The organism is Streptomyces sp. NPDC048603, from assembly GCF_043199475.1.
Lineage (GTDB): Bacteria > Actinomycetota > Actinomycetes > Streptomycetales > Streptomycetaceae > Streptomyces.
The window spans coordinates 1-57671 of the sequence record NZ_JBICVY010000024.1; the positions used below are offsets into that span (position 1 = coordinate 1).

The following is a 57671-nucleotide window of genomic DNA, read 5'->3' on the forward strand; positions in this document are numbered from 1 at the left end:
GGCCCACGCGCACCAGATCGCTACGCGCTTCTCATTTCTCGGCGGATGCGGGCCGCCGGGGGCCGGACATAGACCGCCAACGATCGCTACGCGCTGCTGCTTGACGGCGGATGGGGGCCGCCGGGGGCTGGGCGGATGACGCCCACGATCGCTACGCACTCCGGCCGGACGGCGGAGGCGGCGGCCGTGCGCTGGTCGCGGCGCACGGCCGTGTCGGTCAGGCGGAGGCGGCGGCGGAGAGGAGGACGTCGACCAGGCGCTCGGCGGCGTCCGGGCGGCCGTATGCCCTCGCGCGGTCGGCCATGGCGGCGCGGCGGTTGGGGTCGGTGAGGAGGGGACCGACTGCCTGCTGGAGGGACTGGCCCGTCACCTCGCCGAGGAGGGCGAGGGCTGCGCCGGCGTCGGCCAGGTGCTGGGCGTTGTGGGCCTGCTCGTTGCCCGCCGAGGTGGCCAGGGGGACGAAGACGGCCGGCTTGCCCAGGGCGGTCAGCTCGGCGAGCGTGCCGGCGCCGCTGCGGGAGATCACGATGTCGGCGAGGGCCAGTACGTCGGGCAGTTCGGGGCCGACGAAACCGGTCAGGTGGTACCGGCCGGCGAGGACCGGGTCGAGACCGGAGGCGGCCGCGCGGAGCTCGTCCACATTGGCCGGTCCGCACTGGTGGATCACGTTCGCGTGGCTCAGCAGCCAGGGCAGCACGTCCCGGACGACGCCGTTGATCTGCTGGGCGCCCTGCGCGCCACCCGTCACGTAGACGGTGGGCAGGTTGCGGTCGAACCAGGCGAGGTTCAGTGCCTGGATCGCCTTGTCGGGGTGACCCGACAGGACCTCGGGGCGGACCGGGTTGCCGGTGACGACCGCGCGGTCCCGCACCTCGGAGGGGAGGAGGGGGAGGGACGACTCCGAGGACACGGCGATGCGGGTCGCGGAGCTCGCCAGCTTGCGGTTGGCCAGGCCCAGGCGGACCGTCTGCTCGTGCAGCACGAGCGGTCGGCGGCAGAGCCGGGCGGCCAGACCGGCCGGAACGGCGACGTATCCGCCCGTCGCGAGCACGACGTCCGGGTTGAAGTCGGACACGATCGTCCTGGCCTGCGCGACACCGAGCGGGACGCGGGCCATGTCCTTCATGTTCGCGGCGGACAGCATCTTGAGGGGATTGGCCGACCGGCGGATCTTGCCGGTGGCCACCGTCTTGAACGGAATGCCCTCGGCAGGCGCGATGCGCCCCTCGAGCCCGTCGGCGGTGCCGATCCACAGCACGTCGAGCGCGGTGCCCGCACTCGCGAGCCGCTGCTGCAGCGTGCGGATCGCCGTCAGCGCGGGATACGTGTGCCCGCCGGTGCCTCCTCCCGTCACGAGCAGCCGGAAGGGACGCGAGAGCGAATGAATGTCCACGTGGCCACCCTACTGGGCGAGCGGTGAGGCGCTGGTGGGGGTGAGTGCGGCGGTTTGCGGGGTTTTTGGCGTTTCGGGTCTGAGTGATCCGGGCAATGCCTACCAACTGCGCACTTCCGGATACCCGGAACGGGAAGTGCCGCTGGCCGGCAAGGACCGTGGGCTGATGGTGGACGGTATCCGGCCCGTTGGCGGATACCTTGTCGAGGCGAAGCGCGTACGCGATCCGGACTGTACGAAGAGCGTCTGTTCTCTTGACCGCCTGGAAGAGACCTTGACCAAACCGGTGAAGGCGGACTCAAAGGGAAGGGTCAGGCGTGGGGTACCGCCGTGGCGAGGACCACCTCGAATTCCTCCAGGCTGCGGGTGGTCACGCGGGCCTTCGTCGCGGTCTCTCCGCGGACCGCCGCGACGGCGCCACGGGATGCCACGAGTGCGTTGCGGTCGGTGTAGAGCGCACCTACGGCGGCTCTGCCCCGATCACGGTCGATGAGCAGGGAGATGCCGGCCAGTCCGGGGATCTTCTGGACCTTGGGCAGTGAGGTGTCGCGGAACGTGTCCACCAGCAGGTCGATGTCGGGCGGCTCGACGTCCATGTGGACCAGCCGGAACCCCGCGCCCGGCGGGAGTTCCTCTGCGCGCCGGGCGACCGCCGCTTCCCAGTTGTCGACCGTCACGGTCTGCGCGAAGGGCGCCATCATCTCGGCCCGCCGCTTGCTCAGGTTCTCGTAGCTGGCCTGTCGGGAGGCCTCGTCCTCCCACCACGATCCCACCAGGAGCTTGCCGAGCTCGCGGTCGGCGAACAGCCCCATCCCGCGAAAGCCCGCTTGCGCCGACAGCAGCGCACGCCCGTCGGTCCGGAGTGCCTCGGCGACCCCGTCGAGCTCGGCCGGATCACCCGTTGCATAGATGGTGCGAACGTACATAGCGCCCTTCCTGCCTTCCGGTGGCCCCGCGCGGGCTCGTGTTCCCACTCCATGCGATGACCGGGGCGGATGGGGGGCAAGGCGGCAGGGGCATTCAGGTGAAGGGTGAGCCGTTGGCCCCTGCTGTTTCCCGTGCTGGGATGGTGCCGGGCGGTGCTGAGCCTGGCGCGCTTCGGCCGAGTGCTCCTGCTCCTGTCTCCCCACAGGCCGTGGGTAGGAGCAGGAGCAGGAGCAGGTTCGTGGGTTGTGTCGGTTTGTTGGGGGCGGGGTCGCGTCGGAGTCAGCGCATTTCGCGGACGTGGCGGGAGGTGAGGACTGCGGCTGATGTGATGGCCAGGATGATCGCTGCCAGGGTGAACATGGGGGTGGTGCCCTGCTGGGCCAGTGCGCCGCAGATGACCAGGGAGAGGGGGGCGACCGCGTAGCCGAGGACCATGTCGAACGAGATCACGCGGCTCAGGACCGAGCCGTCGATGTTGCGCTGGATCCAGCTCATGCCGAAGACGCCCTGGAAGCCCATGCCGAAGCCCATGGCGAAGACGGTGGCGAGGGCGGAGGCCGTGTGGTCGACCATGCCCAGGAGAGCCGTGCCGATGGCGAGCCAGCCGGCCAGGGCGCTGATCAGGAGGCCGACTCGGGGGCGGGCGGACAGGGCGCCGCCGGTCAGGGTGCCGAGCATGGCGCCGCCCGCCAGGGCGCCGTTCAGGAGGCCCAGGGTGGTCGAGCCGCCCTGGAGGTCGATCTTGGCGAGGGTGGCGAAGCCGACCGTGAACGGGCCGGACTGGCAGAAGGTCACCGCCACGTCGATGGCCAGGATCGTACGGAGGCGGGGGTCCTGGAGGGCGTAGCGGATGCCTTCCTTGATGCGGGCGCCGAGGGAGTCCTCACCTGCCGGAGTGGCCTTGGCGGCCGTTCCCGGCTCGGTCTCCCGTGGCAGGGTGCGGATGCGGGAGACGAACAGGCCGCAGAGGGCGAAGCAGGCCGCGTCCACGAGGAAGGCGACGTGGGCGTCGGAGAAGGCCACCACCATGCCGCCGACGGCCGGGCCGAGGATCGCCGAGACCTTCGTGCCGACGCCCAGGAGGGCGTTGGCCGGGGCCAGGAGGTCCTTGTCGACCACCGACGGCAGGATCGAGGCGCGGGCGGGCTGGAAGAACGCGTCGACCGCGCCGAAGGCGGCGGCCGCGCAGCACAGCAGCCAGAGCGTGAGGGTGCCCGTCATGCCGGCCACGCCCACCGCTGCCATCAGCCCGGCCCGGGCCCAGCTGGAGAACTGCATCAGGGTCCGGCTGGACCACTTGTCGCTCAGCGAGCCGCCGACCAGGGTCAGCAGGGCCCGGGGTACGGCCTGGAAGGCCAGGACGTACCCGAGGGCCAGGGTGGAGCCGGTCAGCCCCAGGGTGATCCACGAGAAGGCGATGTAGCTGAAGCCGTCGCCGAGCAGCGACAGGGACTGGCCCAGCCACAGCAGGCGGAACGACCCCTGCCGGGCGGGTGTCCAGAGCCTGGCGCCCGCGCTCGTGAGCGTGCTGCTAGCCATGGTTTCCTGTCTTCCTTTGCGTCGGTGGCTTCAGTAGCGGACCGGGAGGGCCGTCAGGGCGCGGTTCAGCAGGGAGAGCTGCCAGGTGAGGGGTTGCTGGTCCGCCAGTTCCAGGTCCGGGTACTCGCGGATCAGGACGTCGATCACGGCGCCCGCCACCAGCCGGGCCAGGGCCGCCCCGATGCAGAAGTGCGCGCCGAAGCCGAAGCCGAGGTGGGAGGCGCTGCCGCGCCGGACGTCGAACGCGTCCGGGTCCGGGAAGCGGTCCCGGTCCCGGTTGGCGGCGGCGGTCACCAGGAACATGCGGTCGCCGGAACGGACGGCCCGGCCGTCCAGGCCGAAGTCCCGGGCGGCGGTGCGGATCGACATCTTGGAGGGGCCGTCGTAGCGCATGGCTTCTTCCACCACCATCGGCACCAGTGCCGGGTCCTCCCGTACGGCGGCCAGCTGGTCGGGGTGCCGGAGCAGGGCGAGCATCGCGTTGACGATGAGGTTGCTGGTGGTCTCCCCGCCGGCGAACGCCATCTGGGTCAGCATCCCGACGAACTCCTCCTCGCTGACCGTCTTCCCGACGTGCCCGCCCGCGAGCACGGAGCTGATCAGGTCGTCCTTGGGATCGGCCCGGCGCTCGCGCACCAGGCCGGCGAGGTAGTCCTCCAGCCTGACCAGGGACTGGAGGGAGGTGCGGTACTCGCGTTCCTCCTGGGCGGCGCCCAGCACCAGGTCGCCCACCCGGGCGTTCCAGTACCAGAAGGACGGGCCGTGCGCCTGGGGGACGCCCAGCCAGCGGGCGAAGACCAGGGCGGGCAGCGGCCGGGCGATGTCCGCGAGCAGGTCGCCGACCGTGCCGGGCACGGCCCGCCGGGCCAGCATGGCCCGCGTGGCGCGCTCCACGAAGGTCTTGTAGCGGCCGATGGCGCGGGCGGCGAACTGCTCCTGGAACGCCTGGCGCAGCCGGCGGTGCTGGGGCGGGTCGTTGAAGACCATCCAGCGGGAGAGGATCGAGAAGGCCCGTTCGGTGTCCTCCCGGGCGCCTTCCGGTACGGCGTCCATGAGGGGGCGCACCCGCTCGGCGGAGACGGCCGGGTCGCGCAGGCAGTGCATCAGCTGTGCGTGCCCGGTGACCAGCCAGGCCCGGTGCATGGCGCTCCAGTACACGGGGTCGTGGTCGCGGAGGGAGTTGAGGTAGTCGTAGGGGTCCGCGTTGACGGCGGGGTCGAGCAGGTACCGCTCCGCGAAGCCGCCCCTCACCGTCCCCGTGGCCGCTCCCGTCGCCGGCGCCGCGGCCATGGTCATCGTCGTCATCGTGGTCATCGCCGGGCCTCCGTACGGATCGAGTGCAGCAGGGCAGCCGTTGAGCCGATCAGCGGCTCGGACATCAGGGACATGTGGTCTCCTTCGGTGACGTGGACGGTCAGCCCGCCCAGGGCCACCTCCCGCCAGCGTTCGACGTACTCCCGGAAGCCCACGTCGAGGTCGGTCATGTTCTCCCCGTCGGGCAGCCCCGCCGCCTGCGAGCCCACCACCAGGTGGACATGGCCCGGATACGGCCGCAGTTCGCAGCCCGCCAGGGCGGTGAGCAGCGAGTGCCACACCTCGATGGGGGCGTTCTCCACCAGCGCCGCCTCGCTCGGGCTCATGCCCGCGCCCAGCAGCAGCGCGGTCAGCTCGGCCACGGCCCGGTCCCGCTCCGCCGACGGCGGCAGCGCCCGGACCCGCTCCCGCATCCGCAGCCCTTCCTCCATGTCCCGGCCGACGGCGGCCAGGCGCTCCCGGGCCACCGGGCTGGGCAGGTACGGCTCGATCAGCGTCAGCGGGGCCACGGTGTGGCCGGCGTCGAGGAGCTGGTGGGCCATCTCCAGGGCCAGGTTGGCGCCCATGGACCAGCCGAACAGGTCGTGCGGGCCGTGACCACCCTTACCGCCTTGACCGCCGTTCGCCTCGCCCTCCCCGTTCCCGCCGTGCGCGGTGATCTCGGCGACGTAGTTGGCGGCGATGCCGGACATCGTGGTCGGGTCCACCCCGCCGAGCAGGCCGCGGGCCTGGAAGGCCCGCACCGGGACCCCGGTGGGCAGCGCCCGGGCCAGGCCCACGTACCAGGCGGCGCTGCCGCCCGTCGGGTGCACGCACCACATCGGATCGCCCTCGCCCTCCCGCAGCCGGACCTCGGACCGCACCTCCCGCGCGCCGGGCGCGGGTGCGGCGGCCGACTCCTCCGCGCGGGCGGCGAGCTGGGCGAGCGTGGGCCGTTCGATCAGGTCGCGGACCGAGACGGCCAGGCCGCGGGCCGCGGCCCGGGCCGCCACCCGGACCGTGGAGAGGGAGCTGCCGCCGATCCGGAAGAAGTCGTCGTGGACCCCCACCCGCTCCAGCCCGAGGACGGACTGCCACACCTCGGCGAGCGTCCGCTCGGTCGCGGTGCGCGGGGCGACGTAGGAAGAGGTGAGGTCGGAACGGTCCTCGGGCTTCGGGAGCGCCCGGCGGTCCACCTTCCGGCTGGTGTTGAGCGGGAACTCCTCCATGAACACGAAGCGCGCCGGCACCATGTACTGGGGCAGCCGGGACCGCAGCCCCTGCCGCAGCGCCTCCGCGTCGGGCGCGGCGCCCGCCTCGGGAACCACGTACGCGACCAGCGCCGGGTCGCCCGGCAGGTCGCGCCGCAGCAGGACCACGGCCTTCGCCACACCCGGCAGGTCCCGCAGGGCGTGTTCGAGCTCGCCGAGTTCGATGCGGAATCCGCGGAGTTTGACCTGGTTGTCGCGGCGGCCCAGGCACTCGATGCTGCCGTCCGCGTGGTACCGGCCCATGTCACCGGTGCGGAAGAGGCGGGTGCCGGGGCTGCCGTACGGGTCCGGCACGAAGGTGGCCGCCGTCAGCTCCGGCCGGTTCAGGTAGTACAGGCCGACGGCGTCGCCGCCCAGGCAGATCTCCCCCGGCACCCCGACCGGGGTGGGCCGCAACGCGTCGTCGAGGACGTACACCTGCGTGTTGCGGATCGGCGGGCCGATCGGCGGCAGGCCGGCGCCCACCCGGCAGATCTCCCCGCAGGACCACACCGAGGTCTCGGTCAGGCCGTACGAGTTGACGAAACGCCGGCCCCGCGACCACACGTCGGCCATCTCCGCCGTCGGGGCCTCGCCCCCGGTCACGATGGTGCGCAGCGTCGGCAGGTCGTCCTCCTCCTCCGCGAGCACCGCCAGTGAGCTCGGCGGCAGCGCGGCGGCGGTGATCCCGTACGAGTTCACGGTGGCCACCAGGTCGGGGCCGGGCAGCAGCGCCGCCTTGGGCGCGGTGCACAGCCGGGCCCCGTTGGCCAGCGCCCAGGTCAGCTCGCTGACGAAGACGTCGAAACTGAACGCGGCGAACTGCAGCACCCGGTCTTCGGGCGTGGGCAGGCACACGTCCCGCTGGCCGTGGATCAGGTTGGTCAGACCGCGGTGGGGTACGGCCGCGCCCTTGGGGCGGCCGGTCGAGCCGGAGGTGTAGAGCACGTAGGCGGTGTTGTCCGGTCCTGTTCCGGGGACGGGCTCCGCGGCGATGCCCTCCGAAGTCCCGGGCAGCGCCGGCGGCGCGTCGATCACCACCGTGGGTCCGTCGAACGGCACGGTGCCCGCCAGCGCGGACTGGGTGATCAGGACCCGCATCCCGCTGTCCCCGGACACGAACGCCAGCCGCTCGGCAGGGTGCTGCGGATCGAGCGGGAGGAACGCGCCGCCCGCCTTCAGTACGGCCACGATTGCGCGGATCATGTCCGGGCCGCGGTCCGCGCAGATCCCGACGATCACCTCCGGGCCCACGCCCAGTTCCCGCAGCCGGGCGGCCAGCCGGCCCGCCCCGCCGTCGAGTTCGGCATAGGTCACCTCCTCCGCGCCGTGCGCGAGGGCAACGGCCTCCGGGGTACGCCGCGCGTGCTCGCGGATCCACTCGTGGAACAGCTGCGGCGGGTTCTCCACCACCGGGCCGCGCGCCCAGTCCACCAGGGCGCGCTTGCGGGCGTCCTCGGTGAGCTCGGGCGGCGCGACCGGGGCGTCGGGGGCGGCGGTCATGGCCCGCAGCAGGTCGCACACGGTGTCGGAGAGCTGTTCGGCGGCCGCCGGATCGACGCGGGTGGTGTCGACGTCGACGCTGAACCCCTCCACGCTCACGTTGATGTTGAGCGGGAACATGGTCTGCGCGATCTCCTGGGACTCCTCCCAGGTGTCCCCGGACAGGCGGTGGAAGTTGATGTAGTTGAAGAGCACGTCGACCAGTCCGGGCTCGTCGGGCCGCAGCTGCCCGATCCGGGCCAGCGGGACGCGCCGGTGCGGCATCAGGTCCTGTTCGGCCGCGAAGACGGTGCGGACCAGGTCGAGCCAGCTCTGTCCGGGGCCGGGCCTGCGGATGCCGAACGGGACGGAGTTGAGGAAGAGCCCGCGCATCCGGTCGGCGCCCGCCAGCTCCGGGCGGCCGTTGGTGACCAGGCCGATGGAGTGGCCGAGGAACTCGCCGTCCGGGTCGGGCTCGGCGAACAGGCCCATGGCGTGGTGGAACGCGGTCAGCAGCACGGTCCGGCGCGGCACTCCCGCGAGCCGGGCGAGCCGGCCGATCGGTTCGGCGAGCGCCGCGTACGAGCGGCGGATCTCGACGATGTCCGACCACGCGGAGCCGCCCCCGCCCCCGGTGTCACCCGTGTCGCCGGCCCGCCGGGCGAACCGCACCGGCCGCAGAGCGGCGACCTGACCGCGCCAGAACTCCAGCCCTTCCGGGGCCTCGGCCGCGGCCCGGTCCAGTGCCACGTACTCGGCGAACCGGGGGGAGGCGGGCAGGCTCGGCCGCCGGCCCTGGGCGACCGCCTGCCGGTGCAGGTCGAGCAGGTCCGCGATCAGGGAGGTGAGGCTCCAGCCGTCCAGCACCACATGGCAGTCCGTGATGGTGAACCGCAGCTCGTGGTCGGTGAGCTGGTGCAGCTGGATCCGCACCAGCGGTGCGGCGGCGAGGTCGAAGCGCAGCGCGAACTGCTCGTCGACGTGCTTCCGGACCGCGGCGCGCTGCTCCTCGCGGCCGAGACCGCGCAGATCACGGTAGCCGACGGGGAGTTCGGCGGTGCGGTGGACGAGCTGGAGCGGCTCGCCGTAGGAGACCAGGTCGATGGAGGAGCGCAGGATGTCCTGGCCGCTCACCACCGTGTCGACGGCCGCCTGGAACGCGGCGAGGTCGAACCCCTCCGGCACGGTGATCTTCAGGTCCGTGACGTTGTGGTAGGCCCCGCGCCGCGGGTCGGCCAGCATCTCGTGCAGCATGCCCGTCTGCAGAGTGGTGAGCGGGTACGCGTCCTGGAGTCCTTCCGGCAGGCGCGCCGCGTCGGCCGGATCCAGCTGGGAGAACGGCGCCACGGGCGCGGGTCCCTCGTCCCCGGCCGCCGTCGCGGCGCGGGCCAGGTCGGCCAGGGTGCGGGCGCGGAACAGGTCGCTCACGGTCAGGGCGAGTCCGGCCGTGCGGGCCATGCCGATGACCCGCAGGCAGAGGATGGAGTCGCCGCCGAGGTCGAAGAAGTTCGCGGTGCTGCTGACCTTCTCGGTGCCGAGCACCTCCGCCCAGATCGCGGCCAGCGCCTCCTCGGCGTGGCCGGCCGGGGCGGTGTGGCCCGCGGTGGCCGCAGCTCCCTCGGCCGCCACCGCGACCAGCGCCTTCCGGTCCACCTTGCCGTTGGCGGTGACCGGCAGCTTCGGATGCCGGACGAACAGCGCCGGGACCATGTACTCCGGCAGGTTCAGCCGCAGCCGGTCCCGCAGGTCCGCCGCGTCCAGCGGACGGCCCTCGGTCAGCACCACGTGGGCGACCAGCCGAGCCCCGCCGTGCCCGTCAGGACGGGCCACCACCGCCGCGTCCCGCACCCCGGGCAGGCTGCGCAGCGCCGCCTCGATCTCGCCGGGCTCGATCCGGAAGCCGCGGATCTTGACCTGGTGGTCGGCGCGCCCGCAGTACGCCAGCTGCCCGTCGGGCAGGACGCGCACCAGGTCGCCGGTGCGGTACATGCGGGAGCCCTGAGGCCCGAACGGGTCGAGCGGGAACCGCTCGGCGGTCAGCTCGGGCCGGTTCCGGTAGCCGCGGGCGACACCGCCGCCGGCCACGTACAGCTCGCCGACCGTGCCCTTGGGAACCAGCCGGCCGGCCCGGTCCAGCACGTAGCCGTGCTGCCCGGCCAGCGGGCGGCCGATCGGGGAGTACACGGCCGAGCCGGGGTCCTCCTCGGTGATCAGCCGGTACGTGACGTGCACGGTGGTCTCGGTGATGCCGTACATGTTGACCAGCGCGGGTCGGCTGTCGGCCGGTACGGCGAACCAGTCGCGGTAGTCACGGGTGTCGAAGGCGTCCCCGCCGAAGACCACCGTACGGAGCGCCAGCTCGCCGAAGTCCGCACCCTGCTGCGCGAGATGGGCGCGGAGGCCCTTGAACGCGGCCGGGGTCTGGTTGAGGACGGTGACCCGCTCGCCGCGCAGGACCCGGTGCACCGCGGCGGGGTCCCGGACCTCGTCCCCGGTCAGTACGACGACCCGGCCGCCGGAGGTCAGCGGCCCCCACAGCTCCCAGACGGAGAAGTCGAAGGCGGGGGAGTGGACCAGGGTCCACACGTCCCCCGGCCCGAAGCCGAAGTGCCGGTCGGCGGCGTCGAACAGCCAGGCCGTGTTGGCGTGGGTGATCTCCACGCCCTTGGGGCGCCCGGTGGAGCCGGAGGTGTAGATGACGTAGGCGAGGGTGTCGGGGCCGGGCCGGACGGAGGCCAGGTCGGTGTCGGCGTCCGGGGCGGTGCCCGCGTCGGCCTCCCGGGCGCCGTCGAGCGGGATGACCCCCACCGGCAGGCCGTCCACCGCGGCCCGCCCGACCGCGTCGGCGACCACCCACTCCACACCGGCGTCGGCGACGGTGAACTCCCGCCGGGCCCGCGGGTGGGACGGGTCCAGCGGCAGGTACGCCGCCCCCGCGCGCCACACGCCCAGCAGCGCCACCGCCAGGTCCACCGACCGGTCCAGGCAGACCCCGACCAGGGACTCGGGGCCGATACCGGCCGCGCGCAGCCGGCGGGCCAGCCCCCGCGCCGCCGCGTCGAGTTCGCCGTAGGTCAGGCTGCGGCCGCCACCGGACACGGCCACCGCGTCCGGGGTACGGCGGATCCACTCGTCCACCCGGTCCAGGGCGGCGCGGGGCGCCGGCAGCGTCTCGGGGTTGGCGGGGCCGCCGGCCCCCAGCAGCTCGCCGATCTCGGTGTCCGTCAGCAGCGCCATCTCGCCCAGCGGGACGGCCGGGACCTGGACGAAGGCCCGCAGCACGTTCACGGTGTGCGCGGCCAGGCGGGCCACCGACTCCTCGGAGAACAGGTCGGTCCGGTAGACGAACTGGAGCGCCAGCTCGCCGCTGCCGCTCTCGCAGAGGTCCAGGGTCAGGTCGAACTTGGCGGTGGTCAGGTCGACGCGCAAGGGCGTACCGGCCGCGGCACCGAGCGCGTAGCCGCCGGCGGGCTGCGCGGTGGAGGTGTGCTGGAACAGCACCTGGAAGAGCGGGTTGCGGGACAGGTCCCGCTCCGGGCTGAGCTCGTCGACGACCCGCTCGAAGGGGAGCGTCTGGTGCGACAGGGCACCGAGCACGCTGTCCCGGGTGCGGGCGAGGAGTTCCGCCGGGGTGGGGTCGCCGGCCAGGTCGGTGCGGATGACCAGGGTGTTCACGAAGAAGCCGACGAGCTGCTCGGTTTCCGGCCGCTCGCGGTTGGCGACCACCGTGCCGATCGCGATGTCGTCCTGGCCGCTGTGGAAGGCGAGCGCTGCCTGGAAGGCGGACATCACGGTCATGTACGGGGTGGTGTCGGCGCGCCCGCCGAGCCCGGCCAGGTCCGCGGTCAGCGCGGCGGGCAGCTCGACGCGGTGGACGGCGCCCTCGTACGAGCGGACGGCCGGGCGGGGGTGGTCGGCGGGGAGCTCCAGCGGGGTGAGCCCGGCCAGGGCGGTGCGCCAGTAGTCCAGGTCGGCGGACTCGTCCTGGGAGCGCTGCCACACGGCGTAGTCCGTGTACTCGACGGCGGGCGGCGTGACGGCGGGGGTGCCGCCCTCGCTGCGGGCGCGGTGGAACTCGCGCAGGTCGCGCAGGAGGATGTCCAGGGACCAGCCGTCCGAGACGATGTGGTGCATGGCCAGGACGAGCACGTGGTCGTCCTCGGCGACGCGGAGGAGGGCGGCGCGGAAGGCGGGCTCGGCGGCGAGGTCGAAGGGGCGTACGGCGATCTCGTGCACGGCGGCGGCGACGGCGGCCTCCGCGACCTCCAGGACTTCCAGGCCGGCGACGGCCTCGGCGGGCAGCACCCGCTGGGCCGGGACGCCGTCCTGCTCCGGGAAGACCACGCGCAGCTGCTCGTGGTGCGCGATCAGGTCGGCGACGGCGGCGGTCAGCGCGGGCACGTCCAGGGGGCCGGTGAAGCGCCAGGCGGAGGGCATCAGGTATTCGGCGGTGCCGGGGGCGATGCGGTCCAGGAAGTACAGGCGCTGCTGGGCGGCGGACAGCGGGGTGCTGTCGGGGCGGGGCTGCAGCCGGGGGATCCCGGCGGGGGCGGCGGATGCCGCTGCCGCCTTGCCGCGGAGGCGGCGCTCCAGGAGGGCGCGGGCGGCGGGGGAGAGGGTGCCGGCCTGCGCGGACGGAGCGGGGGTGGTGGTCGGGCGCTCGACGTGCGAAGTGGTCATGGCAGTTCATGTCCCATCGGAAGAGTTGAGCAAGTCGTATGTGCCGGCCATCCCTGGCCGTGGAGTACGTGCCGGCCGTGCCGTTCCCTTGGCCGTGGTGGGCGGGTCGGCCGTACGCCGCGCCGTGTGGGCAGGCGTGCCGCAGGGCGGCACGGGTGGGCACACGGCACGACGGCGCGCGCCGGTCGCGCAGCGTGTGCCTGCGCCCCGACCCCGCTCCGGGGTCGGCCCGGTCCGGGCGGAGCTCCGCTCCCGGGCGGTGCCGGGTCCGGCGGAGCCCCGCCCGGCAGTGGGGGCAGCGGCTGCGGCCGGGCCCGGCCATCGCTTCGGTGGGGCGGGAGCGTTGCCTGCGGGGCGGCGTTCCGGTGTGCCCACCCGTTCCGCCCTGCGGAACGCCTGCCCACACCTTCCGCGGAGGCGCCGCCCACACCTTCGGCGGAGCCCGCCGGGGCTTCGGCGGAGCCGGGTCAGTACAGGGCCAGGTCGATTTCGTCGTCGCTCATGCCGGCGATTTCGTCGATCAGGCGGCGTTCCACTTCCAGTGCCAGCGCTTCGACCGTCGGATGGTCGAACAGGTCGCGGACCTGGATCGCGCAGTCGAAGGCGGCCCGCAGCCGGGACGCCGCCGCCACCGCCCGCAGCGAGTGACCGCCGAGGGCGAAGAAGTCGTCGTGGACGCCGACTTCGGGAATGCCGAGCACCTCGGCCCAGATCTGGGCGGTCACCACCTCGGTGGGGGTGCGCGGCGGCACCGACGCGACGGCGGCCGGCAGTTCGGGGTCGGGCAGGGCGCCCGCGTCGAGCTTGCCCTGGACCGTCCGGGGGAGGGCGTCCACGAGGACGAAGAAGGACGGGACCATGTAGCCGGGGAGTTCGGCCCGGCACCAGGCCGCCAGGGCCTCCGTGTCCAGGCCGGCTCCGGCGGCGTAGGCGACCAGCGTGCGGTCCCCGCGCGGTGCGCGGACCAGGACGGCCGCCGCATGCACCCCCGGGTGGCGTTCCAGGACCGCCTCGATCTCGCCGAGCTCGATCCGGAAGCCGCGGATCTTGACCTGGTGGTCCCTCCGCCCGAGGAAGTCCAGCTCCCCGGACGGGAGTCGGCGGACGATGTCGCCGGTGCGGTAGAGCCGGCCGCCGACGGATGACCCGAAGGGGTCCGGGATGAAGCGTTCCGCCGTCAGGGCCGCCTGGCCCAGATAGCCCCGGGCCAGTTCCGGTCCGCCCACCAGGAGTTCACCCGGCACGCCCACCGGCACCAGTTGGTCGTACGCGTCCACCACGTACAGCCGTCGCGCGCCCCACGCCGTGCCGATCGGCACCCGCCCGTCCACCGGCCCTGTGACCAGGTGGGAGCTGCAGGAGATGACCGACTCGGTCGGGCCGTACGTGTTCTGGAAGGGCACGTCCGGCAGGCGCGCGAACCAGCGGGCCAGCGGCGCCGACGGCAGCGTCTCGCCGCCGGTGACGGCCAGCCGCAGGCTCTTGAGGTCTCCCGCGACCGCTTCGTCGGCATCGACCCGGGCGATGATCTCCTCCCAGTAGGAGGGGGTGGCCTCCATGACGGTGACGCCCTCCGCCCTTACCCGGGCGGCGAGTTCCTCCACCGACCACACCTCGTCCGGCCGGATCACCACCGTCGCCCCGGCCGCCAGCGCCGGCAGGACCTGCTCCAGCGAGGCGTCGAAGGAGAACGAGGCCAGGTTCATCACCCGGTCCCCGTCGGTGAGGCCGAAGCGTTCGCGGGCGGCGAGCGCGTGCGCGGCGACCGCGTGGTGCTCGACCCCGACCGCCTTGGGGCGGCCGGTGGAGCCCGAGGTGAAGATGACGCACGCCAGGGCCTGCGGATCGGGCGTGTGGCGCGGTGCCTCCGGTGCCGGCCGGACCCCGTCGAGGGAGACCCCCGGCACGCACAGCCCGGCCGCGAGGCCGGCGGTGGCCGCCTCGGTGACCACGCACCGCACTCCGGCCCGCTCGACCATGTACCGCAGCCGGTCCTCGGGCAGCTGCGGGTCCAGCGGCACGTACACCCCGCCGGCCCGCCAGACCGCGGCCATCGCCGCCACCGAACGCACCCCGCGGGGCAGCAGTACCCCGACCGGGACCTCCGGGCCCGCCCCGGCCGCGGTGAGCGCCAGCGACAGGCCGCCGGTCAGGGCGTCCAGTTCGCCGTACCGCAGGGAGTCGTCCCCGCAGACCAGCGCCACCGCGTCCGGATCCCCGGTGATCGCGTACGGCGGCACCTGCGCCACCGTGCAGTCCGCCGGCACGCCGGGCGGGAGCGCGGTCAGCCCGTCGTACTCGGCCTCGGAGAGCAGCTCCAGCCGCCCGACCGGGACGGCCGGGTCCGCGAGTACGGATTCCAGCACCCGGCCCACGTGTCCGGCGAACCGGGTGACCGTGGCGGGGTCGAACAGGTCGCTCGCGTACTCGACGTTCAGCGCGAACCGGTCCGGGTAGAGCAGGAAGGTCGCCGTCAGGTCGAACTTGGCGGACCCCCAGGGCAGCGGGAAGTACTCCACGTCGAGCCCCGGCACCCGGGGCCCGCCCGTCGCGCTCTCCTGTACGTCGAACATCACCTGGAAGAGCGGGTTGCGGGCGGGGTCGCGCTCCGGCTTCAGCTGTTCCACCAGCCGTTCGAAGGGCACCTCCTGGTGGTCGAACGCGCCGAGCACCGACTCCCGGACCCGGCCGAGGAACTCCTCGAAGGAGGGCTCCCCGGTCAGGTCGCCGCGCAGCACCACCGTGTTGACCAGCAGACCGACGAGCCGTTCCAGCTCCAGCCGGCCGCGCCCGGCGACCGGCGTGCCCACGGCCACGTCCTGCTGCCCGGACCAGCGGCCGAGCACCACCTGGGTCACGGCCAGCAGCACCATGAACCGGCTCACCCCGTGGCGGCGGGCCAGCCCGTCCAGGCCGTCGGCGAGCTCCGGCGCCAGGTCCACCTCGACCGCGCCGCCGCGGCCCGACCAGCCCGCCGGGCGGGGCCGGTCGGTGGGCAGCTCCAGCACCGGGACCCCGGCCAGGGCCCGTTCCCAGTAGGAGAGTTCCTCCTCCAGGAGCCCTCCGGCCAGCCGGTCGCGCTGCCAGACCGCGTAGTCCCCGTACTGCACCGGGACGGGCGGCAGCCCGGACGGGCGGCCGTCGACGCGTGCCGCGTACGCGGCGGACAGTTCGCCGATCACGATGTCCTTGGACCAGCCGTCGGTGGCGGCGTGGTGGAAGGCGATCACGGCCACGTGGTCGCGCTCGCCGAGCTCCCACACCCCGGCCCGCAGCAGAGGCGGCGCGGACAGGTCGAACCGGCGGGTGGCGAAGGCGACGGCGAGCTCCCGGACCCGCGCCAGCCGGTCTGCGTCAGAGCCGGCGCCTTGGGCCTGCTGCCATTCCACCGGCAGGCCGATCCCGTCGACGACCCGCTGCGCGGGCCTGCCGTCCACCTCCACCAGTGCCGTCCGCAGCACCTCGTGCCGGGCCACCACCTCGTCCAGCGCGCCCTGCCAGGCCTCCCGGTCGAGCCCGCCGCGCACCCGCCACGAGTACCACAGCACGTACTCGTCGCCGACGTCGGACATCCGGTCCAGGAACCACATGCGTTCCTGTGCGAAGGACAGCGGCAGCGGGCCGGAGCGGTCCACCGGCACGACGGTGTCGGTGCCCGCCTCCCGGGCCGCGGCCACCACCGGCCCGAACTCGCGGATCCGCGGGTTCTCGAACAGGGTGCGCAGTTCGACCTCGCGGCCGAGGCGCTCCGCGATCCGGGACACCGCCATGGTGGCGAGCAGCGAGTGCCCGCCCAGGTCGAAGAACCCGTCGTCGATGCCGACCCGGTCCACGCCCAGCACCTCGGCCCAGATCTCGGCGACGACCCGCTCGGTGGCGTCGCGCGGCGCGACGAACTCGGCGCCGCCGAGGGCGGTGGCGCGGTCCCGGTCCGCGGACGGGGCCGGCAGCGCCGCCCGGTCGAGCTTCCCGGAGGCGTTCAGCGGCAGGGCGTCCAGGGTGAGGAAGTCCGCGGGTACGGCGTGCTGCGGCAGCCGGTCCGCGCACCAGGCGCGCAGGGCGGCCGGCTCCGGCGGCGTGCCGCCGGGCGCGGCGACCACGTAACCGGCGAGGCCGGTGCCGCCCGCGGCGTCGGGGACGGCGGCGACGGCCGCCGCGGCCACGCCGGGGCAGTCGCGCAGCACCGACTCGACTTCGCCGAGCTCGATCCGGAACCCGCGGATCTTGACCTGGTCGTCGGTACGGCCGAGGAACTCCAGGGCGCCGGACGGCAGCCGGCGGACCAGGTCACCGGTCCGGTACAGGCGTGCGCCGGGCGGGCCGAACGGATCGGGCACGAAGCGTTCGGCGGTCAGCGCGGGCCGGCCGAGATAGCCGCGGGCCAGCTCCGGCCCGCCGATCAGCAGCTCGCCCGGGACGCCCTCGGGCACCGGCTCGCCGTACGCGTCCACGACGTGGGTCCGGCGGGACCCCAGCGGCCGTCCGATGGCGATGGCCCCGCCGGTGCCGTCCAGGTCCTGGGTGGTGGCGGTCACGGTGGTCTCGGTCGGGCCGTAGGCGTTGACGACCCGGGCCTGCGGTACGGCGGCCAGCCAGGCGGCGAGCGCGCCGGCGGGGACCGCCTCCCCGCCGAGGATCAGCAGGCGGAGGCAGCCGGCCAGGGCTGCGGCGGACCGGGGGTCGAGGGAGTGGGCCAGTTCGGCCCAGTAGGTGGGCGGCAGGTTGAGCACGGTGATCCGGTGCTCGGCGGCCACCTCGGCGACCTTGGCGGGCAGCCACTGTTCGTCGGGGCGGATCACCACGGTGGCGCCGCAGCCGAGGGCGGTGAGGAGCTGGTCGAAGGAGGCGTCGAAGCAGAAGGAGGAGAAGGCGAGGACACGGTCGGCGGAGGTGACGCCGAACTCTGTGCGGGCGGCGGCGATGTGGGCGTCGAGGGCGCGGTGCTCCACGCCGACGGCCTTGGGGCGGCCGGTGGAGCCGGAGGTGAAGATGACGTAGGCGAGGTCGTCCGCAGCGGGGGCTTCGGCTGGGCTGGGTGTGTCCTGCGGAGCAGGGTGTCCCGGTGTGCCCACCCTCCCCCGAGCTCTCGACTCCGCTCGAGCAGGGGGGACCCCCATCGCCCTGCGGGACGCCTGCCCACACGGGGCGGTGACGGGGACGCCCAGCGACTCCGCCAAAGAGGCGGTGTCGTCGTCGGTGACGATCAGGCGGAGGCCCGCCTCCTCGGCCATGAAGCGGAGGCGCTCCTCGGGGAGGGCGCGGTCCAGGGGGACGAAGACGGCGCCCGCACGCCATACGGCGGTCATCGCCGCCACCGCCGGGATCCCGCGGCGCATGCACACGCCGACCGGGGTGCCCCGGGTGACCCCGGACGCAGTCAGCTCCTCCGCGAACTCGTTCGTCAGCGCGTCCAGTTCGGCGTAGGTGACCGACTCCTCCCCGCACACCAGGGCGGTGTCACCGGGGTTGCCCGTGACCGCGAACCGGGGGGCGGGGGCGACCGGGGGCCCGGCGGGTTCGGCCAGGGCCAGCAGGCGGGCGCGTTCGCGGCCGGGCAGTGGTGCGACGCGGGCCGTCAGCTCCGCCAGCGGGCGGTCCGGTTCCGCCACCACCGCGCGCAGCAGCCGCACGTACCCGTCGGTGAACTGCTGCATGGTGTCCGCGTCGAACAGCGCGGTCGCGTACTGCAGCCGCGCCGCGATGCCGCCGTCCGCGGCGAGACCCAGGTCGAGGAACACGTCCAGCGGGGTGCCGCGCAGCGGCGTCCGGACGAGGGAGACGTCCAGCCCGTCCAGCCGGGCCGGCTCGGGGACCGTGTTGAGCAGGGTGAACGAGGCCTGCGCGAGGGGGTGCCGGGACAGGTCCCGCTCGCCGCCCACCACGGCGGCCACCCGGTCGAACGGGGCCTCGAAGTGCGAGAAGTCCTGGAGCGCCCGCCCGCGCACCCGGCCCAGCAGCTCGGCGAAGGTCGGCCCGCCGCCCAGGTCGGTGCGGAGGACGATGGTGTTCACGAACGGGCCGATCACGTCCGCGACCCCGGCCTGGCCGCGGTCGGCGAGGGTGGTGCACACCGCGATGTCGGAGCGGCCGGAGTAGCGGCCCAGCAGGGCCTGGTAGACGGACAGCAGCAGCATGTAGCGGGTCGCGCGGTGCGCGCGGGCCACCCGGTCGACCTCGCCGACCAGCTCCGCCGGCAGGTGGAACCGTACGACGTCCCCGGAGCCGTCCCAGAAGGCCGGGCGCGGCCGGTCCGCGGGCAGGGCGAGCGGGGAGACTCCGGTCAGTCGCTCACCCCAGTACCCGAGCAGCCGTTCCATCCGGGCCCCGCTCAGCCGCTCGGCCTCGGCGTGAGCCACCTCGGCGTACTGCGTCCCGGGCGGCGGCACCTCCTCGCCCCGGTAGCCGGCGGCGAGTTCGCGCAGCAGCACGTCCCAGGACCAGCCGTCCACGGCGATGTGGTGCACGACGACGAGCAGCAGGTGCTCCTCGGGCCCCAGCCGGGCCAGGGTGACCCGCATCGGGTGCTCCTCGGCCAGGTCCAGCGGCCGGGACAGCTCCCGCTCGAACAGCTCCTCGGCGCTGTCGGCCCCGGTCCGTACGACGGTGACCGCGCCCGCCGGGTCCACCGTCGGCACGGGCTCCCCGTCGACCGCGACGAACCGGGTGCGCAGCACCTCGTGCCGGTCCGCGATCCCGGTCAGGGCGCGTTCGAGCGCCGGGATGTCGAGTGCGCCGCGGATGCGGAGCGCCAGCGGCAGCAGCGAGTCCTCGGACCCCCCGGCCAGCTGGTCGAGGAACCACAGCCTGCGCTGTGCGAACGATGCCACCCGGTCAACCATCTGTGCCTGCCCCTCCACGCGTTGTTTTCCCCCACCCTGCTGGCCGGGCGGCACGGCCAGTAGGGAAGAAGACGCAGCGGCGCACGCGGAAGAACGCGCAACGCGTGTCCGCAGCCCCCGGAGACCCCTCCTACGGCGCGTCGTCCCGCGGGTCGTCCACCGCGACGAACCGCAGCTCGGAGGTGTAGCTCTCGCCCCCGTCGTCGGTCAGCCAGACCTCCTCCGGGGAGGGCAGCATCTCGGTGATCACGGCCCGTCCGTCCGGGTCCTTGCGGGCCAGCCGGCGCAGCGCCTTGGCGAGGATGTTGACGTAGACCGGGCTGTCGAAGTCCACGTAGAACGGCCGGGTCTCGGTGGGCAGGACCGCGAACACGAAGCGGGGCAGGCCGTGTTCCCCGCGCCACCGCCGGGCCCGTACGAACCGCTTCGCCTCGTCCTTCTCGTCGGCGAAGGCGGCGCCGGCGGCGGGCAGCCGCCAGGTCTCCCGGGCCACCACGAGCCGGTCCACGGTGACCCGGGGCGAGTGGTCCGTGCCGTCCGGCAGCAGCTGGAACAGGTCCATCGCCAGCGTGGTCAGGACGTGCGAGAACACGTCCACCGCGGCGAACTCGGCACCGTCGGGCAGCACCACCCGCAGTTCGCCGTCCCGTTCGGTGACGGTCACGTCGGCGCTGAGGTGGGTGCGCGGGCGGGCCGGGTCGGCGGTGAAGTCGAGCAGGGCCACGTGGTGGTCCTCGGGTCGCACCAGGGTGTGCCGGATCCGTGCGGAGAGCCGGGAGCGGTGCTCCTTGGGCAGCAGCGGCAGCAGCCGGGGGCCGGGGTGGTCCCGGTCGGTGAGCCGGTGCAGTTCGGCGGGGTCCGGGTGCTGGTTGACGAAGAGGGACGCGCCCAGGGTGTTGGCCGCCACGTGCAGTTCGCCCAGGACGAGTTCGAAGTCACCTCGGGCCACCGCGTCCGCACCGGAGGCGGCGATCATGATGTCCGGGCTGAGGTAGCGGGCCGCCGTCCAGCCGGCTCCCGCCCGTCCCGTCCGTCCTGCCTGTCCTGCCCGTCCCGCCCGTCCCTCCGGGTCGCCGAAGGCCTCGGCCACCGGCCCCGCCACCTCGTCGAGGGACAGCCTGACGTGCCGTTCACCGGGTGCCGGCGCCACGATCCGGTCCCACCGGGCCCGGAATTCCCGCTGCAGGGCCGCCGCGTCCGTCCTGGCCGCCCCGTGCAGGATCGGCATGCAGGCGAACCAGAACGCCGCCAGGTCCACCGGGCCCCGCTCGGCCAGCCCGGCGTACACCTCCTTCGCCCGGGCCATCACCGATTCCGCGAGCCGGGCGGTCAGCCAGCCCGCGCTGGTCAGCAGGGGCTCCAGCGGGGCGAGCGCCTCCTGCACCGATCGGCCCAGGGTGGCGGTCGCCGCACGGCGGCAGTCGGAGTACACCAGGGCCCGGCAGGGGGCGGTTCCCGCCGATTTCTCACGGACCGCCGCCGTCTCCGTCAGTTCGGTGAACTCCTTCTCCAAGGCGGTCAGTTCCGCGACCAGACGGTCCGCGTCCGCGGCTTCGGACGCCGCCCGGACGCGGCCCCGGCCGGCCTCCAGCGCGTCCAGTGCGGCCAGGCCGCGCCGGCGCGGCTCCGGGTCGCCCACCCGCTCCAGCCAGTCCCGCAGCCAGCGCTCGGGCCGGGCGTCAGCGGGGACCTCCAGCCGCCACACCGCCCAGCGGCGGGCCACCAGGCCCTCCAGGGCGGCGTCCACGTCGACCTCGGGCAGCGCGGCCCGGATCTCCCGCACCGGCCGCACCCCGTCGCACAGCGCCAGTACGGCGGCCTCCCCGGTGCCGGCCTCGACGGGCGGGCGGCCCGGCACGGACACTCGCCGCCCCTCCGCCCGTACGAAGGGCACCCGGCGCGGCGCGATCCAGTCGCGGGCCGCCGGGTCGGCGTCGGCCAGGGCGGCCAGCGCGTCCACGGCCCAGCTGGCGAAGTACACCTCCGTGGCGGCCGTCAGGCCGGTGCCGGGGTCCACCGCCACCCCGTCCGCGGACGGGTCCCAGCGGCCCCAGCCGACCGGGCCGAAGAACCCGATGGTGTCGTTCTTGACGCAGAACCGCTGCCAGTAGTGCGCCACGAGTTCCTCGCGCTGCCGCGGCATGCTGGTGCGGCCGGCGGCGCTCGGCGTCCAGTTGAGGAACGGCGTGATCCCGGAGGCCAGCACCGGGCGGTTCTGCCAGGCCACCGCCTCCCGGAAGGCGGGCAGCCGGGCGATGTCCTGGAGGGCGTGCGCGGTCTCCACCGAAGCCCCGGCGAACAGCCCGGCGAAGTCCCGCCAGCCGTCCCCGTCGAGGGGATCCTCCGGCCCGAACTTGTCGGCCGCCGGGGCCAGCCCGTCCGGGGCCAGCCACAGCACCCCGCGGGCCGGGAAACCGGGCCCGCGCAGCGCGAACTGCTCCCAGAGCCGCCAGCGGCCGCCGGGCAGGTACACGTCGGTCATGGCCTGCCCCTCACACCCGGACGAGATCGGACTCGACGACCGCCGCGAGGTCGGCCGGCGTCGGGTAGGCGAAGACCAGCGCCACCGGGACCTCCGTGCCGAGGGCCTCCTCCAGGCGGGCGGTGATCCGGAAGGCGGTCAGCGAGTCGCCGCCCCACTCGTAGAAGTCGCTGTTCTCGTCCAGCCCGTCCACCCCGAGGGTCTCCCGGTAGGCGTCGGTCACCAGCGAGGTCAGGTCCTGGGTCGTGGTCATGAGAAGTCCTCCTGCGCGGTTCGGTGGTCGTCTGCCGTGCGGTTGTCGTCGTGTACCGAGTGGTGCTCGCCGCGTTCGCCGCGTTCGCCGTGCTCGCCGTGGGCGCAGTGCGCCCCGGCCGCCGCGGCCAGTGCCGTGGCCGTGTTGCCGCCGGAGACGACGGCGACGGCCCGCCCGGCGTCCCGCCCCGCGCGCAGCGCCCCGGCCAGGGCCACGGCCCCGCTGGGCTCGGCCTCCACCCCGCGGCGCCGCAGCAGCGCGGCAGCCGCGAGGATCTCGGCGTCGGACACCGCGACCAGGTCGTCGACCCGGTCGCGGACGATCGGATAGGTCACCACGCCCGGCGCCTGCGCGCGCAGCCCGTCGGCGACGGTGTCGCTCGGCGCGAGCCGCACCGGCCGGCCCGCGGCCAGCGAGCGCGCGTACCGGGGGGTGGCCGCGGGCTCCACGCCCACCACCCGCACGGGGTGCTCCCGGGCGGCCAGGCACACCCCGGCCAGCAGCCCGCCGCCGCCCACCGGGACGTACAGGGTCCGTACGTCGGGCACTTCGGCGAGGATCTCCAGGCCGACGGTGCCCTGCCCCGCGACCACCAGCTCGTGGTCGGAGGACGGCACCAGCAGCGCCCCGGTCTCCTTGGCCAGTTCCCCGGCGTGGGCGTCCCGGTCGGCGACCCCGCCCGGCACGGTCACCGTACGGCCGCCCAGGGCGCGGATCGCGGCGGCCTTCACCGGGCTGGCCCCGGCCGCCAGCACCACCGTCACCTCGATGCCGAGCGGCCGGGCCAGCCGGGCCAGGGCGAGCCCGTGGTTGCCGGAGGAGCCGGCGACGATCGCACCGGCACCGAGCGCGAGCACCGCGTTCGCGGCGCCGCGCAGCTTGAACGAGCCGCCGTGCTGCAGGTGTTCGGCCTTCAGGAGCAGTCCCCAGCCGGCCCTGCGCCGGCCCGGCGCGGGCAGCCCGGGCAGCAGCGGGGTGCGCCGCACGTGCCCGGCGATCCGTTCGGCCGCTTCGGCCACCACGCCCGGGGGGACGGGCGGAGCCGGCAACGGGGCGGGGGAAAGTAACGCACTCGTGGTCATCGGCGGCCTCCGGTTTCGGTCAGGGCACGGCGGTCCGCCTTGCCGCTGCGGGTGGTGGGCAGCCGGTCCAGCCGCTCGAACCGGCGCGGCATCAGGTGCGGCGGCAGCGTCGCGCCCAGGTGGGCGCGGAGCGCCGCGTCGGTGGTGCCGGCCAGGGCGCCGGTCACATGGGCGACCAGGAACACCCGGCCCTGCCCGTCCGTGCCGGGCGTCACCACCGCCCCCGTCACCCCGGGGTGCGCCAGCAGCGCGCCCTCGACCTCCGCCGGGTCCACCCGGTATCCGCGGATCTTCACCTGGCGGTCGCCGCGGCCCAGGTACTCCAGGCCGCCGTCCCCGGTCCGGCGGGCCAGGTCCCCGGTCCGGTACATGCGCGTCCCCGGCACCCCCCACGGGTCCGGCACGAAGCACTCGGCGGTGCGGGCCGGCCGGCCTCCGTAGCCACGGGCCACCCCGGCGCCGCCGATGTACACCTCCCCGGCCTCCCCGTCCGCGACCGGCTCCAGCGCCGCGTCCAGCAGCCGTACGGCGACCCCGTCGATCGGGGTCCCGACCAGGTCGGCCCGGGTGTCCGGGGCGGCCGGGACGGCGTACCGGGTGGAGGTCATGGTGCACTCGGTGGGCCCGTACTGGTTCACCAGTGCGCCTGCCAGCAGGGACCGGCCGCCCGCCGCCAGGAACGGCCGCAGCGACTCCCCGCTGGACACCACCAGCGTCACGCCGGCCAGCAGTCCGCCCGCACCGGGCTGCCCGGCCAGGAAGGACAGGAAGGACGGGGTCACGCTGAGCAGCGCGTTCACGCCGTGTTCCCGCACGGTCGCGCCGAACTCCTCGGCCCGCAGCAGGGCCGAACGCGGTACGAGCACCAGCCTGCCGCCCGCCAGCAGCGGCGCGAAGGTGTCCCGGACCGAGGCGTCGTAGCCGGCCGGGGCCAGCTGCAGGGTGACCGTGTCCGGCCCCAGCCCGTACGCGCGGACCACGAACCGCAGGTAGTTGTCAAGGCCGCGGTGCTCCACCAGGACGGCGCTGGGCTCCCCGGTGCTGCCCGAGGTGTGGCTGACGTACGCCAGCGCCCGCCCGTCCGGCGGGCCGTCCGGGGCCGGGCCGGGCGGCACCGCGCCGGGCCGGTCCAGCAGCACCGGCTCCCCGGGCACCAGCGGGCCAAAGCGCACGGCGCCGGCCGAGGTGGTCAGCAGCAGGTCCGCGCCGCCACTGCGCACCAGCGCGGCGAGCCGGGCCGGCGGCTGCTCCACGTCCAGGGCCAGGAAGGCCGCGCCGGAGCGCACCACGGCCGCCAGGGCGACCACGGCGTCCACGCCGCGTTCCACGGCCACCGCGCACACCGTCTCCGGGCGGGCGCCACGGGCCCGCAGCAGCAGGGCGAGGGACTCGATCCGGGCGGCCAGGGCGCCGTAGGTGACCTCGCCGTCCGGGGTGGTGACCGCGACGCGCCCGGGGGTGCGGCGGGCGTGCGCGGCGATGTCGTCGACGAAGGTGCGCATCACGCCTCCCGCGGCGGCTCTGCGGGGCGGTCACCGGGCGCGGGCGCCTGCCCGACCGCCGTCTGGTCCACGGCCACGAAGCGCAGCTCCGAGGTGTACGTCCGGCCTTCGTCGTCGGTCAGCCAGGCCTGCTCCGGCGTGGGCAGCATCTCGCTGACCTTCAGCCGGGCCCCGGGGTCCTTGCGGGCCAGCCGACGGGCCGCCTTGGCGAGGATGGTCACGTACACGGGACTGTCGAAGTCCACGTAGAACGGCCGGGGTTCGGTCGGCGAGACCACGAACACGAAGCGCGGCAGGTCGCGTTCGCGCTGCCAGTGCCGGGCCCGCACGTACCGCTTCGCCTCCGACTTCTCCTCCGCGAAGGCGAGTTCGGACACCGGAAGCGACCAGGTCTCCCGGGCCACCACCATCCTGTCGATGCTGATCCTCGGGGTGTGCTCGCCCTCCGGACGGAGCGTGAACTTGTCCATGACCCGCTGGGTGAGCGTGTTGGCGTACACGTCGAGCACGTCGAAGGCCGCACCGTCGGGCAGCACCGCGACCAGCTTCCCGGCGCGGTCCTCCACCGCCACGTCCGCGCCGAGCACCGTGCGCGGCCGGTGCGGGTCGCCGGTGTCGTCGATCACGGCGACGTAGTAGTCCTCGGGCCGGTCCAGCGAAGGCCGGCTCCGCGTCGACCAGCGCAGCGGCAGCTCCTTGGGGAGCTGCGGGAACAGCCGGGGACCGGGGAAGTCACGGGAGGTCTCGGCCAGCAGCTCGTTCCGGTCGGGGTGCTGGTGGACGAAGAGGGAGGCGCCCATCGTGTTGAGCGCGCAGTGCATCTCGCCGAGGACCAGCTCGAACTCCCCGCGGGCCACGGCCGCCCGGTCCTCGGCGACGACCAGCACGTCCGGGCTGAAGTAGCGGGCCAGCGACCAGCCGGCACCCGGCTCGTCGAACTCCTCGCGGACCCGCTCGGCGATGTCCGCGGAGGACACCCGGACGCTGCGCGCGCCCTCGGGCACCTCCAGGATCCGGGCCCACTTGGCCCGCAGCTCGGCGTGGGCCTCGTCGATGATCCGGCCGGCCTGCGGGTGCGGGGACGGAAGCGTGGCCATCCAGAGCTGCCCCAGGTCGACCCGGCCGTCCGGGCCGGCCGCCGCGCGCAGCTTCCCGTACGCCTCGCCGATCAGCGCGCCGATCTCCGACGCGACCCGGTTGGTCATCCAGCGCGCCGCCGTCAGGCACAGTGCGAGCGGGCTCAGTTCGCCGAGGAGGCCGGTGCCCAGGGTGGCGGTCGCCGCCCGGCGGGCGTCGGAGTACACCAGGCCGCGGCAGGGCGCGGTCCGCGACCCCTTGGACCGCTGGGCGTCGGTCGCGGTCAGCGCGGCGAAGTCCGCCTCCAGCGCGCCGATCGCGGCGGTGAGGGCCTCGGCGTCGAGCCCTGCGGCCTGCACGGCGTCCCGCCCGCGTTCCAGGACGGCGAGCTTCGCCAGCGCCGGCTCCCGGACCTCCGGGTCGCCGATCCTGCCGAGGATGGCGCGCAGCTCCCGGTCCGGGTGGGTGCCCGAGGGCACGTCCAGCCGCCAGTACGCCCACCGCCTGGCGACCAGGGCCTCCACCGCCGCGGTCGCCGCGTCCGCGGTGAGGCCGGTGTCGGCGGCGATGCCGGCCACCGTCCGCCGGCCGTCGCAGCGTTCCAGCACGGACCGCAGCACCGGGTCGATGTCCTGGGGCGGCCGTCCCGGCATGTTGACCCGGGCGCCGCCGGCCCCGTTGCTGGCACCCTCGCCGCCGGCGTCGCCGTCGGCGTCGATGCGTACGAAGGACACCCGGCGGGGCGGGATCCAGGCGCGCACCGCCGGGTCGGCACCCAGGGTCTTGGCGAGCGCGTCGATCGCCCAGCTGGCGAAGTACACACGGGAGTCGGCGAGGAACCCGGAACCGGGATCCACGTCGATGTCCCGGGTGCCGAGGTCCCAGCGGCCCCAGCCGACCGGGCCGAAGAACCCGATCGTGTCGTTCTTCACGCAGAACCGCTGCCAGTAGTGCGCCACGAGCTCCTCGCGCTGCCGCGGCATGCTGGTACGGCTCCCGGCGGTCGGCGTCCAGTTGAGGAACGGGGCGATGCCGGTGCGCAGCACGGCCGGGTTCTGCCAGGCCACGGCGGCCCGGAAGCGGGGCGAGGCGGCGATCTCCTGGAGCAGCACCGCGGTGCGCACGGCACCGGAGTCGAAGGACTCCGCGAAGGTGTCCCACTCCTGCCCGGCGAGCTGGTCCCCGGGCCCGAACTTGTCGGCGGCGAGCGCCAGCCCCGGTGGGGCCATGCGCAGCACCCCCTCGGCCGGGAAGCCGGGCCCGCGGAGGGCGAAGTGCTCCCACAGGCGCCACCCCCCGGTGGGCAGATGCACGTTCTCCGGGCTGTCCGGGCTCTCCGGCATGACGACTCCTTCCAGGCTGGCTGCGGAAGAACCCTGCCGGGGCGGACACCGGGCCGGACAGGGAAGGAGCGGCAGCGTCCTCCGCCGGTCCTGCTGCGCGTTTGTCTCTGTGGCCGGCCGGTCCCGGCGGGGCAGGCTGGCCCCGACCACGACAGCGGGCGAGTACGGGAGGACCGACAGATGACTCACGGCGACGGCGACGAGGCCGGTTACCGGGTCGTGCGCAACGACGAGGAGCAGTACTCGATCTGGCGGGCGGACCGGGAACTGCCGGCCGGCTGGCACGCCGAGGGCACGGCGGGCACCCGCCAGGAGTGCCTGGACCACATCGGCCGGGTGTGGACGGACATGCGGCCGCTGGGCCTGCGCCGGCGGATGGCGGACTCGGCCGCCTGACCGGCTCGCCCTCCCGCGAAGGGCCGCGGGAGCGCGACGGCCGTACGGGGGCGGGCGGGGGTGGGCGGGGTCGATCCGGGCCGCGCCCACCCCTCGGTCGATTTTTGGCCGGTGGGACGATCCTCAATACGATCCGGCGATGATCACAAGACAACGGCTGGCGGCCGGAGTGTGCGGACTGCTCGCCGCACTGGCCGTCGGACTTCCCCCCACCCCCGCCGCGGCCGACGCCCCGGCGGCGAAGGAACCCCCCAAGGTCGAACTGGTCCTCGACGTCAGCGGCTCGATGCGCGCCACCGACATCGACGGCAAGTCCCGCATGGCGGCCGCGAAGCAGGCCTTCAACGAGGTCATCGACGCGGTCCCGGACGAGGTCCGGCTGGGCATCCGCACCCTGGGCGCCGACTACCCGGGCCCGGACCGGCAGCAGGGCTGCAAGGACACCAGGCAGCTCTACCCGGTCGGGACGCTGAACCGGACCGAGGCCAAGACGGCGGTGGCCACCCTCGCCCCCACCGGCTGGACCCCGATCGGGCCCGCCCTGCTCGGCGCGGCCCAGGACCTCGAAGGCGGCGACGCGACCCGCCGGATCGTGCTCATCACCGACGGCGAGGACACCTGCGCCCCGCTCGACCCGTGCGTGGTGGCCCGGGAGATCGCGGCCAAGGGCATACACCTGGTCATCGACACCCTCGGCCTGGTCCCGGACGAGAAGACCCGCCGGCAGCTGGTCTGCATCGCCGAGGCGACCGGCGGCACGTACACCTCCGTACGGCACACCGACGAACTCTCCGGCCGGGTCAGACAGCTCGTGGACCGCGCCGCGGACCCGGTCGTCACCCCCGTCGCCACCGAGGGCGGCCGGCAGTGCCAGGGGGCCCCGCAGCTGAAGCCCGGCCTCTACAGCGACCGCGAGTCCTTCGGCGAGCACCGCTGGTACCGGGTGGACGTCAAGCCCGGCCAGGAACTCCGCGCCTCCGTCAGCCTCGCGGCCGACCGGGCCGTCAACAACGACTACGGCGTGCTGATCCGCGCGACCACCGCGCACGGACGGGAGATCGTCCGCGGCTCGGAGGCCGGCGACGGGCGCACCGACGTGATCTCCGCAGGCCTGCGCTACCCCAAGGGCGAGGTCGACGAGGATGACGAGGCCTCCGGTGCCGACTCCGGTGCCGGCACGGAGACCGTGTGCCTGCAGGTCAGCAACTCCTTCTCGGCGCCCGCCGGGGTCAAGACCACCCCGGGCATGCCACTGGAGCTGACCGTCGACCTCGTCGACGGGCCCGGCGACGCGTCCGACGCCGCCTCCTTCGGGCTGGGCCGCGGCTGGTGGCTGCTCCTCGTCCTGGTACTGGCCGGGCTGCTCGCCGGCCTCGTGTGGGGCTGGCTGTCGCGCTGGCGCGTTTCCGTCTGGAGGACCAACTGATGCGGGCCGTACGCACACTGACCGCCGCGCTGCTGGCCGGCACCGCGCTGCTCGCCGGAACGGGTGCGGCCGTGGCGGCACCCTCGCCGGACGCGACCAAGAAGGACGCGGACAAGGGCTCCTCGTCCTCCGCCGCCCCGACCGAGGCGGGCACCGGCTTCCGCACCGCGGCCGCGTTCCGGCCCGGCCAGAAGGCCACCGCCTCCGCCTCCACCGGCGACTACCTGTACTGGGTGGTCCCGCTGGACGCCGGCCAGCGGGCCACCGTCAAGGCCACGGTCACCCTGCCCGAGGCGGCCTCCCGGCACGGCGCGTCGACCTGGCGGCTCGACGTGTACGACGGGCTGCGCCGCCGCCAGCCCTGCATGTACGGCGCGCAGACCGCGGCGGCCGCGAAGGAGGCCGGGTCGGTCGAGGTGTCCTGCACCCTGCGTCCCGTACGGACGGGCGCCGAGGCGTGGTCGAACGACCCGCTGCCGGGCAGCTACTACGTGCGGCTGACGGTCGTCGGCGGCCCGCAGGAGGACCTGGGCCTGCCCGTGCAGGCGGCCGTGGAGGCGTCCGTGAAGGACACGGGCGGCGCGTACGCGGTGGACGGCGCCCTCGGTGCGCCGCTGGTCCCGGGCGCGGCGCCGTCCTCGGGCTCGCTCCGTGAGCCCGAGGACGGATGGTCAGGCGGCTGGTGGTCGGACCGCTGGCTCTGGACGGCGGCGGGCGGCGTACTGGCCGCGCTCGCCGGCGTCTTCGGCTACTCCCTCACCCGGGGATCGGGCCGCCGCGCCTGACCCGGCCGGGTCGCACCACGGCCGGGGCCGCCCGGGGGAAGGACCCCCGGGCGGCCCCGGTGCGGAGGGACCACCCGGCGTACGCACGCCCCCCGGCGCACGTGGGCCGGAACGGCCGGGCTCAAGGGGTCCCGGGTCCCTTGGGTCCCATGGGTCCCATGGGTCTTGGGTCCCTTGGGTTCCGTGGGGCCTACGGGGCGCTCAGGCCCAGGGTGTAGGCACCGGATCCGCTGTAGGCGTGGACCAGGTAGCGGTAGTAGCCGGCGGTCCCGCCGTAGCTGATGTCCTCGTCGGCGCCGGCGTCACCGGAGACCGCGACGTCCACCCAGCCGGAGCCGTTCCACTTCTGCAGGTAGAGGTCGAAGTCGGTGCCGGCCGGGCCGCGCAGGCAGCCCGTGTGCGTGCCGGCCGTGGCCGAGTAGTAGTACGAGCCGTCCGGCTGGACCTGGGCCTGGCCGGAGGCCAGCGTCCCGCGGTACGTGTACTCGGAGTTGTCGCAGCCGGTGGGCGGGGTGGTGGTGCCCACGGCCAGGTTGTAGGTGACCGAGTGCGTGGCCGAGCCGGTGCCGGTGACCGTGATCGGGTAGGTGCCGTTGGCCGCCGAGGCGGAGGCCGTGACGGTCATGGTGGCCGACTGCCCGGAGGTCACCGAGGACGGGCTGAAGGAGACCGTGACCCCGGCCGGGGCGCCGCTCGCCGCGAGATGCACGGTCTGCGCGCCGCCGCCGGTGGTGGACGTGTTCACCCTGGCGGTCACCGAGCCGCCCGGCTGGACCGAACCGGAGGCCGGGTCCAGGGCGAGGGAGAAGTCCGGGGTGCCGGTGCCGCCGCAGTCGGCCTCACCGGACTGGGCGGGGACCCGGATCGCGTCCCAGGCCGTCTTGACCGCCTGGCACTCGGCGCTGCCGTAGGTGTTCCTGGCGGCGGCCACCGTGGCCTTGCGGGCCGCGAGGTGGTTCCAGGAGGAGGTCTTGGCGAGCAGCCCGCCCATGAAGATCTTGCCGGCCTTCTGGATGCCGATGCCGGTCACCGACGAGGGGCCGCCGGAACATATGGGGCTGGCGGGCTTGCCGCCGCCCGGGCTGGAGCCCTCGGCCAGCAGGTAGAACCAGTGGTTCTGCGGTCCGGCGGCGGCGTGCACCTCGGTGCCGGAGGTCAGCTGGTTGTAGCAGTTGGGGTCGTTGTTGCGGAGCGACGGGTTGTACATGTACCGGATCGGCTTGTTGTCGCCGAGGAAGTTCAGCTTCTCGCCGACCGTGTAGTCCGGGGTGTCGTTCGGGTTGTTGGCGAAGTGCTCGGTGAGCGCACCGAATATGTCCCCGGTGGACTCGTTCATCCCGCCGTTCTCGTTGCTGTTGCCGGCGCTGCCCGGGGTCCTGTCGAAGATCTCGTGGCCGTACTCGTGCGCCACCACGTCGATGCCGGTGAGCTGGTTGGTGCCGTTCTGGTTGCGGCCGTACGTGGTCTTGGTGCCGTCGTAGTAGGCGTTGACCTCGCCGAGCCCGGCCCGGGCCGGGACCATCCCGCCCTGCCCGTTGATCCCGTTGTAGCCGAACCACTGCTTGAGCATGTCCGACTCGCGCTGGGCCGCGTACATGATGTCCACGCACGCGGTCACCAGGTCGTTGGCACCGCCGTTGCCCCACGGCGAGGAGCCGGTGTACGCGCTGCCGTTCTGGCCGCCGCAGCGGAAACCGGAGCGGTTCGGGTCGGTCATCGAGGAGGCGGCGGTGTCGATGGTGACGTTGCCGTTGTGGTAGCCGCGGCCGTCGGCGTGGCGGACCTTGTCGGCCGCCTGAACGATCCTGCCGGTGTTCGCGTCCACGTACGTGTCCAGCCCGGCCGGGGCGTTCTCCGCGGTGCGGCCGGTGACCAGGGTGTGCCAGGCCAGCACCGGCTTGCCGTCCTTGACCAGCACGGTCAGCTCGGGCTTGGAGGCCTCCTCCACGGTGGCCAGCTGCCCGCGGGCGGTGGCCCCGGCGGCGGCCGCCGAAACCCTGCTGCGGGTCGACAGCTTCAGGGCCGGGGCGGGGGCGGCGGTGATGTCACGGACCTTGCCCGCGCTGTCCGCGAGCACCACGGCGTCGCCGCCGCCGTGCACCGGCAGACCGCGGTAGGTCCGCTGGTAGGAGGTGTAGAAGAGGCCGTTGGCCCACGGGGTCACCGAGGTCCGCACGAGCTTCTCGTCGGCGCCGTGGCGCAGGGCGTCGAGGCCGTTCGCGGCCGCGGCGTCGGCGGCGGCGAGGGCGAGGGACCTGCCCCGCTCGGGGGGTGCGGGCTGCGGCTGCGGGGTGGCCGCCGAGGCCGTTCCGGCGACGACGCCGGCCAGGCTCGCGGTCAGCGCGAGGGCTGCCACGGCCGCCGTCATACGGGTGCGCTGCAACGTCTGCTCCGATCAGGTGGGGGGAGACGGTGGGTAGCGCCGAGTATCGACGTGTGCATGACCAGATCGGGACATCTCTGCAGGCATAAGACCGGGGTTATGGTGCGCCGCCCGCACCTTGCATACGCTGCCGAAATGCAGCTGGAGTTGAGACATCTGGAGGCCGTCTGCCGGATTGCGGAAGCGGGCAGTCTGGGACGTGCGGCGACCCGTCTGGGGGTTTCCCAGCCGGCGCTCTCCGCCCAGCTGCGCCGGATCGAGCGGGTCGCCGGCGGCGAGCTGTTCTTCCGTGGCCGCAGCGGCGTCGAACCCACCCCTCTGGGGGAGTTCGTCCTGGAACGGGCCCGCCGCGTGCTGGGCGAGATGGACGCCCTCGCCGCCGGCGCGCGAGCCGTGGCGCAGGGTGCCGGACCGCTCCGGCTGGGCTGCATCCTGCTCGTTCTTGTCGACGAACTCCTGGGCCAGCTCGATGAAGTGACGAGCAGTCAGAGTGTCTCGGTCGAGCTGGAGCACTCCGTCACCGTGCTCACCCGGATGCTGGGCGCCGGCCAGTACGACGTGATCCTCTACGGGGAGGTCAACGACCACGAGGTCCCGCTCCCGGAAGGCACCCTGGCCCGCACCCTGATCGCGCGGGAGCCGTTCTGCGTCCGCCTCGCCGCCACCCACCACCTCGCCGGGCGGGCCGAGATCGACCTCGCCGACCTGGCCGGAGAGCCCTGGATGACCCTGGTCGAGGATGACGACGGCGGCCCCGAGGCACTCGTCGAGGCCTGCGCCCGGGCCGGTTTCACCCCCGACCTGCGGCACCGGATCACCGACCGGAAGATGCACTACGACCTCATCGCGGCCGGGCGGGCGGTCTCCCTGACCCAGCCCACCGCACCCGCCGCCCCCGGCACCGTCCTCCGCCCGCTGGCCGGCGACCCGGTCACCGGCCGGATCCGGCTCGCGTGGAACCGTTCGGCGGTCTCCGCCGAACAGGCCGACCTCCTCTACCGGGCGGCCGTCCGCGCCTACCTGGCGAACCTCGACAACAACCCGTTCCACCGTGCCTGGTGGGACGCCCGCCCGGAACTCCACCCGCGACCGGCCCCGTGACCAGGCCGGCCCGGCCGGGCGGCGGGGCCTCAGTCGAAGGCGCGGCCGATCCGGCCGCCGAGCGCCCCGCCCCCGACCGCACCGGCCACTCCCAGCCCCAGCCCGATCAGCACCAGCGCCACCCCGCCCGTCGCCACGCCCAGCCCCACCACCAGCCCGGTGCCGAACGCCGCCAGGGCCGTCCCGCCGACGAAGGAGCCCGCCGCCCGCCCCTGCGTCTCCCGCCGCCCCGGCCCCTGCGCCGTGACCACCTCGCCCACGGCCAGCGCCGCTCCGATCACCATCAACGCCTTGCCCGCGAACCGCAGACCCTTCCCGAGGGCTCCGGCCAGGGGCGCGCCCCCGGCCTGGTTGGCGGTGATCGACAGGATCTCGGGGCCGCGGGGCCCGGCGCCGGCGGCGAGGTCCACGGCCACCAGGATCTCCCGTTCCGCCGCGAGCGCCGGCTGCCCGGTCCGGCGGAGGATCTCGTTGACCCGGATGACGTCGTTCGGATCGATGCGCACCCGCACCACGTACGTCCGTGTCCTGACGCTCGGGGGAAGCAGCTTGGCGTTCTCCGCCGTCGGCTCCAGCTCGGTGAGCGAGATCACCGGACTCGCAGCGGTGGCGTTCTCCACGGCGTGGGCGTACGTGACCGCCTTGAGCAGCGCGGCTTCCTCCGCGGTGAGCGCGCCCACCCCGCCCGACCTCAGCCTCGCACTCAGCCGGGACAGGTCGCCGAAGCGAGCGCCCCGCCGTTCGAACAGCTCGAAGGCCTCCATCCGTTTGGGGATGTCCACGTCCTGGTACAGCCGGGGCCGCAGTTCGCCCAGTCCGGGATGGACGTAGCGGGTGTACACGTTCGGGGCACCGGGCGCGCCGGAACCCGGCAGCGGGTCCACGTAGCGCAGCGCCGACAGGCCCGTCGCGGACAGTCCGCCCGGCGCGTACGGAAGCACGGCGCCCGCCACGTCCGGACCGGAGCCGGGCCCGCCGCCCGACGGCGGCGCGTACGCGAGCGGTTCGACGATCTCGTACGTCACCCCGACGGGGACGACCTGCTCGCCGCCCGGCCGGGCAGCCGCCGCATCCGGAGCCATCGGAGCCCCGCCCGGCTGCCGAGCCGTCCCCGCCGCCGGCTCCGGGGCGGTGCCGCCCCCGGCCGCCGCGCGGTACCGGGCCAGCAGGGCGTCCCGCTCCCTGCCCAGCCGCAGCAGTTCCTCCCGGGGCAGGCTCTGGTCGGACAGCCTGCGTTCGTTCTCCAGCAGTTCCCGTTCCACCTCCGCCGTCCCCGGCAGCGGCTGCCGGCGCAGCACCGGCCCGTCCCCGGCCCGTCCCCGGCCCTGCTGGTGCTGGGCCACATGGGCCAGTTCATGAGCCAGCAGCCTGCGGCGACCCGTCGCGTCCCCGGCCCGGTACGGGCGTCCCAGGACCACCTGGTCGCCCACCGTGAACGCCCCGGCCCGGACGGAAGCCGCGGCCGCCTCGGCCGGGGTCCCGGTGTGCACCCGCACCCGGGAGAGGTCGAGACCCAGCCGCGAACCGAACACCTGCAGGTCCGTCCCCGGTCCCCCCGACCCCCGCTCCGCGACCAGCTGCCCGGCCAGCAGGTCCGCCTCCCGCTCCAGCGGGTCGTGGGCCGGACCGACCACGGGCCTGGCGGGCAGCGGCGGCGGCAGCGTCATCCCGGCGGCCCGCCGGGGGGTGCTCACGTGGTGCATCGGCGACTCCCGGACCCTGCCCGTGCTGTCGAGTGCGTCGGCCCGGTACTACCCCGGCGGCAGAAACGCCAAGCGGGCGCGAACCGGGCCCTCGGGGGCACGGGGAGGGTGCACGGCATCGCCTCCAGGGGGTCGTCAGACCGTGGTGGACGGTGAAACATGGCGTACTTGCCCGTCGTTCGCCGGTTGTACGACGGGCCGTCATGCACGTGCCGCCGGGCGGTCCCGATGGGGCGCTGTTCTGTACGCGCCCCTCGTATGCCACCCCCTCACCCCAGAGGTTCGTCACCCATGGCTGAAGTCAATCGCCGCCGGTTCCTGCAGATGGCGGGCGGTACCGCCGCCTTCGCGATGCTGTCGGAGAGCATCGCCCGGGCCGCCGCCATCCAGGCGCAGGGCACCACCGGAACCATCCAGGACGTCGAGCACATCGTCGTACTGATGCAGGAGAATCGTTCCTTCGACCAGTACTTCGGCACGATGAAGGGCGTCCGCGGATTCGGCGACCCCCGCCCGGTCCTCCAGGACAACGGGAAGTCCGTCTTCCACCAGTCCAACGGCACCAAGGACATCCTGCCGTTCCACCCCCAGGTCAACGACCTGGGCATGCAGTTCGTCGAGGGGCTCAACCACGACTGGGCCGGCGGCCACCAGGCGTACAACAACGGCAAGTACGACAAGTGGGTGCCGGCCAAGACCGCCACCACCATGGCGTACATGACCCGGAACGACATCCCGTTCCACTACGCCCTGGCCGACGCCTTCACCGTGTGCGACGCCTACCACTGCTCCTTCATCGGCGCCACCGACCCCAACCGCTACTACATGTGGACCGGCTACACCGGCAACGACGGCACCGGCGGCGGCCCGGTCCTCGGCAACCAGGAGGCCGGCTACGGCTGGAAGACGTACCCCGAGCGCCTGGAGACGGCCGGGATCTCCTGGAAGGTCTACCAGGACATCGGCGACGGCCTGAACGCCGCCGGATCCTGGGGCTGGATCAACGACGCCTTCCGCGGCAACTACGGCGACAACTCCCTGCTCTACTTCAACAACTACCGCAACGCCCAGCCCGGCAGCCCCCTGTACGAGAAGGCCCGCACCGGCACCAACGCCAAGGCGGGTGACGGACTCTTCGACCGCCTCCGTGCCGACGTCGCGGCCGGCACCCTGCCCCAGGTCTCCTGGATCGCGGCCCCCGAGGCCTTCAGCGAGCACCCGAACTGGCCGGTCAACTTCGGTGCCTGGTACATCTCCCAGGTCCTCGACGCACTGACCTCCAACCCCGACGTCTGGGCCAAGACCGCCTTCTTCATCACCTACGACGAGAACGACGGCTTCTTCGACCACGTCGTGCCGCCGTACCCGCCGGCTTCCTCCGCCTGGGGCCTGTCCACGGCCGACGTCACCGGCGACCTCTACAAGGGCAGCAGCGGCTACGCCGCCGGCCCCTACGGCCTCGGCCCGCGCGTCCCGATGATCGTCGTCTCCCCCTGGAGCAAGGGCGGCTACGTCTGCTCCGAGACCTTCGACCACACCTCGGTCATCCGCTTCATGGAGAAGCGCTTCGGCGTGTCCGAGCCGAACATCTCGCCCTGGCGCCGCGCCATTTGCGGCGACCTCACCTCGGCCTTCGACTTCAGCATCTCCGACGCCGCCCCGGCCGCCCTGCCGCCCACGGCCGGCTACCTCCCGCCGGACAAGAACCGGCACGCCAGCTACCACCCGACCCCGCCGGCCACCGGCGCCCTCCCGGTGCAGGAGGCGGGCTCCAAGCCGTCCCGCGCCCTCGGCTACGCCCCGTACGTCGACGGCCTCCGCACCACCTCCACCGGCAAGTTCACCCTGACCTTCTCCTCGGGCCCCGCCCTCGGCGCCCACTTCCACATCACCTCGGCCAACCGCACCGACGGCCCCTGGCCCTACACGGTCGAGGCGGGCAAGACCCTGTCGGACACGTGGAGCACCTACAGCTCCACCGGCAACCAGATCGACCTGACGGTCTGGGGCCCCAACGGCTTCCTGCGCACCTTCCGCGGCCCGGCGAAGAAGACCGGCCCGGAGGTCACCGCCCGCCACAACGCCACCACCGGCAACCTCGACCTCACCCTCAAGAACGGCGGCACCACCGCCGTCAACCTCACCGTCACCAACGCCTACGGCGGCACGCCCCAGACCCTCCGCGTCACCGCCGGCGCCACCGTCACCCACTCGGTGGACCTCCGCACCACCGCCCGCTGGTACGACGTCAAGGTCGTCTCCGACCTCGACACCACCTTCCTCCGCCGCTTCGCCGGCCGCGTGGAAACGGGCGCCCCGGGCATCTCCGACCCGGCCATCAGGACCGCCTGACCAGGTCCTCGGGAACACGCAGCAGCCGCCGCTCCAGCACCGGCAGGACGTCGGGGCGGTGGCTGCGCGCATGCCGCAGCAGCAGGTCCCGGGCAGTGTCCGGGACCCGGCGCCGCTTGGGGTGGCGGGTGGTGAAGTGCTCACTCGCGAAGAACCGCACCGCCCCGTCCAGCCCGGTGCGGTCCGTCCCGCGCACCGCCCAGGCCAGCTCCTCCGATCGCTCGGCCGCCAGCAGTTCCACCGGGGCCTCCTCGGCCAGCAGCCGCGCGGCGTCCGCCGGATGCGGGTGTACGGCGCCCAGCCACCGGAACACCCGCTCACGCGGCACCGCGCGGACCGACGCCGGGTCCGGCCGCTCGCCGCGGGCGAGCCGGGCGGCGTACTCCCGCAGCCCCTCGGGCGCGGCAGCCGCCCAGCGCATCCGGTGCCGCTCCGGCACGCTGCCGGGCTCCGACGGGTCGAGCAGCCGGACCAGTTCCGGCGGCACGGCCGACCCCAGCGAACGGATCACCTGCCCGCTCGCCTCGTACAGGGTGGCGTTCCCGCACGGGCAGCCGCAGTCGAACCACGCCTCGTCCGGCCCACGCTCCGGCCACACTGCCAGCACCTCGCGGATCTCGTCCGCATCGGTGATCTCGTACCGGTCGGGGTGGAAGGCGCACCCGGAGTCCGGCGGGAGCCCTGCCACGGCGATGCGGACCGTCCTCGATATCGGCTTCACAGCGCGATGCTAGATCCGCATCGGTTCGATGCTGCGATGCCGTGCCCGCCGGGAACGCGGCCCGGCACGCCGGGTACGGAACCGGGGGCAGGCATGAGCGGCATCGGCTGGGAAGAAGTCAAGCGCCGGGCACGCGAACGACGGACGGCCGCCGGCCTGCCGGTGCGGACCGAGGCCGCCAAACGGGCTGCCATGGCCCGGCTGACGGCCGAGGTCCGGGCCGCTCTGCGCGCCGGGAGCACGCGGGATCGGGTTCCGGCGCCGGAGGACTGACCGGCCGGAAAGCGGCGGTGTGAGGTGGCGTGCGGTGGGCAGGACGTACGGCGTTGGTTTCGTCCCACCCGCCCCGCGAGGAGAACGCATGCCCATCGCCCACCGCAGGATCGGCACCGGCCCCATCCGCGTCATCGTGCTCCACGACTGGTTCGGCACCTCTGCCAACTGGGGTTCCGCACTGGACTACTTGGACCCGGACGCCTTCAGCTGGGCCTTCCTCGACTACCGGGGCTACGGCGAGCGCCGTGACGTCCCCGGCCGGTTCGACGTGCCCGAGATCGCCGAGGACGCGCTCGCCCTCGCCGACGAGCTGGGCTGGGACACCTTCAGCCTGATCGGCCACTCCATGGGCGGCAAGGCCATCCAGCAGGTCCTCGTCCGTGCCCCCGAGCGGGTCGAGAAGCTGATCGGTCTCACCCCCGTCCCGGCCGCCCCGTACGAGATGGACGAGGCCACCCTCGGGCTCTTCCAGGGCGCCGCCGAGTCCGCCGACACCCGTCGGGTGCTCATCGACACGGTCACCGGCAACCGGGCGAGCGGCCACTGGCTCGACCGGATGGCCGCCCACTCCGTGGAGATCTCCGAGAAGAACGCCTTCGCGAGCTACCTGGAGAGCTGGCGGACCCTGGACCTCAGCGACCAGATCAAGGGCAGCGAGGTCCCGGTGCTGGTCCTCGTCGGCGAGTACGACGCCGCGCTGACCGCCGAGGTCATGCGGGCCACCTGGTCCGTCTGGTACCCCAACGCCCGCGTCCACACCCTCCCCGGCGCCGGTCACTACCCGCCGCAGGAGACCCCGGTCGCCTTCGTGGCGGAGGCCGAGTCCTTCCTCCGCTCCTGACCCCCGTGTCCGACCCTGCGACCCTCCGATCAGGCGGGTCGGAGGGTCGGACCGGTGTGGGAGACCCGGTGACCACCGCCCCAGGTGCTTACGTGGTCCGGATGTGACCGACGGGGGTGGGGAAGGGCTGGTGGGTTTGCGTGGCGAGTGGAACGAAGACGGCCTGCAAGGGCACGAGGACGGCCTACAAGGGCACGAAGGGGGCCTACAAGGGCACGTCCACCAGGGCGATCGTGCATCAGTACGACTATCTGGGTGACTTCTACCAGCTGCTCCTGGGGGAGCGGCTGGTCTACTCCTACGGGATGTGGGAGGACGGGGACACCCTGGAGAAGGCCCAGCTGCGCAAGCTGGACCACCACGCCGAGGCGGCGGGCGCGGCCGGCGCCGAACGGGTCCTGGACGTCGGCTGCGGCTACGGCAGCCTGCTCCAGCGCCTGGTCGAGGACCACGGCGTCAAGCACGCCGTCGGCCTGAACATGAGCCCGACCCAGACCGCTTGGGCCCGCGACCAGAACTGGCCCGGCTGCGAGATCCGGACCGAGAACTGGTTCGACCACCGGCCCGACGCGCCGTACGACGCGATCATCGCGATCGAGGCGGTGGAGCACTTCGCCGGCAACACCCTGTGGCGCTCCAGGAGGGTGGCCCGCTACCGGCAGTTCTTCGAGCGCAGCCACTCCTGGCTCCGCCCCGGCGGCCGGATGTCCATCCAGGCCAACGCCTGGGACGACCGCGGCTGGCTGCCCTCCCTGGTGCTGCCGCCCGCCGGCCGCCGCCGCCCCGGCGCGGCCGCAGTGTACGACGGCGCCCGCAACGTGTGGGAGGGCTGGCAGGCGTCCCGCAAGGTGTACCCGGAGACCTGCCTGCCCACCCTGTCCGAGCTGAACGAGGCAAGCAGCGGCCTGTTCCGGCTCATCGAGACACGGCGGGACCCGCAGGACGGCGTCGCCACCCTCACGGCCTGGACCCAGCGGGCCGAGGCGAACCGCCAGCGGGGCGCCGGCCTCATCGGGGCCAAGGCGGTCTCCGACGTCATCAGCGAACAGCGGACCGCGCTCCGCTTCCTCCGGGAAGGACGGTTCACCCTGGTGCGGCTCGTTCTTGAACGTCTCTGACGTCTCTGACGTCCCTGGCGTCACTGTGTGCGAAGCCGGCCCACGAGCCACTCCAGGGCCGGTCGCACCTCGCGGTTCCAGGTCTCGTAGTTGTGTCCGCCGCTCGGCAGGATGATCGAGGAGACCCGGGCCGGCGGGCGCACCGCGTCGAGGAAGGCGCGCGTGTCGGGGTACTGGTGCTCACCGCGCCGGCTGCTCGCCACCAGCAGGGAGACGGGCGGCTGCGGCAGGTTCCGCAGCCGCCACAGCAGGTCGTTCTCGCGGCGGTACCGGTCGTCGCCCCCGAACAGGTCGCCCGTCGTGGAGTCGCTGGCCGCGTGGTACGAGGCCGACAGGCCGGCCGCGGCCCGGTACGACCCCGGTTCACGCAGGGCGAGTTTGAGGGCGCAGTAGCCGCCGACCGAGTTGCCCATCACCCCCCAGGCGCGCGGGTCCCGGCTCAGCCCGTAGTGCTCGGCCACCGCCGCCCGCAGGTCGTGCGCCAGAAACGTTTCCACCTGCGGCCCGTCCGGAACGTCCATGCACTCGGTGTCGCGCGGCGCCACCACGTTCGGCGTCAGCATCACCAGCACCGCGGGCCGCATCGCGCCCGACCGGACCCCGTCCAGGGCCACTTGCGGGTACTTGAACAGGTCGATCAGCACCCGGGTGGTGCTGGGGTAGCCGCTGAGAGCGACCACCACCGGGAAGCCCGCCCGGGCGGACGGCGGCGCGCTCAGGTACTCCGGGGGGAGGTGGACGTACGCCCGCGAAGAGATCCCGCTGCGCGCCCCGCGCACCGTCACCGAGTCGATCCGCCCGATCACGGCGGGGTCCGAGGAGCCCCGGTACCGCCAGGAGTGGCTGCCGTGGACGCGGACGCCCTCCGCGCCCGAGGGGCCCGGTGCGGCGGACCGGTCGTCCCGGGCCAGTGCCGCCAGGTCGCCCCAGGAGGCGTAGAAGCCGTACGAGGAGTTCACCGCCAGCAGCAGCGGTACGCCCAGGGTCAGGGTGATCGCCAGCTGCAGGGCGACGCGGCCGAGGACCGGACGTCGGCCGCCCGACGCCAGCCGCGGCCAGACCCAGACCGTGAGGGCGAGCACCGCGAGGGCGAGAAGGGCGGCGGCGGTGAGCGTCGGCCAGGCATCGATCGCCATCCGCTCAGCCGACCGCGCCGTTGGCCAGGACTTGGATGCTCATGACCTTGATCCTGCCAGGCCGGAGGTGAGGACGGCGTGGGGAAAAGCCCGTGGGGCGTACGAGGAACTCGTACGCCCCACGGGACGAAGGGTGAGTGACGGGACTCGAACCCGCGGCCACCTGGACCACAACCAGGTGCTCTACCAACTGAGCTACACCCACCGCGAAGGGTGGCGGACCACCCGTTCGATGTGCACGCACAGCATAGCGGATCAGCGGGGGTGTCCCGCGCCCGGATATCGGCGGCCGCCGGACGGGGGAGGCGCGGTCAGACCGCGGCGGCCCGCTCCGTCCGGGCGGTGGCGTGGGCCACGGCCGCGGCGGCCAGCGCGCGGACCGCCGGGTGCGGCCGGGTGCCGTCGCCGTGGAGCTCCGGCTGGAAGAGCGTGGCCAGGAAGAAGGGGTGTCCGGGCAGCTCGGCGATCCGGACCTGCCCGTCCTCGTCCCGTCCCGACAGCCGCAGGCCGTGTGCCTCGAGCACCTCCAGCTGCCGCGGGTCGGGCCCGTAGTTGCAGTGGTAGCGCTCCATGGAACGCTCCGCCCCGAGCACGCGCTCGGCCAGCGAGCCCGCCTCGGCCCGGACCAGGCCCTGGTGTCCCACGAGCGAGCAGGCGAGCGGGGTGATCAGGGGCTCGTCGGCCGAGGGGTCGTTCTCGGCGTGTGCGGCGGCGGCGAGCCCGCACACGTCACGGGCGAACTCCAGCAGCGCGTGCTGGAACCCGCCGCAGGTCCCCAGGAAGGGGATGTTCCGCTCCCGGGCGGTCCGTACGGCGGCCAGGGCGCCGGCCTCGCTGGCGTACGGGCTGCCGGGCAGCAGCCACACGGCGTCGAACCCGGCCAGGGCCCCGGACCCGGCCTCGGCCCCGGCTTCGGCGGTGGGGATCCAGTACGCGTCGAGGACCAGCTGCTCGCGCTCGGCGAGGGCCTCCAGCAGAAGCGGGATCCGGGTGTGGGAGGTGACATGCGGGGAGCGGTCGCCGACGAGGGCGATGCGTGCGGTGGCGTTCATGCAGATCATGCTCTCGGCGCCACGGCTTCACGTCCAACGATCATTCCTGCACGCCCCATAAGCAACGCTGATGGGCCCGGTCCCTCGTCTCGTCAGGAGAGGAGCGACCGGCCGGTGGGCGCCAGCCGCAGGACCCGGGGGGCCGCTGTCTGCTCGCGCTCCAGTCCCGGAAGGATCTCGTCCCGTGCGCGGGGATGTGCCCGTACCCGGGCCTGGTGCTCTCGATGGGCACTCTCGTCGGGGTACGAGGCGAAGACCGCGGCGACGTTCTCACCGGTGCGGACCGGCAGCCGGGGGAACGTGTTGGACGCCGTCTCGGTGGTGAGGGCGGCGAGCGGCGCGGATCCCGTCCGGTGGAGCAGGGGGAGGAGACCGTCCCGGACGAGGGAGATGCCCTCGTGCCGCCCGGGAGGGAAGGACCACACGGTGGCGGACACGAATCGCTCCGGTGCCGGAGCACCGGCTTGGGGCCGCTGCGACGGGAAGGCGCCGAAGCCGCTCGCGTCCGTCAGGGGACGCAGGAGGAGGACGTCGTCGGAGTCGATCATGGTGGTGTTGGCCTGCGGGCCGTGCTCGGCCCAGACGGGGCCGCCGTAGAAGGCCGTGAGTGCGTCGTGGCGTGCGGCCATGTCCCGGAATCCGCGCAGCCAGACGAAACGATCCGGATCGTCGAGGTCCCGGAACTGGCCGAGCACGGCCATCCCGGCCTCCTCCTGACTCTCGACGAACTCGCGGTCGAACAGTTCGATGAGTTCCTCGCGCCGGCCGGACCGCAGCGTGTACTGGCGGAGCTCTATCACGGCGGGGCGGCCGACAGGGTCGGTAAGGGGCACGGCGGGCTCCTGTTCGGTTCTCTTCCGAGGGCGCGGAATACCGGCTCGTTCGATAGGAGCCGGGCGCGAGCCGACCGTAGGGGAGCCGTGTGACAGGTGCTGTCAGGGTTTCCGGGGAGAATGCGCCCATGTCTACCGGTCGGCTGCTGTCGGTGCTGCTGTTGCTGCAATCCCGGGGCCGCGTGTCCGCGCGAACGCTCGCCGACGAGCTGGGTGTGTCCGTGCGCACCGCCTATCGCGACCTGGACCGTCTGCAGGCCGCCGGGGTGCCGGTCTACGCGGAGCCGGGGCGCGGCGGCGGATACCAGCTGGTCGACGGCTATCGCACCCGCCTGACCGGGATGAGCGAGGGTGAGGCGCGCGCACTGTTCTTCGCCGGGCTGCCCGGCCCCGCCGCCGACCTGGGGCTCGCGGCGGAGGTGGCCGGAGCACGGCTGAAACTGCTGGCCGCGCTGCCGACGGGACTGCGCGAGGAGGCGACGCGGACCGCGGCGGTGTTCCACGTGGACGCTCCCGGCTGGTACCGGGAACCCGAGCGGACGCCGTATCTCCCGCTGCTCGTCGAAGCGGTGCTCACCCGGCGTGCGGTGGACGTGCACTACCGCCGCTGGCGCGCGCCACAGGAGGTGCACCGCCGCCTCCGGCCCTACGGCCTCGTACTCAAGTCCGGCATCTGGTACCTCGTGGCCGCCACGGAGAAGGGGACCGCGACCTACCGGGTGACCCAGGTCCTCGGTGCGGAACTGAGCGGTGAACGGTTCGACCGGCCGGAGGAGTTCGACCTGGGCACGTACTGGACCTCCTACCTCGACGAATTCCGGACACGCCGCCATACCGGCACCGCCACCATCCGGCTGTCGCCACGAGGACGCCGGCGCCTGCCCGACAACCTCCCCCCGGAGGTGGTGCGGGCCGTCGACTCCACCGCGGCCCCCGTCGGCGACGGCGGTTGGATCGAGGCGGTCATCCCGACCGAGAGCACCGAGCACGCCTGCGGCGAGCTGCTGCGCCTCGGGGTCGACGTCGAGGTCGTCGCGCCGGCCGAACTGCGCCGGGCCATGGCCGACACGGTGGGCACGCTCGCCCGGACCTACGGATCCGCCGGCACGGAGCAGAGCCAGGGGCTGTCCGGCGGATCATGGCCGGGGCCCTGATCCGCCGGGCAGCCCCTAGTGCAGCAGCGCAGCGACGGCGGCGGCCGCTCCGGACGGCGCCCCGGACGAGACCAGCTCCGTACGGTGCACCAGGCGTGGGGCGGCCAGCGGTACGGCCACCCCGGTCCCGGCCGCTGCGGAGGCCTCGGCCACCCCGCGCGGCAGCAGCACCAGGCCGTGCCCGGCCGCGGCGAGCGCGCACACGGCGCGGACGTCCGTGCCGGTGCAGCGGAGCGCGGCCCGCGGCCGGTCCGACCCGACGGCCGCCCGTACCGCGGCGACCGGCATCCCGGCGTCGGGGGCGTCCAGCCAGCGCGCGTCGGCCAGGTCGTCCAGCCGGACCGAGGCCCTGCGCGCGAACGGGTGCCCGGCGGGCAGCAGTACGGCCAGACCCTCCTCGCCGACCCCCACCACGGTGAGCGGAGCCACGTCGGGCAGCCGCAGCGGGTCGCTGGGCGCGGCCAGTCCGTCGACGAGCCCGAGATCGCAGCCGCCGGTGGCGACGGCGGCGGGCACCGCCTCCGGGGGCATCACCTCCAGGGTCACGCCGGTCGCGGGCAGCGCACCGAGCAGCCGGGGACCCACGGCGAGCGGGGACGCGGCGACGGTGACCCGCTCCGGCGGCGCCCCGGCCAGCCGCAGCACATCGGCCCGCGCCGCATCCAGCCGGAGCAGCAGCGGGCCGGCGTGCTCCAGCAGCCGCACCCCGGCGGGTGTGGGCCCCACGGGCCGCCGCGTCAGCAACTCGGCCCGCAGGTCCCCCTCCAGCGCTGCGATGTGCTGCGACACCGCGGACTGCGTGTACCCGAGGTCCCGGGCGGCTGCCGAGAACGACCCGAGCCGCGCCACGGTCACGAACGTGCGGAGGAGATGCGGATCCATCCCGCAAGCATGTCCCACGCCGATCCGCCGCCCGGCCGCCGCCCCTCGCCCGGCCGGAAGGGCCGCCGGCCGGGCGAGGGTCGGGAACGAGCCTGGAAATGGCCGGATCTCGCCGATCTTCAGGGCAACCAGACGGGGGGCTTCGGTGGTCAAAGAGGTGCGAGGGCGTGGTGGCGGGCGGCCCGGGAGCACAGGGGACTCCCGGGACGCCCGCCGTCCGCCCGTCGCGGCCGGATCAGGGGCCCAGGACGACCGCCGATGTCGGCGGGAGGTGGACACGGCCGTCGGGGCCGGGGTGGTCCACCGGGTCCCACGAGGCCAGGACGCGCACGCCGTTGCGGCCCAGGGCGATCGTGACCGGCTCGGGGGAGAGGTTGACCGCGATACGGATGTCGCCACGGCGGAAGGTGAGCCAGCGGCGCTCCTCGTCGAAGGCGACCCGGACCCCGCCCAGGTCCGGATCGCGCAGGTCCGACTGGGTGCGGCGGAGCGCGATCAGGGTGCGGTACCAGCTCAGGAGACGGGCGTGCGGGTCCTCGTCCGCTTCCTTCCAGTCCAGGCAGGAGCGCTCGTACGTCGCCGGGTCCTGCGGGTCGGGGATCTCCGACTCCGGCAGGCCGTGCGAGGCGAACTCCCTTCGCCGGCCCGCCCGTACGGCCTCGCCGAGGGCCGGGTCCACATGGTCGGTGAAGTACTGCCAGGGGGTGCGGGCGCCCCACTCCTCGCCCATGAACAGCATCGGGACGAAGGGGCCGGTCAGGGTCAGGGCCGCCGCGCAGGCCAGCAGACCCGGCGGGAGCGACGCCGACAGGCGGTCGCCCAGCGCCCGGTTGCCGATCTGGTCGTGGGTCTGCGCGTAGCCGAGGAAGCGGTGCGCGGGGGTGCGGCGGCGGTCCACGGGACGGCCGTGGGCGCGGCCCCGGAACGAGGACCAGGTGCCGTCGTGGAAGAACACCCGGGTGATCGTCTTGGCCAGGGCGGCGAGCGGGGCGGTGGCGAAGTCGGCGTAGTAGCCCTGGTCCTCGCCGGTCAGCGCACAGTGCAGGGCGTGGTGGAAGTCGTCGTTCCACTGCGCGTGCATGCCCAGGCCGCCGGCTTCGCGGGGGGTCGTGGTGCGCGGGTCGCACCGGTCGGATTCGGCGATCAGGAACAGCGGCCGGCCGGTTTCGGCGGCCAGTGCGTCCACGGCCGCCGCCAGCTCCTCCAGGAAGGTCAGCGCCCGTCCGTCGGCCAGTGCGTGCACCGCGTCCAGCCGCAGCCCGTCGATCCCGTAGTCCCGCAGCCAGGCCAGGGCGGACCCGATGAAGTACGCCCGGACCTCGTCCGAGCCGGCGGCGTCCAGGTTCACCGCCGCGCCCCACGGGGTGTGGTGGGTGTCGGTGAAGTACGGTCCGAAGGCGGGGAGATGGTTGCCCGAGGGGCCCAGGTGGTTGTGGACCACGTCGAGGACGACCCCCAGCCCGTGTTCGTGCGCGGCCGCCGTGAACCGGGCCAGCCCGGCCGGGCCGCCGTACGGCTCGTGCACCGCCCAGGGAGCCACCCCGTCGTAGCCCCAGCCGTGCCGGCCGGGGAACGGGCACACCGGCATCAGCTCGACGTGCGTGACCCCGAGCGAGACCAGGTGGCCGAGGCGGGCGGCCGCCGCGTCGAAGGTGCCCTCGGGGGTGAAGGTGCCGATGTGGAGCTCGTAGAGGACGGCGTCCTGGAGGGGGACGCGGCGCCGCGGCGCGAACGTGACCGGTGGCAGGTCCGCCGCCCCGTCTGCGGCTGCGGCGGGCGGCGCCGGAGTGACCGCCGTCATCGCGGTCATCGCCGTCATCGCAGTCACCGCGGAGAGGCCGTCCGGCCCGTCGGGGAGCCGCCGCCCGCGCGGGTCGGGCAGCACCCGCGGGCCGCCGTCGAGCAGGAACCCGTACCGGTCCCCCTCGGCGGCCCCGGCCTCGGCCAGCCACCAGCCGTCCCGGCCGGGGTCGCGCTCCATCGGGTACGTGGCCTCGTTGAGCCGCATGTCCACGCGCGCCGCGTACGGCGCCCACACCTCGAACTGCACGGACGGTCCCCTCGTGGTCATCGGGGCCGGTGGTGACCGGCATTCAGGCCTATATTCAGCCCCATCATTCCGGGCCGGACGGGGGAGTTCTGGACACTCCGCCCCCGACGGGCCGACAATCACCCTGTGACGTCCAGTTTTGAATTGCCCGCCTACCCCGCGCCGCGGTTGTCCGACGCCGAGCGCGACCGGGCACTGGGCCTGCTGCGGGACGGCGCCGCCGAGGGGAAGCTCTCGCACGACACCTTCCTGCGCCGGATGGAACTCGCGCTGGTGGCACGGCGTTCCGAGGACCTGGCGGTGCTGACCGCCGACCTCGAAACCCGGGGCGGCGGCGAAAGCCCCTGGACCCGCAGGCTGTTCGGCTGGGTCGGACGGGTGTCCGCCGTCTCCGTCGGCATCCGGCGCGCCTGGAACGCCGAACGGCTGCCGAAGCTGCTGCTGCCGATGCCGGGCGGGGCGCCCCTGCGGATCGGCCGGGACCCGGGCAACGGGCTGCGGCTCACCCACGAGACGGTGTCGCGGTGCCATGCCGAACTGAGCCTGCGGGACGGGCTGTGGGTCCTGCGGGACCTCGGCTCCACCAACGGCACCACGGTCAACGGGCAGCGGCTCACCGGCTCCGCGGTCGTCCGCGAAGGGGACCAGGTGAGCTTCGGCCGCATGTCCTTCCGGCTCTCCGCGCGCTGAGGGACACCGGACATGACCACACACGGTTCAGGGCAGCCCACGCACAGCGTGCGCCCCGCCCGCCCCGAGGACCTGCCCCGGATCGTCGAGCTCGTGCACGAGCACGTCGCCTACGAGAAGTCCGCGCCCCGGCCCGCCGGCCTGGCCGACCGGCTCGGGCCGCGGCTTTTCGCCGAGGACTCCCGGCTGTGGGTGCTGCTCGGCGTGACACCGGACGGCGAGGTGAACGGGTACGCGGCCTGCTCGGCGGAGTTCGCGTTCTGGGACGCCCGCGAGTACCTGCACATGGACTGCCTGTACCTCGCGGAGCCCGCCCGGGGCCACGGCCTCGGCGCGGCCCTGATGTCGGCGGTGGCCGACCTGGCCCGTGACCTGAACCTGGACCAGATCCAATGGCAGACCCCCGACTGGAACGAGGGCGCCATCCGCTTCTACGACCGCCTGGACGCCCAGGCCCTCCCGAAGCGCCGCTACACCTGGCACCCCACCCGCTGATCCCCTGGCCGCCGCCCTGTGGGCAGGCGTGCCGCAGGGCGGCACGGGTGGGCACAGGGCACGAAGCCCCGCGCGATGCGCGCAGCCCGCCCCGCCCCGGTCCGCCCGGTCGTTCTCGCCGTCCCGCCCCGGCGAGTCGGCCCGCCCCCGCCCCGGTCACCCCACCAGCCGCGCAGCGCAGAGCACCGTCCGGCACTGGTGCTCCACCTGCACCCCCACCGGCACCCACCGCGCCCCGAACCGCGCGGCGAACGCATCGCACCCTTCCGCCACCAGCCGGTCCAGCCCCGGCGCCGCCGGATGCCCGGCCGCCCGCAGCACCCGCAACAGCATCGCCGCGGCCCGCAGCGCCAGCCGCTGCCCGAACGCGTCCAGGCTGCCGATGTACGCGGTCGACGCCTCCGCCGGCGCCCCCGGCCCCGTCCACTCGGCCGTGATCCGCGGGATCAGCCCCAGCGTCCAGTCCACCGACCGCAGCAGCGGACCCGCCAGCGGCGCCAGCGACGGATCGTCCCCCGGGAGCCCGCCGCGGCTCGCGGCCAGCACCCCCGCCACCCGCTCGGCGTCCCGTTCCAGCCGCCCCGCCAGCCGCCGCAGAGCCCGCCGCGGATCGGGGTGCGGGGCCGGGTCGTCCACCGTGTCGCTCGCCCACATCGGGACCTCGACGATCGCGGTGGTCCCCGCGTACCGGTGCGCGTGGTACCAGGTGCTCAGCCGGGTGTCCTCGGGATGGAAGGCCCCTTCCGCCCCCGCTCCCGCCGGCGGCATCACGAAGATCCCCGGCCCCGGCGACGGCCAGCCGGCCGCGTCGCAGGCGCCGGTCTCCACCGGGATCCGCAGCTCCGCCGCCGACTTCCCGAACGGTTCCGCCAGCCCCGGGATGTCCCGGGTCAACTGCACCCAGCTGCCGCCGAGATCGGTGGCGTGCAACGACACCTGGAGCACCGGCCGGAGCTCGTCGATCAGCCCGATCAGCACCCGGGTCTCCGGCGGAAGCCGGTCCGCGGGCAGTAACGACGGCGCCCACTCGGGCTGTTCCGGCCCCGGCGGCCGGAAGAAGTTCCGGTGGTACTCCAGCAGCGAGTGCGGACGCGGGGTGCGGTGCAGCGCCGCCCCGTCGGGGTCCGCGCACAGCAGGAAGTGCCAGCCGCGGCCGGAGCGGCACTCCGGGTCGTGGATGACGCGGCGGGCCAGCTCCAGAGCGGTGGGCCCGCCGACGGGCTCGTTGGCGTGGGCCCCGGCCACGACGAGCACGCCGCCGTCCTGGGCCTCGTACGCGCCGGCGCCGACGGAGAGCAGCCACAGCGGCCGCCCGCCCCGGGAGGTCCCGGCCCGGCGGAGCCGGACCAGCCCGGGGTGTCGGTCCGCCAGCGCGCGGCCGGCCAGCGCCAGTTCGCGGGGCGTGGGGTAGCACGGGTCAGGGATGTGGGTCACCGTGGTGGTCTGCCCGCCGTACGGACGCCGTACCGCCGCAGACGGTCGCGGTTCCGCCACAGACCGCCACGGTTCCGCCACAGACTCCTGCGGTTCGGCCACGGACTGCTTCGGTTCGGTCAGGGGCCGTGTCCCCGAACCCGGATCAAAGCTGGTGCAGCCCGCGCCCGGCCAGGCTGAGGAACGCCTCGCCGACCGCCTCCGACAGCGTCGGGTGCGCGTGGACGTGCCGGGCCACGTCGGCCGGTTCCGCGTCCCAGCCGACGATCAGCTGGCTCTCGGCGATCATCTCGGACACGTGCGGGCCCACCAGGTGCACGCCCAGCACCCGACCGTCGCGCTCGGCGACCACCTTCACCATGCCGCCCTGTCCGTGCACCATGCCCTTCGCGACCGCGGTCAGCGGCATCGAGTTCACCACCACCTCGTGAGAACGGGCCCGTGCCTCCGCCTCGGTGAGCCCGACCGAGGCGGTCTGCGGGGCCGAGTACGTCACCCGCGGCACCGCCGCGTAGTTCACCGGCGCCGACGGGACCCCGGCCAGGGTCTCCGCGACGAGCAGGCCCTCGGCGAACGAGGCGTGCGCGAGCCCGAGCGACGGCGGCGGCAGCAGGTCCCCCACCACGTGCACGCCGGCCACGGCCGTCTCCAGCCGCGACCAGTCGGCGGGCGGTACGAACCCCCGCTCGTCGGTGGCCAGACCGGCGGCGGCCAGGTCCAGCCCGTCGGTGACCGGGACCCGGCCGACCGCCACCAGCAGCCGCTCCGCGGCGATCTCGCGGACCTCGCCGCGCGCGGTACGCACCGTGGCCACGACCCCGTCGGCGGTGCGCCGGCAGGACTCCAGCCGGGCGCCGGTCCGCACGTCTGTCCCGCGCTTCTTCAGGCCGCGGGCCAGGTGCCGGGAGACGTCCGCGTCCTCCAGCGGCACCAGCCGGTCCGCGGCTTCGACGAGGGTCACCTCGGCGCCCATGGACCGGTGGAAGGAGGCGTACTCGACCCCGATCGCCCCGCCGCCGAGCACCAGCACAGAGCCCGGCAGCCCCGGCGCGAACAGCGCGTCGTCGCTGGTCACCACGGTCCGGCCGTCCGGTTCCAGACCGGGCAGGGTGCGTGGGCGGGAGCCGGTGGCGAGAACCACGCCCCGGCGGGCGGTGAACTCCCGGCCCGCCTCCCGCCCGTCCCCGGCGCGGACCGACCGCGGCCCGGTCAGCCGTGCGGAGGAGCGCACCACCCGCACCCCGGCGTGCGAGAGGTGCCCCTCCACGCCCTTGTGGTTGCGGGAGACGATGTCGTCCCGGGTGGCGGTCAGCGCCGGCCAGTCCACCGAGTCCAGGCTCGCCTTCACCCCCCACCGCTCGCGGGCCTCGGCGATCCCGTCGACCAGCTCGGCGGCGTGCAGCATGGCCTTGCTGGGGATGCAGCCGCGGTGCAGGCAGGTCCCGCCCACCTTGTCCCGTTCGAAGAGGACGACGCTCAGGCCGAGGGCGGCCGCGCGCAGCGCGGTGCTGTAGCCGCCGGTGCCGCCGCCGATCACGATCACGTCGGGGGCGTCGGTGTCCGTGCCGTTGATGTCCATGTCCATGTGGCAACCATGTGGTCCGGCACTGCCATAGGTCCAAGGCAATGATCTTGTCGGATCCATGCACGCTGTTTATGCTCCCCGGTCATGAGCCTGCGTCAGATGGAGTACTTCCTCACCGTCGTGGAGGAGTCCTCCTTCACGCGGGCCGCCGAGGCCCTGCACGTCACCCAGCCCGCCCTCTCCCACCAGATCAAGGCCCTGGAACGGTCGGTCGGCGGGGAACTCCTCGACCGCATGCCGCGCGGGGTCCGGCTGACCGCGATGGGCCGGGCCTTCCTGCCGCACGCCCAGCTCGCCGTGCGCAGCGCCCGGCAGGCCGAGCGGGCCGCCCGCGCCGCCGCCGGGGCGGCCGGCGGCGAACTGCACATCGCGACCGTGCACGCCCTCGCGGTCGGCCTGCTCCCCGGGGTGGCGGCCCGCTGGCGGGCGGCCCACCCCGGAGTGCAGCTGGTGGTACGCGAGTACTCCTCCACGGAGGCGCTGGAGGAACAGCTCGAACGCGGGGTCGCCGATCTCGCCGTGGGCCCCGAACCGAAGGAATGGACCGGCCCGCTCCTGCCGTTCGGCCGCGAGGAGATCGTGCTGGTCGTCCCCTTCGACGACCCCCTCGCGGGCCGCGGCACCGTCCGCCTCGCCGAACTCTCCGACCGCGGCTGGGTCCGCTGCGCCATGGAGCCCCTCGTCCAGGGACAGCCGGTCCTCGACTGGGCCTGCGGCCTGGTCGGCTACACCCCGCGCACGGTGGTCCGTACGGAACACACCTCGACCGCCGTACGGATGGCCGCGGCGGGCGTCGGCATCGTTGCCGCGCCGTCCCACATGGTCGGCGGGGCGGTCGGCGAGGACTGCGTCCTGCTGTCCCTGGACCCGCCGTGGCACCGGCAGCTCGCCGTCTGGTCCCGGGTCCCCCTGACCGGTGCGGCGGCGGCCTTCACCGACCTGCTGCGCACCCCCTAAGGGGTGTCCGCCGGGCGGCCGAGGCGGAGGATCCGGCCGTCGACGGTCCCGGCGAGCAGCCCGCCGTCCGGCGCCACCGTCAGCGACAGCGCCACGGTCGGCACGCCGTGGACGCGCAGCTCGGTGCGCCACCGCACCGACCCGTCGGCCGCGTCAAGCGCCACCAGTGTCCCGTCGTTCCAGGCGACGTGGACCAGTTCGCCGTCGGTGTCCAGGGCGGTGGCGGGAACGTCCGCGCGGTGCTGCCACCGCACGGCCCCGTCGGTCAGGGAGCGGCGGACGACGAAGGCACCGCCGGGCTGCAGGCCACGTCCGTCGTAGACCGTGCCCGCGTACAGCAGGCACTGCCCGTTCTCGGCGGCGGGACCGCCGAAGTGATGCTCCCCGGGCTCCCAGGAGTGGGGCACGAGAGGCCGCGGGGTGCCGTCCGCCCCGACGGCCGCGATCCACTTGTCCTTGTGCGGCTCCTCCTGGTCGGCACCGACCAGGACGTACGGCCTGGTGGCCCGGCGGACGGGGAAGGAATGGTTGATCAGGTCGTAGTCGGTGATCTCCGCGCCTTCCGAGAACGTTCCGTCGGGTCCGGCGAGGAGCAGGTGCCCGGGCGACTCGTCCTGATTGTCCCGGGGACGCAGGACGACGCGCCCGCCGCCCGCGACGAGTGTCACGTACGTCGGCACGGGCACGGTCGCGAGGACGGCGCCGTCGGCGGCGTCGAGTCGGACCACCAGGGGATCCGACGGCTCGGTCGACTCCGGCCACCACGGGCGGCGGCGCTCCGCGTTCACCCAGACGGACGTGCCGTCCCCCGAGGGGACCAGCTGGCGGCCGCCCAGTTCGTCCTCCACGCCCCACTGCCGCTCGCCCGAGGGCAGCCACGCCTCGGCGAGGACGCCGTCCCGGGCGGCGAGGACCCTGCCGTCCGCCAGGGCTTCGACGGCCCACGCGCGCGGGCCCGGCGACCACTCCCGGCCCGCGGCCGCCGCGAGCCCGGTGAGCATGCGGCGGGCGTCCTCACCGAGGTCGGGCCGGTCGAACGGCGCGGCCGGGGCGTGGAGTTCCGGCGGGTCGATGCCGCCGGACCCGACGGCGGCCCAGTCGGCACGCTCGATCGCCACGGTGTGTCCCTGCTCGTGCGCCCGCGGGTCGTCCCAGTCGTCCAGCGGTGCCATGACCATGCGCAGGGTGGTCGCGGCCGGCCACTCCACGTGGAGCACCTCCCGCGGGTGCGGCAGCGCCGACACCGCCTCACCCGTGTCCGTACGGACGAGCAGCAGCTCGCCCTCGAAGTTGTAGCCGCCGTCGTACTGGCCCGTCCCGACGGCCAGGAGGGGGAGGACGGGGTGGAAGGCGAGGGAGTTGACGGGATACCGGGACCGCAGCAGATGTCGGCAGCGCAGACCCCGCTGGTCGTACACCCCGATCCGATGGCCGGTCCACCGCTGGTCCGCGGTGCCGCTGCCGCTCCACTGGAGCGAGCCGACGTCGCCGCCCACGGCGATAAGCCGGGACCGGCCGTCGGCGACGGTCACAGAGGGCCGGCCGATCTCGGCGAACGGCCTGTCGCCGAACACGCGCAGGACGGACGGCGCGGACGGGCCGGACGGTACGGGCGGTACGGGCGGGCTGGACGGCACAGCGGTCATACGGGGAGCCTCCGGGGGACGGAACACACAGGAACGGCCGCGGCCCGGACCCGGTCCGGACGGCGGCCGTTCATGGTCCCCCGGTGCCCGTGCCGGGCACCAACGGGTTTCGGCGGCTTCAGGCGGTGATGCGGAGGAGCACCGTGACCGGGCTCGGGCCGAGGAGGGTCTTCAGCGGGGTGTCGCCCGCCAGGGCCGGGCCGCCGGGGGACAGCGCAGAGGCCCAGCTGCCCGGCGGCAGGGGGAGCACGGTGTCGCGCCAGCCGCCCGCGTCGGCCAGACGGAGGGAGAGGCGGGTCACGGCCACCAGGACCGAAGCCGGCCCCCGTCCCCGGGCGAAGGCCAGACAGTGCTCGGCTGCCGGGCCGCGCGCGGTGAGCGGGGAGCAGCCGCGGAACAGCTCCGGGCGGTCCCGGCGCAGCCTCAGCAGCGCCGCGGTCAGGGCGAGCTTCTCCTCGGCGAGCCCGTCCGGTACGGCCCCGGTGTCCAGCCGGGCCAGGACGTCCGAGGGGAAGCGGACCCGGCGCCGGTTGTCGGGGTCTACCAGGGTGCGGCATTCGGTTTCACACCCCTGGTAGATCTCCGGAACGCCGGGCATGGCCAGGTGCAGGGCGGTCATGCCGAGCGTGTTGGCCCGGATCGCGGGCCCGAACCCCTCCGGTACGCCGGGCAGTGCGGGGACACGGTCCGGGACGGTGGCCTCGTAGGCCGGATCGGGGTCGGTCCAGCCGGTGTACAGCGCGGCTTCCCGCGCCGCCTTCAGCAGGGTCGCCTCCAGGCGCTCGCGCCGGTCGGGCGCGTCCCCGAGGCCCAGCGAGGTCTGTGCGGCCACCCAGGCGAGCTGAGGATCCGGGCCGGCTGCCACGCGGAAGGCGTCCGGCCGTTCCGACAGCACGGCGATCCGGGCCCGGACGTCCGCGCTGCGCTTGGTGTCGTGGGTGGACAGCACCGTGCCCGAGGCCGGCCAGTCCCGTTCCAGCTGCCCGCAGTACGCGTGGAACTCTTCGGCGGACACGGCCGGATCGCCGGGATCCCCGCCGACCTCGCAGGCCGAGAGCAGCGGCGCGTAGCGGTAGAACGCCCGGTCCTCCAGGGACTTGGCGCGCAGCGCGGCGGAGGTCTGCGCGAACCGGGCCGCGAACGAGGGTGACGCGCCGAGCAGGGCGGTCAGGCGGTCGACGGCGGCCGGGCCCGCCACCTCGCGGGCCCGGGCCACCGCCTCGGGGGCGAGCCCGTCACCGCCCGGGTAGGGCCGGTAGACCGGGTACGCGATCAGTAACGCCCGGAGCGCGGCGTCCAGTTGCCGGGTCCGTCCCGGCTGCCCGGGTGATTCCGCTTCACCGGTGGATTCCGGCAGCTCGGCAGAGTCGGAGTGTGCAGCCGAGTCGGACTGTCCGGCCGCCTCCGGCTGCACGGTCGCCTCCGGCTGTGCGGCTGAGTACGGCTGTCCGACCACGTCCGGGTGTCCGACCACGTCCGGGTGTCCGGCCGTGCCCGGGTGTCCGACCGCGTCCGGGTGTCCGACCGCGTCCGGGCGTTCGGGCACGACTGAATCCCCGGCCGAGCCCGAATGCCCCTCCGCCCCCTGCCCTGCGGGAGCTTCCGGCCGCGGCCCGCCGGCCGGGCCCCGGCCGACGGCGGCCGCCAGGCGGCGCAGCGCGGCCGTCTCCGCCGCCAGGTCGACGTCCAGCACCGCTTCGGCACAGGCGCCGGCCACCGCCGCCCACCCGGGGGAACCGGTGATGATCCGGAACCCGTCCGCCAGTTCCGCCGCGCCCGCCGGGTCGGTGAAGACGCCGTCCAGCCGGTGCAGCGCGTCGTAGCCGGTGGTGCCCGCCACCGGCCAGCCGGACGGCAGCCGCTCCGTCCGCGCCAGGATCTTCTCCACCACCACCCAGCAGCCGTCCCCGACGGCCCGCCGGAGCCGGGCGAGGTAGCCCTCGGGGTCGGCCAGGCCGTCCACGTGGTCGATGCGCAGTCCCGCCACCAGCCCGTCCCGCACCAGTTCCAGCACCTTCGCGTGGGTGGCGGCGAAGACCTGCTCGTCCTCCACCCGGACCCCGATCAGCTCCGAGATCGTGAAGAAACGCCGGTAGTTGAGGGAGGTGCGGGCCCGGCGCCAGCTCACCGGCCGGTACCACTGGGCGGCCGTCAGCTCCGGCAGCGGCAGGTCCTCCGTGCCCGGGCGCAGCGGGAACTCGTGCGGGCCCCACCGCAGCACCCCGGCCGCCACGTCCGCCACCGGCGCCGCGTCCCCCTCCGGCGGGTCCGCGAGCAGCGGCAGCAGCACCCGGCCCCCGCCCGCCTCCCAGTCGATGTCGAACCAGCGGGCGTACCGCGACTCCGGACCGTCGCGCAGGACCTCCCACAGCTGCCGGTTCAGGCGCAGCGGGAACGGCACCGCCATGTGGTTGGGCACGATGTCCAGCACCAGCCCCAGCCCGTGGCCGCGGGCCGCCGAGGCGAGCTCCCGCAGCCCGGCCTCGCCGCCGAGCTCGGCCCGGACCCGGCCGTGGTCCACCACGTCGTACCCGTGCGTCGAGCCGGGCACCGCCTCCAGCACGGGAGACAGGTGCAGGTGCGACACGCCGAGCGCGGCCAGGTACGGGACGGCCGCCCGCGCTGACGCGAGCGGGAAGTCCGGGCCGAGCTGCAGCCGGTACGTCGAGACCGGCACGGTGTTCCGGCGGTCGTTCGGATCATCACTCCACTGCTGCCGCGTCATGAGAACGTACGTACCCAGAGACGGGGATTCCGTGCCATTGCCCACTGCATCCGGGTGATTGCGAGCGGTTAGCGTGTTGCCGGTGCTCGGAACCGTCAACACCTATCGAAAAGTCATCGCCCTGACCGGGCCCCTGCTGCCGGTCTTCTCCTTCTTCGCCCGGCTTCCCGTCGCCATGTCCCAGTTCGGGAGCGTGCTGCTGGTCGCCGAGACCAGCGGATCACTGGCCACGGCGGGAATCGTCGGCGGCACCCTCTCCGCCGGACAGGTGCTCTTCGGCCCCGTGCTGGGACGGCTCGCCGACCGGCACGGCCAGCGGCCCGTCGTGCTCGGCGCGGCCGTGGTCAACGCCGTCGCCACGGGCACCCTGGTCGCCGGGGCGCTCGGCGGGCTGGACACCGTGCCGCTGGCCGCCATCGGTGCCGTCACGGGGGCCTCCGTACCGCTGATCGGGCCGCTAGCCCGGACCCGTTCGGTCGCCCTCGCGCACCGCGCCGGGGCCGGCGAGGACGTCATCGGTGCCGTCCACTCCCTCGAAGGGACCATGGACGAGGTCTCGTTCGTCATCGGCCCCGCCCTCGTCGGGGTGGCCGCACTCGCCGCCCACCCCGCGGTCGCCCTCGGCGGTGCCGCCGCCCTGGTCGCCGTCTTCGGCACCGCCTTCGCGCTGCATCCCACCGCGGCCGTCACGGCGGGCGGCCCCGCGCCCGAACGGCCGAAGGGCGAGCGCCGTTCCCGGCCCGCCGGGGTCGTGTATTCCGTCCGTGGCTCGCTCTTCCTGCAGGGCG

General features: G+C 74.3%; 36 protein-coding genes, 1 tRNA gene and 1 pseudogene (1 of these 38 running past the window's edge). 14 read left to right on the forward strand and 24 right to left on the reverse strand.

Annotation, left to right across the window (positions count from 1 at the left end):
- Nucleotides 1–217: 217 nt before the first annotated feature.
- Nucleotides 218–1393: a glycosyltransferase gene (locus ACGFQ9_RS36990; RefSeq protein WP_393580176.1), complete on the reverse strand. Its 1176-nt coding sequence runs from the start codon at nucleotides 1391–1393 to the stop codon at nucleotides 218–220.
- Here ACGFQ9_RS36990 and ACGFQ9_RS36995 point away from each other — a divergent pair.
- Nucleotides 1386–1694: pseudogene (locus ACGFQ9_RS36995) on the forward strand (restriction endonuclease fold toxin-2 domain-containing protein); the annotation flags it as partial. The gene ACGFQ9_RS36990 and the pseudogene ACGFQ9_RS36995 overlap by 8 nt on opposite strands.
- A gap of 10 nt (nucleotides 1695–1704) precedes the next feature.
- Here the strand turns inward: ACGFQ9_RS36995 and ACGFQ9_RS37000 are convergent.
- The 10 genes from ACGFQ9_RS37000 to ACGFQ9_RS37045 form a co-directional block, all read right to left on the reverse strand.
- Nucleotides 1705–2319, reverse strand: a complete 615-nt coding sequence (locus tag ACGFQ9_RS37000) for an antibiotic biosynthesis monooxygenase (RefSeq protein WP_393580178.1) — start codon at nucleotides 2317–2319, stop codon at nucleotides 1705–1707.
- A 280-nt stretch (nucleotides 2320–2599) separates the two neighbouring features.
- Nucleotides 2600–3859 carry an MFS transporter gene (locus tag ACGFQ9_RS37005; protein ID WP_393580179.1) on the reverse strand — a complete coding sequence of 420 codons (1260 nt, stop codon included), beginning with the start codon at nucleotides 3857–3859 and terminating at the stop codon, nucleotides 2600–2602.
- A 30-nt stretch (nucleotides 3860–3889) separates the two neighbouring features.
- Nucleotides 3890–5173, reverse strand: coding sequence for a cytochrome P450 (locus ACGFQ9_RS37010; RefSeq protein WP_393580181.1), 1284 nt, complete (start codon nucleotides 5171–5173; stop codon nucleotides 3890–3892).
- Complete coding sequence (locus tag ACGFQ9_RS37015; protein ID WP_393580182.1) at nucleotides 5170–12564, reverse strand: amino acid adenylation domain-containing protein; 7395 nt, start codon at nucleotides 12562–12564, stop codon at nucleotides 5170–5172. The genes ACGFQ9_RS37010 and ACGFQ9_RS37015 overlap by 4 nt, the downstream gene beginning before the upstream one ends.
- A 467-nt stretch (nucleotides 12565–13031) precedes the next feature.
- The gene (locus ACGFQ9_RS37020) at nucleotides 13032–19391 is read right to left on the reverse strand and encodes an amino acid adenylation domain-containing protein (protein WP_393580183.1); all 6360 of its coding nucleotides are present in this window, start codon (nucleotides 19389–19391) and stop codon (nucleotides 13032–13034) included.
- 142 nt (nucleotides 19392–19533) lie between these two features.
- Nucleotides 19534–21885, reverse strand: a complete 2352-nt coding sequence (locus ACGFQ9_RS37025; protein WP_393580185.1) for a lantibiotic dehydratase — start codon at nucleotides 21883–21885, stop codon at nucleotides 19534–19536.
- 10 nt (nucleotides 21886–21895) lie between these two features.
- A complete protein-coding gene (locus ACGFQ9_RS37030) occupies nucleotides 21896–22138 on the reverse strand; it encodes an acyl carrier protein (protein WP_393580186.1) in 243 nt (80 codons plus the stop codon).
- A complete protein-coding gene (locus tag ACGFQ9_RS37035; RefSeq protein WP_393580187.1) occupies nucleotides 22135–23220 on the reverse strand; it encodes a threonine/serine dehydratase in 1086 nt (361 codons plus the stop codon). The genes ACGFQ9_RS37030 and ACGFQ9_RS37035 overlap by 4 nt, the downstream gene beginning before the upstream one ends.
- A complete protein-coding gene (locus ACGFQ9_RS37040; protein WP_393580189.1) occupies nucleotides 23217–24722 on the reverse strand; it encodes an amino acid adenylation domain-containing protein in 1506 nt (501 codons plus the stop codon). Before ACGFQ9_RS37040 ends, ACGFQ9_RS37035 begins: the two co-directional genes overlap by 4 nt.
- Nucleotides 24722–27142: a lantibiotic dehydratase gene (locus ACGFQ9_RS37045; protein ID WP_393580190.1), complete on the reverse strand. Its 2421-nt coding sequence runs from the start codon at nucleotides 27140–27142 to the stop codon at nucleotides 24722–24724. Before ACGFQ9_RS37045 ends, ACGFQ9_RS37040 begins: the two co-directional genes overlap by 1 nt.
- A 180-nt stretch (nucleotides 27143–27322) precedes the next feature.
- On the opposite strand from ACGFQ9_RS37045, the gene ACGFQ9_RS37050 reads away from it, so the two are divergent.
- From ACGFQ9_RS37050 to ACGFQ9_RS37060, 3 genes are all read left to right on the forward strand, one after another.
- Nucleotides 27323–27538, forward strand: coding sequence for an MbtH family protein (locus tag ACGFQ9_RS37050; protein ID WP_393580191.1), 216 nt, complete (start codon nucleotides 27323–27325; stop codon nucleotides 27536–27538).
- A 139-nt stretch (nucleotides 27539–27677) separates the two neighbouring features.
- Nucleotides 27678–28964, forward strand: coding sequence for a VWA domain-containing protein (locus tag ACGFQ9_RS37055; RefSeq protein ID WP_393580192.1), 1287 nt, complete (start codon nucleotides 27678–27680; stop codon nucleotides 28962–28964).
- The gene (locus ACGFQ9_RS37060; protein WP_393580194.1) at nucleotides 28964–29749 is read left to right on the forward strand and encodes a hypothetical protein; all 786 of its coding nucleotides are present in this window, start codon (nucleotides 28964–28966) and stop codon (nucleotides 29747–29749) included. The genes ACGFQ9_RS37055 and ACGFQ9_RS37060 overlap by 1 nt, the downstream gene beginning before the upstream one ends.
- Before the next feature lie 190 nt (nucleotides 29750–29939).
- Here ACGFQ9_RS37060 and ACGFQ9_RS37065 read toward each other — a convergent pair whose 3' ends face one another.
- Nucleotides 29940–32132, reverse strand: a complete 2193-nt coding sequence (locus ACGFQ9_RS37065) for a M4 family metallopeptidase (RefSeq protein ID WP_393580196.1) — start codon at nucleotides 32130–32132, stop codon at nucleotides 29940–29942.
- Between the two features lie 135 nt (nucleotides 32133–32267).
- Here ACGFQ9_RS37065 and ACGFQ9_RS37070 point away from each other — a divergent pair, with 135 nt between their 5' ends.
- A complete protein-coding gene (locus tag ACGFQ9_RS37070; protein WP_393580197.1) occupies nucleotides 32268–33233 on the forward strand; it encodes a LysR family transcriptional regulator in 966 nt (321 codons plus the stop codon).
- A 29-nt stretch (nucleotides 33234–33262) separates the two neighbouring features.
- Here the strand turns inward: ACGFQ9_RS37070 and ACGFQ9_RS37075 are convergent, their stop codons facing one another.
- On the reverse strand, nucleotides 33263–34936 hold the full coding sequence (locus ACGFQ9_RS37075; protein ID WP_393580199.1) for a DUF4157 domain-containing protein: 1674 nt from the start codon (nucleotides 34934–34936) through the stop codon (nucleotides 33263–33265).
- Nucleotides 34937–35227: 291 nt separating this feature from the next.
- On the opposite strand from ACGFQ9_RS37075, the gene ACGFQ9_RS37080 reads away from it, so the two are divergent.
- Nucleotides 35228–37288, forward strand: a complete 2061-nt coding sequence (locus ACGFQ9_RS37080) for a phosphocholine-specific phospholipase C (RefSeq protein WP_393580201.1) — start codon at nucleotides 35228–35230, stop codon at nucleotides 37286–37288.
- Here ACGFQ9_RS37080 and ACGFQ9_RS37085 read toward each other — a convergent pair.
- Nucleotides 37275–38009, reverse strand: coding sequence for a hypothetical protein (locus ACGFQ9_RS37085; protein WP_393580203.1), 735 nt, complete (start codon nucleotides 38007–38009; stop codon nucleotides 37275–37277). The two genes, ACGFQ9_RS37080 and ACGFQ9_RS37085, sit on opposite strands and share 14 nt — an antisense overlap.
- A gap of 93 nt (nucleotides 38010–38102) precedes the next feature.
- On the opposite strand from ACGFQ9_RS37085, the gene ACGFQ9_RS37090 reads away from it, so the two are divergent.
- The 3 genes from ACGFQ9_RS37090 (at nucleotide 38103) to ACGFQ9_RS37100 (ending at nucleotide 40244) form a co-directional block, all read left to right on the forward strand.
- Nucleotides 38103–38282, forward strand: coding sequence for a hypothetical protein (locus ACGFQ9_RS37090; RefSeq protein ID WP_393580204.1), 180 nt, complete (start codon nucleotides 38103–38105; stop codon nucleotides 38280–38282).
- 88 nt (nucleotides 38283–38370) lie between these two features.
- Nucleotides 38371–39126, forward strand: a complete 756-nt coding sequence (locus ACGFQ9_RS37095) for an alpha/beta fold hydrolase (protein ID WP_393580205.1) — start codon at nucleotides 38371–38373, stop codon at nucleotides 39124–39126.
- A gap of 140 nt (nucleotides 39127–39266) precedes the next feature.
- On the forward strand, nucleotides 39267–40244 hold the full coding sequence (locus ACGFQ9_RS37100) for an SAM-dependent methyltransferase (RefSeq protein ID WP_393580206.1): 978 nt from the start codon (nucleotides 39267–39269) through the stop codon (nucleotides 40242–40244).
- Nucleotides 40245–40264: 20 nt separating this feature from the next.
- On the opposite strand, the gene ACGFQ9_RS37105 is transcribed toward ACGFQ9_RS37100, so the two are convergent.
- From ACGFQ9_RS37105 to ACGFQ9_RS37120, 4 genes are all read right to left on the reverse strand, one after another.
- The gene (locus ACGFQ9_RS37105; RefSeq protein ID WP_393580207.1) at nucleotides 40265–41380 is read right to left on the reverse strand and encodes an alpha/beta hydrolase; all 1116 of its coding nucleotides are present in this window, start codon (nucleotides 41378–41380) and stop codon (nucleotides 40265–40267) included.
- Between the two features lie 132 nt (nucleotides 41381–41512).
- Nucleotides 41513–41585 (reverse strand) — tRNA-His (locus ACGFQ9_RS37110).
- Nucleotides 41586–41691: 106 nt separating this feature from the next.
- Nucleotides 41692–42432 (reverse strand): hypothetical protein, encoded by a 741-nt coding sequence (locus ACGFQ9_RS37115; protein ID WP_393580208.1) that lies wholly within the window; start codon nucleotides 42430–42432, stop codon nucleotides 41692–41694.
- 92 nt (nucleotides 42433–42524) lie between these two features.
- Complete coding sequence (locus tag ACGFQ9_RS37120; RefSeq protein WP_393580209.1) at nucleotides 42525–43265, reverse strand: NIPSNAP family protein; 741 nt, start codon at nucleotides 43263–43265, stop codon at nucleotides 42525–42527.
- Between the two features lie 128 nt (nucleotides 43266–43393).
- On the opposite strand from ACGFQ9_RS37120, the gene ACGFQ9_RS37125 reads away from it, so the two are divergent.
- Nucleotides 43394–44419: a helix-turn-helix transcriptional regulator gene (locus ACGFQ9_RS37125; RefSeq protein ID WP_393580210.1), complete on the forward strand. Its 1026-nt coding sequence runs from the start codon at nucleotides 43394–43396 to the stop codon at nucleotides 44417–44419.
- Between the two features lie 15 nt (nucleotides 44420–44434).
- On the opposite strand, the gene ACGFQ9_RS37130 is transcribed toward ACGFQ9_RS37125, so the two are convergent.
- Both ACGFQ9_RS37130 and treZ read right to left on the reverse strand, forming a co-directional pair.
- Nucleotides 44435–45301 carry a LysR family transcriptional regulator gene (locus tag ACGFQ9_RS37130; RefSeq protein WP_393580212.1) on the reverse strand — a complete coding sequence of 289 codons (867 nt, stop codon included), beginning with the start codon at nucleotides 45299–45301 and terminating at the stop codon, nucleotides 44435–44437.
- 235 nt (nucleotides 45302–45536) lie between these two features.
- Nucleotides 45537–47351: a malto-oligosyltrehalose trehalohydrolase gene (gene treZ, locus ACGFQ9_RS37135; protein ID WP_393580251.1), complete on the reverse strand. Its 1815-nt coding sequence runs from the start codon at nucleotides 47349–47351 to the stop codon at nucleotides 45537–45539.
- A gap of 126 nt (nucleotides 47352–47477) precedes the next feature.
- Between treZ and ACGFQ9_RS37140 the strand changes: the two genes are divergently transcribed.
- Nucleotides 47478–48041 carry an FHA domain-containing protein gene (locus ACGFQ9_RS37140; protein WP_393580214.1) on the forward strand — a complete coding sequence of 188 codons (564 nt, stop codon included), beginning with the start codon at nucleotides 47478–47480 and terminating at the stop codon, nucleotides 48039–48041.
- A gap of 12 nt (nucleotides 48042–48053) precedes the next feature.
- Nucleotides 48054–48536, forward strand: a complete 483-nt coding sequence (locus ACGFQ9_RS37145) for a GNAT family N-acetyltransferase (protein ID WP_393580216.1) — start codon at nucleotides 48054–48056, stop codon at nucleotides 48534–48536.
- 156 nt (nucleotides 48537–48692) lie between these two features.
- Here the strand turns inward: ACGFQ9_RS37145 and ACGFQ9_RS37150 are convergent, their stop codons facing one another.
- Nucleotides 48693–49970, reverse strand: coding sequence for a M14 family zinc carboxypeptidase (locus tag ACGFQ9_RS37150; protein WP_393580217.1), 1278 nt, complete (start codon nucleotides 49968–49970; stop codon nucleotides 48693–48695).
- A gap of 145 nt (nucleotides 49971–50115) precedes the next feature.
- Nucleotides 50116–51555 carry a dihydrolipoyl dehydrogenase gene (gene lpdA / locus ACGFQ9_RS37155; RefSeq protein ID WP_393580218.1) on the reverse strand — a complete coding sequence of 480 codons (1440 nt, stop codon included), beginning with the start codon at nucleotides 51553–51555 and terminating at the stop codon, nucleotides 50116–50118.
- Nucleotides 51556–51639: 84 nt separating this feature from the next.
- On the opposite strand from lpdA, the gene ACGFQ9_RS37160 reads away from it, so the two are divergent.
- Nucleotides 51640–52512 (forward strand): LysR substrate-binding domain-containing protein, encoded by an 873-nt coding sequence (locus ACGFQ9_RS37160; protein WP_393580220.1) that lies wholly within the window; start codon nucleotides 51640–51642, stop codon nucleotides 52510–52512.
- Here ACGFQ9_RS37160 and ACGFQ9_RS37165 read toward each other — a convergent pair.
- Both ACGFQ9_RS37165 and ACGFQ9_RS37170 read right to left on the reverse strand, forming a co-directional pair.
- Nucleotides 52509–54158: a PQQ-binding-like beta-propeller repeat protein gene (locus tag ACGFQ9_RS37165; RefSeq protein WP_393580221.1), complete on the reverse strand. Its 1650-nt coding sequence runs from the start codon at nucleotides 54156–54158 to the stop codon at nucleotides 52509–52511. The two genes, ACGFQ9_RS37160 and ACGFQ9_RS37165, sit on opposite strands and share 4 nt — an antisense overlap.
- Nucleotides 54159–54276: 118 nt before the next feature.
- Nucleotides 54277–56883, reverse strand: a complete 2607-nt coding sequence (locus ACGFQ9_RS37170; protein WP_393580222.1) for an alpha-amylase family glycosyl hydrolase — start codon at nucleotides 56881–56883, stop codon at nucleotides 54277–54279.
- An 82-nt stretch (nucleotides 56884–56965) separates the two neighbouring features.
- On the opposite strand from ACGFQ9_RS37170, the gene ACGFQ9_RS37175 reads away from it, so the two are divergent.
- A protein-coding gene (locus tag ACGFQ9_RS37175; protein WP_393580223.1) for an MFS transporter crosses the window boundary here: on the forward strand, nucleotides 56966–57671 show its 5' portion. It continues 668 nt past the right edge of the window; 706 of the gene's 1374 nt are visible here — the first part of the coding sequence; it begins with the start codon at nucleotides 56966–56968; the stop codon falls past the right edge of the window.

What these genes read in the sequence shown, in the direction of transcription:
- ACGFQ9_RS37015 (WP_393580182.1), bottom strand. Translation starts at nt 12,564, where the DNA reads ATGACCACTTCGCACGTCGAGCGCCCGACCACCACCCCCGCTCCGTCC.
- ACGFQ9_RS37165 (WP_393580221.1), bottom strand. Translation starts at nt 54,158, where the DNA reads ATGACCGCTGTGCCGTCCAGCCCGCCCGTACCGCCCGTACCGTCCGGC.
- ACGFQ9_RS37055 (WP_393580192.1), top strand. Translation starts at nt 27,678, where the DNA reads ATGATCACAAGACAACGGCTGGCGGCCGGAGTGTGCGGACTGCTCGCC.
- ACGFQ9_RS37070 (WP_393580197.1), top strand. Translation starts at nt 32,268, where the DNA reads ATGCAGCTGGAGTTGAGACATCTGGAGGCCGTCTGCCGGATTGCGGAA.
- ACGFQ9_RS37050 (WP_393580191.1), top strand. Translation starts at nt 27,323, where the DNA reads ATGACTCACGGCGACGGCGACGAGGCCGGTTACCGGGTCGTGCGCAAC.
- ACGFQ9_RS37080 (WP_393580201.1), top strand. Translation starts at nt 35,228, where the DNA reads ATGGCTGAAGTCAATCGCCGCCGGTTCCTGCAGATGGCGGGCGGTACC.
- ACGFQ9_RS37040 (WP_393580189.1), bottom strand. Translation starts at nt 24,722, where the DNA reads ATGCGCACCTTCGTCGACGACATCGCCGCGCACGCCCGCCGCACCCCC.
- ACGFQ9_RS37170 (WP_393580222.1), bottom strand. Translation starts at nt 56,883, where the DNA reads ATGACGCGGCAGCAGTGGAGTGATGATCCGAACGACCGCCGGAACACC.
- ACGFQ9_RS37045 (WP_393580190.1), bottom strand. Translation starts at nt 27,142, where the DNA reads ATGCCGGAGAGCCCGGACAGCCCGGAGAACGTGCATCTGCCCACCGGG.
- lpdA (WP_393580218.1), bottom strand. Translation starts at nt 51,555, where the DNA reads ATGGACATGGACATCAACGGCACGGACACCGACGCCCCCGACGTGATC.
- ACGFQ9_RS37125 (WP_393580210.1), top strand. Translation starts at nt 43,394, where the DNA reads ATGTCTACCGGTCGGCTGCTGTCGGTGCTGCTGTTGCTGCAATCCCGG.
- ACGFQ9_RS37075 (WP_393580199.1), bottom strand. Translation starts at nt 34,936, where the DNA reads ATGCACCACGTGAGCACCCCCCGGCGGGCCGCCGGGATGACGCTGCCG.
- ACGFQ9_RS37160 (WP_393580220.1), top strand. Translation starts at nt 51,640, where the DNA reads ATGAGCCTGCGTCAGATGGAGTACTTCCTCACCGTCGTGGAGGAGTCC.
- ACGFQ9_RS37130 (WP_393580212.1), bottom strand. Translation starts at nt 45,301, where the DNA reads ATGGATCCGCATCTCCTCCGCACGTTCGTGACCGTGGCGCGGCTCGGG.
- ACGFQ9_RS37000 (WP_393580178.1), bottom strand. Translation starts at nt 2,319, where the DNA reads ATGTACGTTCGCACCATCTATGCAACGGGTGATCCGGCCGAGCTCGAC.
- ACGFQ9_RS37105 (WP_393580207.1), bottom strand. Translation starts at nt 41,380, where the DNA reads ATGGCGATCGATGCCTGGCCGACGCTCACCGCCGCCGCCCTTCTCGCC.
- ACGFQ9_RS37090 (WP_393580204.1), top strand. Translation starts at nt 38,103, where the DNA reads ATGAGCGGCATCGGCTGGGAAGAAGTCAAGCGCCGGGCACGCGAACGA.
- ACGFQ9_RS37115 (WP_393580208.1), bottom strand. Translation starts at nt 42,432, where the DNA reads ATGAACGCCACCGCACGCATCGCCCTCGTCGGCGACCGCTCCCCGCAT.
- ACGFQ9_RS37005 (WP_393580179.1), bottom strand. Translation starts at nt 3,859, where the DNA reads ATGGCTAGCAGCACGCTCACGAGCGCGGGCGCCAGGCTCTGGACACCC.
- ACGFQ9_RS37060 (WP_393580194.1), top strand. Translation starts at nt 28,964, where the DNA reads ATGCGGGCCGTACGCACACTGACCGCCGCGCTGCTGGCCGGCACCGCG.
- ACGFQ9_RS37095 (WP_393580205.1), top strand. Translation starts at nt 38,371, where the DNA reads ATGCCCATCGCCCACCGCAGGATCGGCACCGGCCCCATCCGCGTCATC.
- ACGFQ9_RS37025 (WP_393580185.1), bottom strand. Translation starts at nt 21,885, where the DNA reads ATGACCGACGTGTACCTGCCCGGCGGCCGCTGGCGGCTCTGGGAGCAG.
- ACGFQ9_RS37145 (WP_393580216.1), top strand. Translation starts at nt 48,054, where the DNA reads ATGACCACACACGGTTCAGGGCAGCCCACGCACAGCGTGCGCCCCGCC.
- ACGFQ9_RS37030 (WP_393580186.1), bottom strand. Translation starts at nt 22,138, where the DNA reads ATGACCACGACCCAGGACCTGACCTCGCTGGTGACCGACGCCTACCGG.
- ACGFQ9_RS37010 (WP_393580181.1), bottom strand. Translation starts at nt 5,173, where the DNA reads ATGACCACGATGACGACGATGACCATGGCCGCGGCGCCGGCGACGGGA.
- ACGFQ9_RS37035 (WP_393580187.1), bottom strand. Translation starts at nt 23,220, where the DNA reads ATGACCACGAGTGCGTTACTTTCCCCCGCCCCGTTGCCGGCTCCGCCC.